Source organism: Streptomyces sp. ME19-01-6 (genome assembly GCF_033793745.1).
GTDB lineage: Bacteria > Actinomycetota > Actinomycetes > Streptomycetales > Streptomycetaceae > Streptomyces.
Window position 1 is genome coordinate 1 of sequence record NZ_JARAXF010000006.1, and the last position, 54,098, is coordinate 54,098.

The 54,098-nt window shown below is 71.7% G+C and carries 56 protein-coding genes and 2 pseudogenes (1 of these 58 running past the window's edge); 27 read left to right on the plus strand and 31 right to left on the minus strand.

Features of this window, described 5'->3' with window-relative positions:
* From PV419_RS15825 to PV419_RS15840, 4 genes are all read right to left on the minus strand, one after another.
* Positions 1 to 1,509 (minus strand): transposase (locus PV419_RS15825; protein WP_319689117.1); only part of this gene is annotated, 1,509 nt, incomplete at its 3' end.
* Positions 1,510 to 1,591: 82 nt separating this feature from the next.
* A complete protein-coding gene (locus PV419_RS15830) occupies positions 1,592 to 2,224 on the minus strand; it encodes an IS607 family transposase (RefSeq protein ID WP_319689119.1) in 633 nt (210 codons plus the stop codon).
* 159 nt (positions 2,225 to 2,383) lie between these two features.
* Complete coding sequence (locus tag PV419_RS15835) at positions 2,384 to 3,037, minus strand: class I SAM-dependent methyltransferase (protein WP_319689121.1); 654 nt, start codon at positions 3,035 to 3,037, stop codon at positions 2,384 to 2,386.
* 74 nt (positions 3,038 to 3,111) lie between these two features.
* The gene (locus tag PV419_RS15840; protein ID WP_319689122.1) at positions 3,112 to 3,924 is read right to left on the minus strand and encodes an IclR family transcriptional regulator; all 813 of its coding nucleotides are present in this window, start codon (positions 3,922 to 3,924) and stop codon (positions 3,112 to 3,114) included.
* Between the two features lie 225 nt (positions 3,925 to 4,149).
* On the opposite strand from PV419_RS15840, the gene PV419_RS15845 reads away from it, so the two are divergent.
* The 5 genes from PV419_RS15845 to PV419_RS15865 all read left to right on the plus strand — a co-directional run bounded on the left by PV419_RS15845 (position 4,150) and on the right by PV419_RS15865 (position 8,279).
* On the plus strand, positions 4,150 to 4,620 hold the full coding sequence (locus tag PV419_RS15845) for a hypothetical protein (RefSeq protein WP_319689124.1): 471 nt from the start codon (positions 4,150 to 4,152) through the stop codon (positions 4,618 to 4,620).
* Between the two features lie 125 nt (positions 4,621 to 4,745).
* The gene (locus PV419_RS15850) at positions 4,746 to 6,191 is read left to right on the plus strand and encodes an amino acid permease (protein ID WP_319689126.1); all 1,446 of its coding nucleotides are present in this window, start codon (positions 4,746 to 4,748) and stop codon (positions 6,189 to 6,191) included.
* A 5-nt stretch (positions 6,192 to 6,196) separates the two neighbouring features.
* Positions 6,197 to 6,874, plus strand: a complete 678-nt coding sequence (locus PV419_RS15855; protein WP_319689127.1) for an HAD hydrolase-like protein — start codon at positions 6,197 to 6,199, stop codon at positions 6,872 to 6,874.
* 30 nt (positions 6,875 to 6,904) lie between these two features.
* Complete coding sequence (locus tag PV419_RS15860; protein ID WP_319689129.1) at positions 6,905 to 7,744, plus strand: cyclase family protein; 840 nt, start codon at positions 6,905 to 6,907, stop codon at positions 7,742 to 7,744.
* 79 nt (positions 7,745 to 7,823) lie between these two features.
* A complete protein-coding gene (locus tag PV419_RS15865; protein WP_319689131.1) occupies positions 7,824 to 8,279 on the plus strand; it encodes an Lrp/AsnC family transcriptional regulator in 456 nt (151 codons plus the stop codon).
* 12 nt (positions 8,280 to 8,291) lie between these two features.
* Here PV419_RS15865 and PV419_RS15870 read toward each other — a convergent pair whose 3' ends face one another.
* Both PV419_RS15870 and PV419_RS15875 read right to left on the minus strand, forming a co-directional pair.
* On the minus strand, positions 8,292 to 9,737 hold the full coding sequence (locus tag PV419_RS15870; RefSeq protein WP_319689133.1) for an aldehyde dehydrogenase family protein: 1,446 nt from the start codon (positions 9,735 to 9,737) through the stop codon (positions 8,292 to 8,294).
* Positions 9,730 to 10,854, minus strand: coding sequence for a homoserine dehydrogenase (locus PV419_RS15875; protein ID WP_319689135.1), 1,125 nt, complete (start codon positions 10,852 to 10,854; stop codon positions 9,730 to 9,732). The genes PV419_RS15870 and PV419_RS15875 overlap by 8 nt, the downstream gene beginning before the upstream one ends.
* Positions 10,855 to 11,007: 153 nt before the next feature.
* On the opposite strand from PV419_RS15875, the gene PV419_RS15880 reads away from it, so the two are divergent.
* The gene (locus PV419_RS15880) at positions 11,008 to 11,787 is read left to right on the plus strand and encodes an IclR family transcriptional regulator (RefSeq protein ID WP_319689136.1); all 780 of its coding nucleotides are present in this window, start codon (positions 11,008 to 11,010) and stop codon (positions 11,785 to 11,787) included.
* A gap of 96 nt (positions 11,788 to 11,883) precedes the next feature.
* Entirely contained in the window at positions 11,884 to 13,044 is a 1,161-nt protein-coding gene (locus tag PV419_RS15885) for a MerR family transcriptional regulator (protein ID WP_319689138.1), read from the plus strand.
* 23 nt (positions 13,045 to 13,067) lie between these two features.
* Here the strand turns inward: PV419_RS15885 and PV419_RS15890 are convergent, their stop codons facing one another.
* Positions 13,068 to 13,667 (minus strand): TetR/AcrR family transcriptional regulator, encoded by a 600-nt coding sequence (locus tag PV419_RS15890; RefSeq protein ID WP_319689139.1) that lies wholly within the window; start codon positions 13,665 to 13,667, stop codon positions 13,068 to 13,070.
* A gap of 134 nt (positions 13,668 to 13,801) precedes the next feature.
* Between PV419_RS15890 and PV419_RS15895 the strand changes: the two genes are divergently transcribed.
* The gene (locus PV419_RS15895; RefSeq protein ID WP_319689141.1) at positions 13,802 to 14,446 is read left to right on the plus strand and encodes a peroxiredoxin-like family protein; all 645 of its coding nucleotides are present in this window, start codon (positions 13,802 to 13,804) and stop codon (positions 14,444 to 14,446) included.
* 19 nt (positions 14,447 to 14,465) lie between these two features.
* Here the strand turns inward: PV419_RS15895 and PV419_RS15900 are convergent, their stop codons facing one another.
* Entirely contained in the window at positions 14,466 to 15,800 is a 1,335-nt protein-coding gene (locus PV419_RS15900; RefSeq protein ID WP_319689143.1) for a threonine synthase, read from the minus strand.
* A 134-nt stretch (positions 15,801 to 15,934) separates the two neighbouring features.
* Positions 15,935 to 16,564, minus strand: a complete 630-nt coding sequence (locus tag PV419_RS15905) for an NAD(P)H-dependent oxidoreductase (RefSeq protein ID WP_319689145.1) — start codon at positions 16,562 to 16,564, stop codon at positions 15,935 to 15,937.
* A gap of 53 nt (positions 16,565 to 16,617) precedes the next feature.
* Here PV419_RS15905 and soxR point away from each other — a divergent pair, with 53 nt between their 5' ends.
* Positions 16,618 to 17,217, plus strand: a complete 600-nt coding sequence (gene soxR, locus PV419_RS15910; RefSeq protein WP_319689147.1) for a redox-sensitive transcriptional activator SoxR — start codon at positions 16,618 to 16,620, stop codon at positions 17,215 to 17,217.
* On the opposite strand, the gene PV419_RS15915 is transcribed toward soxR, so the two are convergent.
* Complete coding sequence (locus tag PV419_RS15915) at positions 17,136 to 18,185, minus strand: zinc-binding dehydrogenase (RefSeq protein WP_319689149.1); 1,050 nt, start codon at positions 18,183 to 18,185, stop codon at positions 17,136 to 17,138. The two genes, soxR and PV419_RS15915, sit on opposite strands and share 82 nt — an antisense overlap.
* 120 nt (positions 18,186 to 18,305) lie before the next feature.
* On the opposite strand from PV419_RS15915, the gene PV419_RS15920 reads away from it, so the two are divergent.
* Both PV419_RS15920 and PV419_RS15925 read left to right on the plus strand, forming a co-directional pair.
* Positions 18,306 to 18,908 (plus strand): helix-turn-helix domain-containing protein, encoded by a 603-nt coding sequence (locus tag PV419_RS15920; protein ID WP_319689151.1) that lies wholly within the window; start codon positions 18,306 to 18,308, stop codon positions 18,906 to 18,908.
* Between the two features lie 30 nt (positions 18,909 to 18,938).
* A pseudogene (locus PV419_RS15925) lies at positions 18,939 to 19,216 on the plus strand (transposase); the annotation flags it as partial.
* 618 nt (positions 19,217 to 19,834) lie between these two features.
* Here the strand turns inward: PV419_RS15925 and PV419_RS15930 are convergent.
* Positions 19,835 to 20,719: a winged helix-turn-helix transcriptional regulator gene (locus PV419_RS15930; RefSeq protein WP_319689153.1), complete on the minus strand. Its 885-nt coding sequence runs from the start codon at positions 20,717 to 20,719 to the stop codon at positions 19,835 to 19,837.
* 130 nt (positions 20,720 to 20,849) lie between these two features.
* Here PV419_RS15930 and PV419_RS15935 point away from each other — a divergent pair, with 130 nt between their 5' ends.
* Entirely contained in the window at positions 20,850 to 22,106 is a 1,257-nt protein-coding gene (locus PV419_RS15935; protein ID WP_319689155.1) for an MFS transporter, read from the plus strand.
* Between the two features lie 716 nt (positions 22,107 to 22,822).
* Here the strand turns inward: PV419_RS15935 and tnpA are convergent.
* From tnpA to PV419_RS15950, 3 genes and pseudogenes are all read right to left on the minus strand, one after another.
* Positions 22,823 to 23,224, minus strand: a pseudogene (gene tnpA / locus PV419_RS15940) (IS200/IS605 family transposase); the annotation flags it as partial.
* A 10-nt stretch (positions 23,225 to 23,234) separates the two neighbouring features.
* On the minus strand, positions 23,235 to 24,482 hold the full coding sequence (locus tag PV419_RS15945; RefSeq protein WP_319689157.1) for a GNAT family N-acetyltransferase: 1,248 nt from the start codon (positions 24,480 to 24,482) through the stop codon (positions 23,235 to 23,237).
* Positions 24,483 to 24,552: 70 nt separating this feature from the next.
* On the minus strand, positions 24,553 to 25,269 hold the full coding sequence (locus PV419_RS15950; RefSeq protein WP_319689159.1) for an ABC transporter substrate-binding protein: 717 nt from the start codon (positions 25,267 to 25,269) through the stop codon (positions 24,553 to 24,555).
* Positions 25,270 to 25,420: 151 nt separating this feature from the next.
* Here PV419_RS15950 and dtd point away from each other — a divergent pair, with 151 nt between their 5' ends.
* Positions 25,421 to 25,846, plus strand: a complete 426-nt coding sequence (dtd, locus tag PV419_RS15955; protein ID WP_319689160.1) for a D-aminoacyl-tRNA deacylase — start codon at positions 25,421 to 25,423, stop codon at positions 25,844 to 25,846.
* A 112-nt stretch (positions 25,847 to 25,958) separates the two neighbouring features.
* Here dtd and PV419_RS15960 read toward each other — a convergent pair whose 3' ends face one another.
* The 3 genes from PV419_RS15960 to PV419_RS15970 all read right to left on the minus strand — a co-directional run bounded on the left by PV419_RS15960 (position 25,959) and on the right by PV419_RS15970 (position 28,082).
* Positions 25,959 to 26,924 carry a glycine cleavage T C-terminal barrel domain-containing protein gene (locus PV419_RS15960; protein WP_319689162.1) on the minus strand — a complete coding sequence of 322 codons (966 nt, stop codon included), beginning with the start codon at positions 26,922 to 26,924 and terminating at the stop codon, positions 25,959 to 25,961.
* Between the two features lie 69 nt (positions 26,925 to 26,993).
* Entirely contained in the window at positions 26,994 to 27,461 is a 468-nt protein-coding gene (locus tag PV419_RS15965; RefSeq protein WP_319689164.1) for a Fur family transcriptional regulator, read from the minus strand.
* A gap of 57 nt (positions 27,462 to 27,518) precedes the next feature.
* Positions 27,519 to 28,082 (minus strand): FABP family protein, encoded by a 564-nt coding sequence (locus PV419_RS15970; RefSeq protein ID WP_319689166.1) that lies wholly within the window; start codon positions 28,080 to 28,082, stop codon positions 27,519 to 27,521.
* A 320-nt stretch (positions 28,083 to 28,402) separates the two neighbouring features.
* Here PV419_RS15970 and PV419_RS15975 point away from each other — a divergent pair, with 320 nt between their 5' ends.
* Positions 28,403 to 28,765, plus strand: coding sequence for a DsrE family protein (locus PV419_RS15975; protein WP_319689167.1), 363 nt, complete (start codon positions 28,403 to 28,405; stop codon positions 28,763 to 28,765).
* A gap of 34 nt (positions 28,766 to 28,799) precedes the next feature.
* Here the strand turns inward: PV419_RS15975 and PV419_RS15980 are convergent, their stop codons facing one another.
* From PV419_RS15980 to PV419_RS16005, 7 genes are all read right to left on the minus strand, one after another.
* Positions 28,800 to 29,057: a DUF3099 domain-containing protein gene (locus PV419_RS15980; RefSeq protein WP_319689168.1), complete on the minus strand. Its 258-nt coding sequence runs from the start codon at positions 29,055 to 29,057 to the stop codon at positions 28,800 to 28,802.
* Positions 29,058 to 29,228: 171 nt separating this feature from the next.
* Positions 29,229 to 29,516 carry a DUF1416 domain-containing protein gene (locus PV419_RS15985; protein ID WP_311724573.1) on the minus strand — a complete coding sequence of 96 codons (288 nt, stop codon included), beginning with the start codon at positions 29,514 to 29,516 and terminating at the stop codon, positions 29,229 to 29,231.
* Positions 29,517 to 29,565: 49 nt separating this feature from the next.
* Entirely contained in the window at positions 29,566 to 30,405 is an 840-nt protein-coding gene (locus PV419_RS15990) for a sulfurtransferase (protein ID WP_319689170.1), read from the minus strand.
* 159 nt (positions 30,406 to 30,564) lie between these two features.
* Entirely contained in the window at positions 30,565 to 30,645 is an 81-nt protein-coding gene (locus PV419_RS53280) for a putative leader peptide (protein ID WP_415925320.1), read from the minus strand.
* Between the two features lie 253 nt (positions 30,646 to 30,898).
* Positions 30,899 to 31,594: a DUF2993 domain-containing protein gene (locus PV419_RS15995; protein WP_319689172.1), complete on the minus strand. Its 696-nt coding sequence runs from the start codon at positions 31,592 to 31,594 to the stop codon at positions 30,899 to 30,901.
* Positions 31,595 to 31,688: 94 nt separating this feature from the next.
* Positions 31,689 to 33,131, minus strand: coding sequence for a hypothetical protein (locus PV419_RS16000; RefSeq protein ID WP_319689174.1), 1,443 nt, complete (start codon positions 33,129 to 33,131; stop codon positions 31,689 to 31,691).
* Between the two features lie 10 nt (positions 33,132 to 33,141).
* Positions 33,142 to 33,426 (minus strand): MoaD/ThiS family protein, encoded by a 285-nt coding sequence (locus PV419_RS16005; protein WP_319689176.1) that lies wholly within the window; start codon positions 33,424 to 33,426, stop codon positions 33,142 to 33,144.
* Positions 33,427 to 33,530: 104 nt separating this feature from the next.
* Here PV419_RS16005 and PV419_RS16010 point away from each other — a divergent pair, with 104 nt between their 5' ends.
* Together PV419_RS16010 and PV419_RS16015 are read left to right on the plus strand one after the other, a co-directional pair.
* On the plus strand, positions 33,531 to 35,264 hold the full coding sequence (locus PV419_RS16010; RefSeq protein WP_319689178.1) for an ABC transporter ATP-binding protein: 1,734 nt from the start codon (positions 33,531 to 33,533) through the stop codon (positions 35,262 to 35,264).
* Positions 35,265 to 35,712: 448 nt separating this feature from the next.
* A complete protein-coding gene (locus tag PV419_RS16015; RefSeq protein WP_319689913.1) occupies positions 35,713 to 37,611 on the plus strand; it encodes an ABC transporter ATP-binding protein in 1,899 nt (632 codons plus the stop codon).
* A gap of 12 nt (positions 37,612 to 37,623) precedes the next feature.
* On the opposite strand, the gene PV419_RS16020 is transcribed toward PV419_RS16015, so the two are convergent.
* Complete coding sequence (locus PV419_RS16020) at positions 37,624 to 38,583, minus strand: alpha/beta hydrolase family protein (RefSeq protein ID WP_415925312.1); 960 nt, start codon at positions 38,581 to 38,583, stop codon at positions 37,624 to 37,626.
* 251 nt (positions 38,584 to 38,834) lie between these two features.
* Here PV419_RS16020 and PV419_RS16025 point away from each other — a divergent pair, with 251 nt between their 5' ends.
* From PV419_RS16025 to PV419_RS16050, 6 genes are all read left to right on the plus strand, one after another.
* Entirely contained in the window at positions 38,835 to 39,638 is an 804-nt protein-coding gene (locus tag PV419_RS16025) for a response regulator transcription factor (RefSeq protein ID WP_319689180.1), read from the plus strand.
* A 24-nt stretch (positions 39,639 to 39,662) separates the two neighbouring features.
* Positions 39,663 to 40,685 carry a LacI family DNA-binding transcriptional regulator gene (locus tag PV419_RS16030; protein WP_319689182.1) on the plus strand — a complete coding sequence of 341 codons (1,023 nt, stop codon included), beginning with the start codon at positions 39,663 to 39,665 and terminating at the stop codon, positions 40,683 to 40,685.
* A 122-nt stretch (positions 40,686 to 40,807) separates the two neighbouring features.
* Positions 40,808 to 41,932 carry a S1C family serine protease gene (locus PV419_RS16035; RefSeq protein ID WP_319689184.1) on the plus strand — a complete coding sequence of 375 codons (1,125 nt, stop codon included), beginning with the start codon at positions 40,808 to 40,810 and terminating at the stop codon, positions 41,930 to 41,932.
* A 172-nt stretch (positions 41,933 to 42,104) separates the two neighbouring features.
* Positions 42,105 to 42,848: a response regulator transcription factor gene (locus tag PV419_RS16040; protein ID WP_319689185.1), complete on the plus strand. Its 744-nt coding sequence runs from the start codon at positions 42,105 to 42,107 to the stop codon at positions 42,846 to 42,848.
* Positions 42,845 to 44,254: a HAMP domain-containing sensor histidine kinase gene (locus PV419_RS16045; protein ID WP_319689186.1), complete on the plus strand. Its 1,410-nt coding sequence runs from the start codon at positions 42,845 to 42,847 to the stop codon at positions 44,252 to 44,254. Before PV419_RS16040 ends, PV419_RS16045 begins: the two co-directional genes overlap by 4 nt.
* Positions 44,255 to 44,354: 100 nt before the next feature.
* Positions 44,355 to 45,146 (plus strand): response regulator transcription factor, encoded by a 792-nt coding sequence (locus tag PV419_RS16050; protein WP_319689187.1) that lies wholly within the window; start codon positions 44,355 to 44,357, stop codon positions 45,144 to 45,146.
* Here PV419_RS16050 and PV419_RS16055 read toward each other — a convergent pair.
* From PV419_RS16055 to PV419_RS16065, 3 genes are all read right to left on the minus strand, one after another.
* The gene (locus tag PV419_RS16055) at positions 45,133 to 47,076 is read right to left on the minus strand and encodes an ABC transporter ATP-binding protein (RefSeq protein WP_319689923.1); all 1,944 of its coding nucleotides are present in this window, start codon (positions 47,074 to 47,076) and stop codon (positions 45,133 to 45,135) included. The two genes, PV419_RS16050 and PV419_RS16055, sit on opposite strands and share 14 nt — an antisense overlap.
* A 211-nt stretch (positions 47,077 to 47,287) precedes the next feature.
* Positions 47,288 to 47,413, minus strand: coding sequence for a hypothetical protein (locus PV419_RS16060; protein ID WP_319689188.1), 126 nt, complete (start codon positions 47,411 to 47,413; stop codon positions 47,288 to 47,290).
* A gap of 386 nt (positions 47,414 to 47,799) precedes the next feature.
* On the minus strand, positions 47,800 to 48,804 hold the full coding sequence (locus PV419_RS16065; protein ID WP_319689189.1) for a DUF2993 domain-containing protein: 1,005 nt from the start codon (positions 48,802 to 48,804) through the stop codon (positions 47,800 to 47,802).
* A 262-nt stretch (positions 48,805 to 49,066) separates the two neighbouring features.
* Here PV419_RS16065 and PV419_RS16070 point away from each other — a divergent pair, with 262 nt between their 5' ends.
* Both PV419_RS16070 and PV419_RS16075 read left to right on the plus strand, forming a co-directional pair.
* Positions 49,067 to 49,459, plus strand: coding sequence for a hypothetical protein (locus PV419_RS16070; RefSeq protein WP_319689190.1), 393 nt, complete (start codon positions 49,067 to 49,069; stop codon positions 49,457 to 49,459).
* A 10-nt stretch (positions 49,460 to 49,469) separates the two neighbouring features.
* Complete coding sequence (locus tag PV419_RS16075) at positions 49,470 to 49,871, plus strand: RidA family protein (RefSeq protein ID WP_319689191.1); 402 nt, start codon at positions 49,470 to 49,472, stop codon at positions 49,869 to 49,871.
* Between the two features lie 17 nt (positions 49,872 to 49,888).
* On the opposite strand, the gene PV419_RS16080 is transcribed toward PV419_RS16075, so the two are convergent.
* Both PV419_RS16080 and PV419_RS16085 read right to left on the minus strand, forming a co-directional pair.
* The gene (locus PV419_RS16080) at positions 49,889 to 50,917 is read right to left on the minus strand and encodes an LLM class flavin-dependent oxidoreductase (RefSeq protein ID WP_319689192.1); all 1,029 of its coding nucleotides are present in this window, start codon (positions 50,915 to 50,917) and stop codon (positions 49,889 to 49,891) included.
* Positions 50,908 to 51,867 carry a helix-turn-helix transcriptional regulator gene (locus PV419_RS16085; RefSeq protein WP_319689193.1) on the minus strand — a complete coding sequence of 320 codons (960 nt, stop codon included), beginning with the start codon at positions 51,865 to 51,867 and terminating at the stop codon, positions 50,908 to 50,910. Before PV419_RS16085 ends, PV419_RS16080 begins: the two co-directional genes overlap by 10 nt.
* Before the next feature lie 155 nt (positions 51,868 to 52,022).
* Here PV419_RS16085 and PV419_RS16090 point away from each other — a divergent pair, with 155 nt between their 5' ends.
* The 3 genes from PV419_RS16090 to PV419_RS16100 all read left to right on the plus strand — a co-directional run bounded on the left by PV419_RS16090 (position 52,023) and on the right by PV419_RS16100 (position 54,057).
* Positions 52,023 to 52,622 carry a short chain dehydrogenase gene (locus tag PV419_RS16090; protein ID WP_319689195.1) on the plus strand — a complete coding sequence of 200 codons (600 nt, stop codon included), beginning with the start codon at positions 52,023 to 52,025 and terminating at the stop codon, positions 52,620 to 52,622.
* A 145-nt stretch (positions 52,623 to 52,767) separates the two neighbouring features.
* Entirely contained in the window at positions 52,768 to 53,580 is an 813-nt protein-coding gene (locus tag PV419_RS16095) for a class I SAM-dependent methyltransferase (protein ID WP_319689196.1), read from the plus strand.
* A gap of 105 nt (positions 53,581 to 53,685) precedes the next feature.
* Entirely contained in the window at positions 53,686 to 54,057 is a 372-nt protein-coding gene (locus PV419_RS16100) for a hypothetical protein (RefSeq protein WP_319689197.1), read from the plus strand.
* A 33-nt stretch (positions 54,058 to 54,090) separates the two neighbouring features.
* On the opposite strand, the gene PV419_RS16105 is transcribed toward PV419_RS16100, so the two are convergent.
* Positions 54,091 to 54,098, minus strand: partial view of a hypothetical protein gene (locus PV419_RS16105; RefSeq protein WP_319689198.1) — the end only. The gene runs 139 nt beyond the window's last position; only the last 8 of its 147 coding nucleotides appear in the window; its start codon lies beyond the right edge, outside the window; the stop codon is at positions 54,091 to 54,093.

Genomic DNA, 54,098 nt, shown 5'->3' on the forward strand with positions numbered 1-54,098 from the left:
CGCCGGGTTCGGGCAGGTGGCCCAGGCCCAGCCCGCCGCGCGCTGGTCGGGGGCTTTGTGGTGGCGGAAGGCGGTCAGGCAGTACGGGCAGTACTTCGACGTGCCGCGGGGAGGCACGATGACCACCGCGATCCCCCGGGCGGCGGCCTGGTGGCGGACGTGGGCGGTGATCGCGCCGCGCACGGTTTGCGACAGACGGGTGTTCAGCGTGCGGCCTTTGCCGCGGGCCTCCATGTCGCGGAGGTCCTCGAGATAGATGACCGTGGCTCCGGCGGCGATCGCGTGATCGACGACGTGGCGGGCTGCGGCGCGGGCGAGCGCGGCGTTGAGCCGGGTGCGCCGCCGGGCCACGCGGTCCCGCTCGGCCTGAAGGACGGCGAGCTTGGCCACCAGATGCGGGTCCGGGCGCATCCCGCGCTCCTGCCGGGAGGCGACCAGGACGCGGAGCTGGTCGATGCGGGCGCTGATGTGCTCGCCCAGGATGCGTAGCCGGTCGGCCTTGGCCAGCACCCCTGCCGCACGGAAGGACACCGGGCGCCCGTCAGCCAGCACCCGCGGCTGCACCTCGCCGGTCAGGCACAGGGTGCCGCCGGTGAGCAGGGTGTTCAGCCCCCAGTCGAAGGCGACCGCGATGCGGTGCCCGGCCCGCTGCGGCTTCGGGGCGGCGAGGGCGTAGGGCACGTCGAGCAGGAGCCGGCCCTGGCGGATGCGCAGGGTGGGCGCGCACAGTACGGCGGTGGCGGGCACATGCGGCGGCAGGCGGAAGCGGATGCGCACCGGATGCCAGTCGGCACGCGAGGCGGGGTCGGGCCGCACGGGCAGGCGCAGGGTCAGCACCGCGTAGCGGAACGGGTCCTGGGGGCAGCGCTCAAGGGCGGAGAGCTGCTTGTCGGCCGCCGCGAGCACCACCTGCCCACCCGCCCTCGGTGCCCGCTCGCACTCCGTCATATCCACCGGCAGGCGCCCGTGGCGGGCCTGGAACGCGGCGATCTGCCGGGTACGGGCCAGCAGCACACCGCCCGCCACCGCCTCCCCCTCGGGCAGCGCGGCGCGCAGCGCCTCCCACTCACCCTCGGTGCGCCGGGTGGGGCCGGCGGGCCAGGTCGCCAGGAGCGCGGCGATGATCTCGGCGCGCCACCAGGCCGAACGCAGTACCCGCCCCGCCTGCTCCTGAGCGATCCGCACCACCCGGTCCGGCACGTACATCCCCCCCGAGGCGGCCACCGCCCAGCCCAGGCGGCGCAGTGCCATCCACGCCTGCGACGGCAGCCGGGCTCCCGACCGGTCGACGCCGGAGGCGAGCCGGACCAGATCGGCGTGGTTCCAGTGCGCTTGAACCACCTCTGAGGCCAGCGACCCGACCAAAGTGGTCAACCAGTCCGCTCGCTCCACCACAGCGGCCTGATCGAGCTGCTGACCGGTCACGGTGTCCACTCCCCGCAGCGCACGGGCACAGGCCGCCGCGACCTGCTGGACCTCGTCCGCAGCCAGTGTGACCTTGCCTCGCATGTGCTTGTTGCCTCCTTCGGCTCTCTCGCAGCGGGGGACGCGCCGGGCCCTGGACGGGTCGGCGCAGGGCCCTCTTGAGGGTTCAGCCGGTAGCGGGCGTGCCGGGCTGCGCTGCGGCCAGCAGGCGCCCTCTGGCCTGGCGGGAGCGGATGCCGTACATCCGGCCGGAGAACGAGGCGATCAAGGACACGAAATCAGCCAGGAGCTCTTCTGCCCCACCCGGTGTCGCCGTCTGGGGGTGCAGGACCTCGACACGTACTCCGTTCTGTTCCAGGAGCGCGATCAGCCAGCGGGTGCCGAACCGGGCCAACCGGTCCTCATGGGTGACCCGGACATGGGTGAACCCTCCTTCGCGTGCTGCGGCCAGCAGGCGCTTCAGCCCGGGACGCTCCTCGCGCAGCCCGGAGGCCCGGTCCCTGAAGACCTTGGTGACCTCGCCGGTCGCGGTGGCCCGCAGCTCCGCTTCCTGCGCGGCCAGCGACGATTCCTGCCCCGTGCTGCCCGACACCCGCACATAAAGGGCTTCACGCCGCTCGCGGCCCCCGACAGGCTTCCCATCGTCATCAACGATGAGGGCGTCCAATGCGGCTGAGGGAAACCGGCGCTCGCGTCCCACCCACACCGCAGGCACCTTCCCTGCCTTCGCCCACAGGCGCAACGTGTCCGGATGAACCCCCACCCGGCGCGCTGCTACCGCCAATCGCAGCAACTCCATAGCCCAGACGGTAGGTCCACACCTCCCACTGAACGCCCCAACTCACATGAATCCAGCCCAATGTGGTGAAGAGAGCAAGAAATGCTGATGAAATATCCTCGATGTGATACCCCGTATCACCCAGGATCCCCAGGCCAATCGATCGGCTGTTAAACACCCTCATCGCGGTTTGCGGGCCAGGATGGTGGCGATCTTCCTCTTCATCCCTTCCTCGGGCTCCTGCACGAGTCGCGTGGTGACGACCAGCCCGGCCTGGTGCAGGAGTTCGGCGATCCTGTCCGCCGGCAGCAGGTAGGACTCGTAGGACACCGGATGGTCGCCGTAGGCCCGCGTCGGACGCACATGCTCATGGTTTCCCACGTAGCCGGCCAGCATCAGATGGCCGCCGGGCGTGAGCGTGCGGTGGAACTCGGAGAAGACGGTCGGCAGCCACTGCGGTGGCGTGTGGTGGGTGGAGTAGTAGGCGAGAATGCCGCCGAGTTCGTCGTTCCCGATCTGCAGCGCGGTCATCGAGCCCACGGTGAACCGCAGGCCGGGGTAGGCGGCTCGGGCGTGCTTGATCATCTCCGGCGAGAGGTCGACGCCGAATGCGGACAACCCCAGTTCGGCCAGGTGTGCCGTCACCCTGCCGGGGCCGCAGCCGAGGTCCGCGACCGGCCCCCGGGCATCGGTCTGAACGAGTTCGGCGAACGCGGCCAGCATCGCGCGTGACAAGGGATCCAACTCGGCGGGCGTCTTGACGCGTGCGATGTAGGCAGCGGCGACGGTGTCATACGACTCGCGGAGGGCGGTGAGATAGGAGGCCTCGGTCACGCCGCGAATCTAACGCCGCGAATCCAACGCCGTGAACCTAACGCCGTGCATCTAACGAAGGGCACCGACAGGAGTCAGGAGCCCGAACGGGAGTTGGTTGAGGGGCACGTGCCCCGCAGGGCGGCTTCGAGGCGGTCGGCCCAGCGGAGCGCGGTGGCCGCCAGCTCTTCGGCTCGAGGGGCGAGGCGGACGCGCGGGCCGACGACCTGGAGCGCGGCCACCACTTCGCCGCGGAAGTCGCGGACCGGGGCGGCGACCGAGTAGAGGCCGGGTTCGGCCTCCTCGTCGACGACCGAGTAGCCCCGCTCGCGGGTGGCGGCGAGTCGGCGGAGGAAGTCGTCGAGCCCGGTGGGCGTGTTCGGGCCGTGGCGTACGAAGTCGGTGCGGGCGAAGACGGCGGCGACTTCGTCGTCGTCGGCGTCGCTGAGCAGCGCTTGCCCGCAGTCGCTGCAGTACGCGGGGTAGGGGCGGCCGATCCAGGAGCCGACCTGCTTGCTGTCCTGCGGGACGCGTTCGGCGATCGTCACGGTCGCGTCGCCGACCAGGACGCCCAGGTAGCAGCTCTCGCCGGTCTCGGCGACCATGCCTTCCAGCGCGGTCTGCCCGTCGGTGCGCAGGCGGTGGGCGGTGAGCTCCTGGGTGTCGGCGTAGAGCCGCCAGTGCAGGGCGAGCGCCCGGGGCGATCCTCCGCCAGCTACCGCTGGGAGGTCCCCCCTGCGCGAGACGAAGTCCTCTTCCCGCATGGCGGCCAGGCCGCGGGACAGCTGGCTGCGATCACGGGACAGGTCGCGGGCCAGGTCGGTGACCGAGGTGCGGCGATGCCCTTCCGCCGTCCTGTGGGCGAGCGCCATCAGCACGTCCAGGCCCTTGCCCACGCTCGATTCCATAACCCCTCAGCCACGTCGCCCCGCCGTGCCGCGCGCCCCGTCCACGCGGCGCGATCGGCTGTCGCGGACACCCTACTGCCGCCCTTTCGCGCTGCCAGTCCTCTCACCCATCGCCCCACCCTCGGCGAACTGTGCGCTATTCACATCTTGCCGTGCAGTACATGCACGCATAGCATCTCGCGCATCGGCTTTCTGCAAGACATGCGAGAAGGGACAGCGATAGCCATGACGGCGACGATGACGCCCGCGGCCCATGAGCGGGGGCCGCGCCGTGCCGAACCGGCGATCCGGCGCCGGTCGGTGCGAGCGATCAAGGTGTACTGGCCCGTCCCGCGTCAGATCCTGGCCACCCTGGCCGCGGGCGACGTCGAGGTGCTGCACCGGGACGAGTCCCTGGCCGAGCTGTTCCGCGCCCTGGAGGCCTCGCCGGAGGTCGGAGACTTCGGCCTCTACACCGACGTCTTCGAGGTGGGCATCGGCGCCGAGGGGTTCACCGCGGTGCCCGGGTCCACCCCCGCCTTCGGTGCGGTCGGCGCCCGCTCGCTGTCCCCCACCCTCACCTTCACCACCTATGTCGACGCCTCCGCCACGGACGACGAGGTGTCCCGTGTCCTGACGCGCATCGTGGCCGCCCACCCCTGGGAGGTCCCGGTCGTCGAGCTCTCCGCACCCCTGGAGCTCGTCTCCCGCGTGTAGGCCCTCCGCGCTCCCCTGCGGATCGCGGCGCGCGAACCCCGTACGCGCCGCGGTCGCCGAAGAGGTGGCACCACCCTCCGCCACGCCGTGCGTCCCCGTCACCGCCACCCTGAGGAAGTCATGTCATGACCACATCACTGCCGACCGAGAGCCCATCGGCCCCGGCAAGAGCGACCGACCACCCACCCCAGGGAACGCTGCGCCGTTCCATGACGAGCCGCCACCTCGTGATGATCGCGATGGGCGGCGTCATCGGCTCCGGGCTGTTCCTCAGCTCCGGCTACACCATCTCCCAGGCCGGTCCGCTCGGCGCCGTGCTCTCCTACCTGATCGGCGCGTTCGTCGTCTATCTCGTCATGACCTGCCTGGGCGAGCTCGCCTGCGCCTACCCCGTCTCGGGCGCCTTCCATATCTACGCCTCGCGCTCGATCAATCCGGCCACCGGCTTCACCACCGCCTGGCTGTACTGGCTGACCTGGGCGGTCGCCCTGGGCTCGGAGTTCACCGCCTGCGGGCTGCTGATGCAGCGCTGGTTCCCCTCGGTCAGCGTCTGGGTGTGGTGCGTGGTCTGCGCCGCCGTGGTGTTCTCCGTCAACGCGATCTCCGCCCGCGTCTTCGGCGAGACCGAGTACTGGTTCTCCCTCATCAAGGTCGCCGCGGTCGTCGCCCTCATCGTCCTCGGCGGCGCGGCCCTCGCCGGCTTCCACCCGCTGGCCGACCGCGGTCAGACGTTCCCGCACCTGTTCGAGAACTTCGACACACCCGGCGGCCTGTTCCCTCACGGGCTGTCCGGTGTCATGGTCACCGTCCTCGCCGCGTTCTACGCCTTCTCCGGTTCCGAGCTGATCGGCGTCGCCGCGGGTGAGACGGACGAACCGGCCAAGGCGGTCCCCAAGGCGCTGCGGGTGACGGTGGTCCGGCTGCTGGTCTTCTTCGCCGGGGCGATCACCGTGATCGCCGCGATGATCCCGTACGACAAGGTCGGCCTGGACGAGAGCCCCTTCGTGACCGTCTTCACGACCATCGGGATCCCCTACGCGGCCGATGTCATGAACTTCGTGATCATCACGGCACTGCTGTCCGCCGGTAACAGCGGCCTCTACTCCTGCGCGCGGATGCTGTTCTCGCTCGCCGAGGAGGGCCAGGCCCCGCAGGCGCTGCGGCGGCTGAACTCCCGCCAGATCCCGATGGCCGCGCTCGTGGTGAGCATGCTGGGCGGTATCGCGTCACTGCTGAGCAGCGTGGCCGCGGCCCAGACCGTCTACCTCGTCCTGGTGTCGATCGCCGGGTTCGCCGCGGTGGCGGTGTGGATGTCGATCGCGGCCTCGCAGTTCTTCCACCGCCGGGCCTTCCTGCGCGACGGCGGGGATGTGAAGACGCTGCCCTACCGCACCCCGCTCTATCCGGCCGTGCCCGTCCTGGCGTTCGTGCTCTGTCTGGCCGCCCTGGTCGGCGTCGCCCTGGACCCCACCCAGGTCGCGGCCCTGTACTTCGGCATCCCCTTCGTCGCCGCCTGCTACCTCTACTACTACCTGCGGTACAGCCGCGGGCGGAGCGGGGCGGCCTCATGACGCCGATGCCGGCACCGCCGCCCACCTGCCTGCTGCTCGACCTGGACGGCACCCTCGTCGACTCCGCCCCTGGGGTCCTCGCGAGCATCCACACCGCGCTGCGCGAGGTCGGCACCCCGGTCCCGGACCCCGACACGCTGCGAACGTTCGTCGGCCCGCCGATGTACGAGTCCTTCCGGCACCGGCTCGGCCTGGACGAGCCCACCGCCCTACGGGCCCTCGCGGCGTACCGGGCGCACTACGCCGCGTACGGCGCCCTCGACAGCGCGCTGTACGACGGGGTCGCGGACGCGCTGAAGACACTGGCCGCCGCGGGTCTGCCGATGGGCGTGGCGACCTCCAAGGTCGAGGACCAGGCGCGGCGGGTCGTCGCCCACTACGGGCTGGACCCGTGGTTCGAGGCGGTGTGCGGCATCGACGACCGGACGGGCCGCACCACCAAGCGACAGGTGATCCGGGAGTGCCTGGCGCGACTGGCCCGGCGCGGCGTCGACGTGTCGGCGCCGCTCATGGTCGGCGACCGGTCCTACGACATCACCAGCGCCGCCGCCGAGGGGATCCCGGCCGTCCATGTGCTGTGGGGATACGGGGACCGGTCGGAGTCGGCGGACGCGGTCGCGTCCGTGGCGGGGCCCGCGGAACTGACGGACCTGCTGGCCGCGGCCTGCGGCCATGGACATTGAACGGCCACTGACATGAAAGGGAATCACCACATGAGCGCCAGCCCCCGCACCAGCCCCAGCCCCCGCACCAGCCCCAGCACCAGCCCCAGCCCCAGCCCCCGCACCGGCACCACCGCCCCCGGCCTGTGGTCGGCCTACCGTGAGCTGGCCGGGAGGGCGACGTACACGGACCTCACCCACGCCTTCCACCCCGGGCAGCCGCACTTCCCGGCGTTCCCGGACGAGCGGCGCGAGATGGTCTTCGACATGGACCGCGGGGACGGCTTCAATGTCCACCGGTACACGCTCGTGGGCCAGTGGGGCACGCACGTCGACCCGCCCGTGCACTTCGTCGCCGGGGCGCGCACGCTGGACCGGATCCCCGTGGAGGAGATGGTCCTGCCGCTGGTGGTGCTCGACATCACCGAGCGGGTGGCGGCCGACCCGGACGCGACCCCGACCCTGGACGACGTGGCGGCCTGGGAGGCGCGCCACGGCGCCGTCCCCGCCGGATCGTTCGTGGCGCTGCGTACGGGCTGGGGCCGGCGCTGGCCGGACCGGGACGCGATGGCCAACAAGGACGCGGCGGGGGTCAGCCACGCCCCCGGCTGGTCCGCCGAGGTCCTGCGCTATCTGTTCGAGGATGCGGGGGTCACCGCGATCGGCCATGAACAGACCGACACCGACCCGGGGGCGGCCACCTCCGCGGGGGACTTCAGCCTGGAACGGTATGTCCTCGCGCGTGACCGGTGGCAGATAGAGCTGATGGCCAACCTCGACCAGGTTCCCGAGGCGGGCGCGCTCGTCGTCGCCACCTGGCCCAAGCCCCAGGGCGGCTCCGGGTTCCCGGCCCGCGTCTTCGCCCTGTGCCCCAACGACATGAATGATTGATTGCTCGAACGACTGGCGCACGGAGCCCCGGCGGACATGTGTCCGCCGGGGTGTCGCCGTGCGAAGAACGGATACCGCGATGGACAGGCCGAGCCTGGACGCGATCGACGAGAAGATCATCGCTGAACTCACCCGCAACGCCCGCCTGTCGCACGCCGAGCTGGGGCAGCGGGTGCTGCTGTCGCGGAACGCCGTACGGCAGCGGATCGACCGGCTGGAGCGGCAGGGGCACATCCGCGGCTACACGCTGGTGCGCGGCGGCCACGAGGACGAGGATCTCGCCTCGGCGCTCGTCCTGGTCTACCGCAAGGACCGGTTGCGCGGCGGTGAGGTGCTGGCGGCGCTCAAGCGCATCCCGGAGGTCGTCATCTGCGATGTGCTCAGCGGGGAGTTCGACCTGATGGTGCGGATCGAGGCCAGGTCCCTGGAACGCGTACAGGGCATCTGGGAGCAGATCGCCCAGATGCCCGGTGTACGCGATACGGTCACGGCGCTGACGCTCTCGCGGGTGGTCAGCCGCCCGCGGCGCGCGTGAGCGCGGCAGCGGTCACGCCGTCATGGCCGCCCGGCCCGCCTGGTTGACGCACACGACCTTCGGCTGGGTCATGTCCTCGTAGGCGAACCGCACGCCCTCGCGGCCCATGCTGCCGTACTTGAACCCGCCGAACGGCATGGCGTCGAACCGGTAGTCGGAGGAGTCGTTGACCATCACCCCGCCGGCCTCCAGCAGCCGGGCGGCCGCCATCGCATGGTCCAGGCTCGCGGTGAAGACGCCCGCGTGGAGGCTGAAGTCGATCTCGTTGGCGCGCGCCACCGCCTCCTGGAAGGAGCCGACCGGCTGCAGCGCGACGAGCGGCGCGAACGCCTCCTGCTGCCACAGGGCGCTGTCGGCCGGGACGTGCTCCAGCACCGTAGGGCTGTAGAGGCTGCCGTCGAGGTCATTGCCGCACAGCAGCACCGCGCCGCGCGCGATGGCCTCATCGGCCTTCGCCTTCGCGGCCCGGGCCGCCATGGGCGTGATCATCGGGCCGACGTCCGTGTCTTCCCCGCGGGGATCGCCGGTGCGCAGTGTCCTCGTCCTGGCGACGAAGGCCGTACGGAACTCCTCGTACACCTCCTGGGCGATCAGGACGCGCTGGGTGCCGATGCAGTTCTGGCCCGCGGCCCAGAACGCGCCGGACACACACCCCTCCACGGCGAGGTCGAGGTCCGCGTCGGCGAGGACGAGGACGGGCGCATTGCCGCCGAGGTCCATGGCGAGCTTCTTCAGCCCGGCCTGGCGGGCGATGGCCTCCCCGGTCGCGAAGCCGCCGGTGAACGAGACCATGCGCACCTCGGGCGCGGCGACGATCGCGGCGCCGAGGTCGGCGCCGCCGTTGACCACGGTGATCACCTCGTCGGGCAGTCCGGCCTCGACGAGGGTGTCGACCAGCCGCAGCGCGGACAGCGGGGTGAGGTCGGAGGGTTTCAGGATGACGGCGTTGCCGCCCGCGACGGCGGGGCCGAGCTTGTGGGCGACAAGGTTGAGCGGGTCGTTGTACGGGGTGATCGCGGCGATGATGCCCAGCGGCTCCCTGGTGAACCAGCCCTGGCGGTCCTCGGACCCCTCGTATGCGTCGAAGGGCACCACCTCGCCCGCGTTGCGGCGGGCCTCCGCGGCCGACAGGGCCAGGGTGTTCACCGCTCGGGCGGCCTCCTTGCGGGCCTGGGTGATGGTCTTGCCCGCCTCGGCCACGATCAACCGGGCGAAGGACTCGGCGCGTTCGGCGACCAGGCGCGCCGCGCGGTCCAGCACCGCGGCGCGGGCGGCCCGCGAGAGGGCCCGGGCGGTGGCGCGCCCGCGGTGGGCGCGGGCCATGACCTCGTCGACCGACTCCGCCGTCGTGGCGCAGACCGAGCCGATGACCTCGTCCGTGTACGGGTTGCGCACGGCGACGAAGCCCTGGCCGTTGTCGCCAGTGCTCGGGAGAGCGGCGAGGGTGGTGTCAGTCACGGAAGGCCTCCTGGAGGACGCGTCCGGCGGCGGCAGTGGGGGCGGCGGGGATGGTGCCGTGCCGCCGGTGGATGGCGATGATGTCCGACAGCAGCGCGTACGCCGTCTCGGTGCGCCCGGCGCCGGGGCCGGAGACGGTGACGGTGCCGAGCAGATCGGTGTGGAAGGCCACGGCGTTCACGGGGCCGCTGACCGAGGCCAGCGGGTGTCCGAGGGGCAGCGCGACCGGCGCCACGCGCGCGTCGACGCTCCCGTCCTCGCGGCGGGCCACCGAGCCGACCAGCTTCCACCGCAGCCCCCGGGCGGCGGCGTCGCGCATGTCCGCCGGGGTGAGCCGCGAGATCCCCTCCCGGGCGACGTCGTCGCAAGACAGCGTGGCGCCCAGGACCTCATGGGCGAGGATCGCGACCTTCAGCTGTACGTCGAAGCCCTCGACGTCCGCCGTCGGGTCGGCCTCGGCGTAGCCCGCGTCCTGGGCTTCCTTGACGGCGTCGGAGAAGTCGACGCCCTCTTCGAGCCGGCCGAGGATGTAGTTCGAGGTGCCGTTCATGATGCCCTCGACGCCGGTGACGCGGGCGCCCGCGAGCAGCCGGTCCGCGGTGCGCAGGACCGGCGTACCGCTGAGTACGGTGCCCTCGAACTCGAAGCTGACGCCGTGCTCGGCCGCGAGCCGCTTGAGCGCGTGGCCGTGCAGGGCGACCGGGCCCTTGTTGGTGGTGCACACGTGCTTGCCCGCCCGCAGCGCCCAGCGCACATGGGACAGCGCGGGCTCGCCGTCGGCCGGATTGGTGAACGTGGCCTCGGCGACGATGTCGGCGGGCACCTCCCGGATCACCCACTCGTTGCGCGGATCGGCGCTGCCGCCCTCCATCCCGGAGAAGTCGAGCTTCCCCGGTGCCGCCGCGAGCAGCGCAGCGAGGTCGATGCCGTCGGCCCGCACCAGCGACCCGGCCCGCAAATCGGTGATCGCGACCACGCGCAGGGCGAAGCCCAACTCGTCGGACAGCTCGTCGCCACGCTCGGCGATCAGTTCGGCGAGCGCCCGGTTGACGCCACCGAAGCCGATCAGGGCGAGGTCGTACCGGGTCATCTGCGTCATCGGCGTCATCTGCGTCATCAGCATCTCCTCTTCGCGTTGTGACCTCGCCCAGCGTCACCTCCGCGGGCGTCACCGCGGCCATGCCGAAGCGACCAGCGGCGATGCCGATGTGCACCGTCCCGCGAGCGGTTGTCCCGCGGCCGCCGTGGATCACGTTGCTAGAGTGAGGGCGTGACAGCGCACCCGCCGAAGGCCCAGGCGGCATCCTCGCTGCGCACCGGCCTCCAGATCATCAACGCGGTCCTGGAGCGGGAGACCTCCGGGCGCACCGGGTTCAATGTCGCCCGGCTCGCGCAGGAGATCGGCATCGACCCCAGCAAAGCCTCCCGGATGACGCAGGAGCTGTGCGACCGGGGCTTTCTGGAGCGCCGTGAGGACTCCACACTCCGCGTCGCCGCCGGGTTCTACGAGCTGGCCCGGGCCCTGAACCACGGCCTGCCGCGCGGGTCCCGGGCGGTCCTTCGCCGACTGGCCATCGCGCACGGAGCCAGTGCCCGCCTCTCGGTGCGCGACGGTGTCCTCGTCCGTCTGCTGCGTTCGGAGGCGGCAGCCGAGCCATGGCCGGCCAGGGTCGGCCTGGTCACCCCCTGCTGGTGCACCGGGGCCGGCCGCGCGCTGCTGCTGGACCACTCCGGCGAGGAGATCGCGGCGCTGCTCGAGGGTTACGAACTGATCGGCGTCGGCGGGCCCAACGCCGCGCACTCCGCCGAGGAGTTGACAGCGGCCAACGACCGCGACCGGCCGGGCGGGATGGTCGCCGCGCACGAGGAGTTCGAGCACGGCATCACGGAGTACGCCGTACCGGTCAGGGATGGCGCGGGCCGGATCTTCGCGGTGCTCGCGGTGCTGGGCAGACAGACGGATCTCAGGCCGCGGGAAGAGGCGATCCGCGCCGACCTGACCGCTTCGGCCGCCTCCCTCGGGCGGATCGTCGACGCGGGCGCGCCATAGCCGACGGGCAGTGGCGGGCGGGCGTTGACCTTGACCTTGGGGGAGGCCGCAGCATCGAGGGACCGGGCGAGATGCCCGGGATGAGGAGGCGCGGGCATGGGGCTGCTGACCATCGGGGCGTTCGCGAAGGCGTCCAGGCTGTCGCCGAAGGCGCTGCGGCTCTACGACGAGCTGGGGCTGCTGACCCCGGCCCGCGTCGACCCGGTGACGGGCTATCGGCTCTACGCGCCGCGGCAGCTCGAACGGGCCCGGCTGGTGGCCTGGCTGCGCCGCCTGGGCATGCCGCTGGCCCGCATCAGCGAAGTCTGTGAGCTCTGGGAGCTGGACGCGGCCGCGGCGGCGCGGGAGGTCCGGGCCTTCTGGGCCCGGGTCGAGGCCGAGACCGCCGCCCGGCGGGACCTGGCCGCCTTCCTCATCGACCATCTGTCATGGAAGGACCCCGCCATGTCCCCGACCGTCGAGCCCCTGAAGATCCGTTACGCCGCGCTGTCCGACACCGGCCTGGTCCGTGAGAGTAACCAGGACACCGCCTACGCCGGGCCCCGCCTGCTCGCCGTCGCCGACGGCTTCGGCGCGGGCGGAGCCCCGGCCGGCGCCGCCGCCGTCCAGGTGCTCAAACGCCTCGACGCCGAGGGCGTTGGTGTGGGCGTCCCGGCGGGCGACCTCCTCAACGTGCTGGAGGACGCCGTCGAGCAGGCGGGCCGGGCCGTGCGCGACATCGCCGGATCCGGCCCCGCGCCGCATGAGGTGGGTACGACGCTCACCGCGATGCTGTGGACCGGATCCCAGCTCGCCCTGGTGCACATCGGTGACTCCCGTGCCTACCTGCTGCGGGAGGGCGGGCTCTTCCAGATCACCCACGACCACACCGTCGTGCAGTCGATGGTCGACGAAGGGCGCCTCAGCCCGGAGGAGGCCGCCTTTCACCCGCAGCGCTCGCTGCTGCTGCGGGCCCTGACGGGAGGAGCCGGGGGCACCGGGGAAGCCGGGGGCGCTGGGGGTGTTGGCGGCGCTGGAGGTGCCGGGGTCACCGCCGACATACGGCTGCGTGACGCCCGGTCGGGAGACCGCTACCTGCTCTGCTCCGACGGGCTGTCCGCCGTGGTGCCCACCGACGCCGTACGCCAGGTCCTCACCTCGGCCGACGACCCCGAGCAGGCGGTACGCGAGCTCATCGCCCTGGCCAACCGCGCGGGCGGCCCCGACAACGTCAGCTGTGTGGTCGCCGACGTCCTGGAGCCCGACCAGGAGAAGTAGCCCGACAGAAGGAGAAGGAGAGTTCAGCCCGCCGCCCGGGCGCCGAGGGCGTCCAGGGCGGTGGCCACCGTGGCGTCCAGGGCCTGGGCGTCGGCTCCGGCGCGGGAGCGCAGGTTCACCCCGTAGGCGAGCAGGGCCAGGACGTCGGCGGCGGCGCCGGGGTCGGTGCCGGGGGCGAGCTGTCCCTGGGCCCCGGCGGTGGTGAGCGCCGTGTGCATGGCGTCCCGGAGCTGCTGGTGGTGGCGGTCCAGGAGGGTGCGGACGTCGGGGTCGGTGTTCTCGGCCCCGGCGTGTGCGTTGGCGACCATGCAACCCCACCGCGCGTACTCTCCCGAACACCGCGCCGCGATCAGCCCGCTGAAGAACTCGGCGATCGCCGGCAGACCGCGCCCGTCCTCGGCGAGACTCCGGAACGCCGGCTGGGACCACTGCTCCACATAGCGGCGCAGCGCGGCCCGGTAGAGCTCCTGCTTGCCGCCGAAGGTGGCGTACAGGCTCGAGCGGTTGAGCCCGGTCGCGGTCACCACATCCTGGATCCCGGTCGAGGCCACACCCTGCCGCCAGAACAGCCGCACCACTCTCGCCAGTGCCGCGTCGGGGTCGAAGTGCTTGATGTCCGGCATGCCCGCCCGTCCTGCCGTCGTGATCCAGTCATCTTGAAATGGCAATTCCAAGATAGCGCGGTCCAGTCATGGACGGGGGCCTGCCCGGCCCGCTATCTTGAAACGACCATTCCAAGATTGGGGAGAAACGCACGATGAGTCTCAACGCCGAACTGCGCGCCTTCTACGAGGCCCGGTACCCGCAGATCCCCGCCGAAGCGCGGGAGGTCATGGAGCGGGCCGGCCGGGAGCTCGCCGACTCCGGGCAGGCCGCCCGCGCCCTGGCCGTGGGGGACCGGGCGCCCCGCTTCGAGCTGCCCTCGGCGACCGGGCGGACGGTGGCCCTGGACACCCTGCTCGCCGACGGCCCGGTGGTCCTCACCTTCTACCGCGGCGCCTGGTGCCCGTACTGCAACATCGCCCTGCGAGCCCTCCAGGGCCACCACGACGAGATCACCGCGCGGGGCGCGCGCCTGGTGGCCGTCTCGCCGCAGGTCCCCGACGAGTCCTTGTCGTTGACCGAGAAGCACGAGCTGGCCTTCGACGTCCTCAGTGACCTCGGCTCCGACACGGCCAAGCAGTACGGGCTCGCCTTCGACCTGCCCGATGACCTCGCCGCCGTCTACGACAGGTTCGGCTTCGACCTGCAGCGCGTCAACGGCGGCCATCCGCGTACCCTGCCGCTGCCCGCCACGTACGTCATCGACCGCGACGGAGTGATCCGGTGGGCCTTCGTCGACACCGACTACACGGCGCGCGCCGAACCGGCCGACATCCTCGCCGCCCTGGCCGCGCTGTAGAGACCATGGTCCGGGCCGGTCAGCCCGACAGGCCGCGCAGCGCGGCGGCGACGGTGTCCCAGTCGGCGGGCATGGGCGGGTAGGTGCGGGTGCCGGTGGCGCTGTCCTTGAAGCCGCTGGAGGTGGCGACGCACACCACGGGGCCCGAGGTGCCGCGCGGGCCGGCGGAGTCTTCCCGGTCTTCCCCGTGGGCGCGCAGGGCGGCCAGCCCCGCGGCGGAGGACAGCTCGACCCACATGCCCTGGGCGGCGAGTTCGGCGCGGGCGGCGGCCATCTGCTCATCGGTGACGGTCAGCGCCGCGCCGCCGCTCTCGCGCACGGCCACCACTCCGCGGTAGCTGCCCACGGGGCAGGAGATCCCGTACGCCTCGGTCGGCCCGACCGGGACCTCGGCGGCGGGGCGGCCGGTGCGGATCGCGGTGGCCAGCGCGCCCGCGGCGGCGGGCTCGCACGCGTACAGCCGAGGGGTGCGGTCGGCCAGGCCGAGCAGGGTCAGCTCGTGGAAGCCCTTCCAGACGCCGAAGAGCAGTTCGCCGTAGCCGGTGGGCACGTACACCGCCTCGGGCACCTCGCCGAGGTCCAGGAAGATCTCGTACGCGATGGTCTTGTAGCCCTCGGGGCCGAAGGGGTGGCCGGTGTGGGCGGTGTCGGTCAGGCTGCTGACCGGCTGGTAGCCGAACTCCTCCACGACGCGCCGCATCAGCGCCCGCACCGACTCGTGGGGGACGGTGAGCACCGCGGCCCCGTAGGCGCGTACGAACGAGGCGACGGCGGGCGGGGCGGAGGGGGAGGCGAACACGGCGCACGGCAGCCCGGCGCGGGCCGCGTAGGCCGCGGCCGCGGCGCCGTGGTTGCCGGACGAGGACACCACGACGCCGCGCGCCCCGCTCGCCTTCGCGGCGCTCACGGCGACGCGGTTGAGCCGGTCCTTGTGGCTCCAGGTGGGGTTGCGCGACTCGTCTTTGACGTAGACCCCGTCGGGCAGTTGGACCAGGGGCGTGTTCCCCTCGCCGAGCCCGGGGGCGGCCAGCGGCGGGAGCAGCGGGGCCCAGCGTTCGAGGCCGTGTGCGGCGGGGCGGCCGAACAGGTCGGCGGGCATCCGGTCGTAGGCGTAGTCGACCTCCAGCGGGTACGCGACGGCGTCGGTGGAGGTGCGCGGGCAGCCGTTGGTGAGCGGCGGCCACAGGGGGTGGCCGACGGTGGGGTCCGCCAGGGACCGCTGCCCGGTCGCGAGCGACCGCGACCGGGCCCGCGACCCCCGCTCGGGCTCGGCGCGTGGGGCGTCGGACTGTGGGGCGTTGGGCTGTGACGGGCGGGATATGGACTGTGCGGGGCGGGAGTTGGGGGGCTGCATGGCCTGGATCATGCCAGGCTGGCTGGTCAGACGCCCGGCGCGGCGTGCCCGGCCCCGATGCGTGCCGGACCCGGCGCGTGCTGGGGCCGGTCCGCGCCGGGGCCGTCGAGCGGCACGGCTGGTCGCGCGGTGAGTCAGCCCTCGTACGGGCGGACGGCGCGGGCCTCGCGCAGCGCGCGTGCCCACCAGGTCAGCTGGTCGAGCAGGGCCGTGGCGGCCGCTTCGGGGCCCTTCGGCTCCTTCAATGTGCCGTCCGCGCCGAAGAGTTCCCCGGCGTTGTGGAAGCTCACCGTGTCGCGGACGGTGACCGCGTGCAGTTCGGCGAAGACCGGCCGCAGATGCTCGACCGCGCGCAGACCGCCGGAGATCCCGCCGTACGAGACGAAGCCGACGGGCTTGGCCTTCCAGGGCGTGTAGTGCCAGTCGATGGCGTTCTTGAGGGAAGCCGGGTAGCTGTGGTTGTACTCGGGAGTGATCACGACGAACGCGTCGGCGGCCTCCAGCCGGGGCGTCACGGCCGCCAGGGCCTTGGCGTCCTCGGGGCCCGGACGGTAGCTGAGGTTCCCGGGCAGAGGGGTGTCGGCCAGGTCGACCACGTCGGTGTGCAGGTCCGCGTGGAGTGCGGTGCGGCTGGTGAACCAGTCGACGACCTTCGGGCCGAAGCGGCCCTCGCGGGTGCTGCCGACGATGACGGCGAGGCGGATGGGGGTGGCGGTGGCAGCGGTGGCGGCAGCGGTGGGGTGGCCGGCTGTGTCGGTAACCATGGGACCAGGCTCTTACTTAAACATTGGTTGAAGTCAAGCTAGTCTCGTTTCTCATGAGCCAGATGTCGTGGAAGACCCATGAACTCACGGTCGGAGACCTGTCCCAGCGCAGCGGTGTCCCCGCCTCCGCGCTGCGCTTCTACGAGCGCGAAGGGCTCATCCACAGCCGCCGCACCACCGGGAACCAGCGCCGCTACACCCGTGACGCGCTGCGCCGGGTCGCCTTCGTGCGCTCCTCGCAGCGCGTCGGCATCCCGCTGGCCAGGATCCGGGAGGTCCTCTCGCGCTTCCCTGAGGACCACGTCCTCACCAAGCAGGACTGGGCCGAGATCTCGGAGTGCTGGCGCGCGGACCTCAGCGAGCGGATCGATCAGCTGCTGAATCTGCGCGACAGCCTCACCGACTGCATCGGCTGCGGCTGTCTGTCGATCGACAGGTGCGCGCTGGCGAACCCGTACGACCGGCTCGGCGAGCAGGGCCCGGGTGCGCGGCGGCTGCTGAAGTCCTGCTCGGATGCGGAGCTGGAGTCCTGCTCCGATGCGGAGGCGCCGGGTGTCTGCGAGCCCTCCGGTCAAGAGGCGGCCGACTCCCGGGACCGCTGCTCGACGGTGCCGGAGGACTCGTCGTCGTCCTGTAGCCCGGCGTGCGGTTGAGCTCCCGTAGCGGGTTTTGTGGCGGGTTCCGTGGCGGGGCCGATGTCGAGTACGGCCTTGCCGGGCACGCGCCGGTCGAGCAGCGCGTCGGCCGCGTCCGTGACCCGGTCCCAGGGGCCGCGCCAGCCGATTTCCGGTGACAGCTCGCCGCGCGCCACGAGGCCGACGAGCGCGGCGAGGTCGGGGCCGGGGTCGGAGGGGTCCGCGAAGGAGTGCAGCGACTTGGCGGGGCCGAGCGAGAAGATGCCGTTCGGCGGGAACACGGCGGGCTGGTCGTGGGCGGCCCAGCCGATGCTCTGCAGATTGCCGCCCGGCTTGAGCAGGTTCCAGGCGGCCACGAGCTGGGGCCCGCCGACGTTCTCCAGGACCACGTCCACGGGCTGCTCGACCGGCTCCAGGCCGACCACGACCTCGTCCGCGCCGAGTTCCTCGAGCCCCTCGCCGCGCGCGGGCGAGCCCACCGAGGCGATGACATGCGCCCCGGCCCGCCGGGCCAGTTGGACAGCCGTCCGCCCGACGCCGCCCGAGGCGCCGGTGATCAGCACCCGCTTGCCCAGGACGCTCCCGGCCGCGCGCAGCGTACGCAGGGCGGTGATGCCGACCAGCGGGAGTGCGGCGGCGTCGGCCAGGTCGACGGAGTCGGGCAGCTCGGCGAGGCTGTCGCTCGCGAAGGTCGCGCGCTCGCTCCACGCGCCCGGGCCGAAGGCGACCACGCGGCTGCCCGCCGCGGGCCCGGAGCCGTCGGCCGCCGCGCGCAGCACCACGCCCGCCGCGTCATAGCCCATGACGGAGCCGGGCGGCTGATGGGCGGCCCACCGCACCTCCCCGTAGTTCATCGACGCGTTCCGCACCTCGATCAGGGCCTCGCCGGGCCCCGGCTCGGGCTCCGGTACGTCCGCGAAGCGCAGGGACCCCGGCGCCTCGGGGTCGACGATCACCGCGCGCAGGGTGGCTGTGCTGCTGCTCATGGCTGCCTCCTCAGGGCAGACGAGTAAACCGGACCGACAGTCCGGTTGATCTGTGGTGGATACTATGGGGACCGCCAGTCCGGTTACAACCGTCGACGGGATCCGAGGAGGCGCGGCGCGGTGAGCGAGGCCACGACAGAGCAGAGCGCCGCGCGACGCGGCGAGCGCGCCGACGCCGCGCGCAATCGGCGCGCGATCCTGCGCGCCACCGAGGAGTTGCTGGCGGAGTGCGGCGCGGAGCATGTGTCGCTGGACCGGGTCGCGGCCGCCGCGGGGGTCGGCAAGGGCACCGTCTTCCGCCGCTTCGGCAGCCGTACGGGCCTGTTCCAGGCGCTGCTGGCCGACCGCGCGGCGCGGCTGCGGGAGGCGATCCACGAGGAAGGGGCGCCGCTGGGCACCGCCGCGGCGCCCGGCGAGCGGCTGCCGGCCTTCCTCGACGCGCTGGCCGACATCGCCGAGCGCCATCTGTCCCTGATCGCCGCGCACGAACGCGCCTGCGGCGACGACAAATTCGACGACCCGACCTACCGGGGGTGGCACGCCCACCTCCGCGCGCTGCTCCAGGAGCTCAGGCCGGGCCTCGACGCCGAGTTCGCGGCCCATATGCTGCTGGCCGCGTTCGACGGGGAGCTGGTGCGGCGGCTGACGGCGGACGGGGACTGGGCGCGGTTCCGTCAGTCGGTCAGGGACCTGGCCGACCTACTGGTCGGCCAAGGGGAGTAGCGGGCGCCGCCCAGAAGATGTCCGGGCACGCCGGTCTGGTTGTGGTCCTCGAAGACCGGCGCCGCCCCGGACGACGTGGACCGTTGCCGGCAGGCGTTTCTCCGCCGCTTCGATCTGGAGCACACCTTCCGTTCCGCGCTCACCTCGCCTGCCCGGCCCGTGTTCCCCAACCCCGAGGCGCCGGCCCCGGACGGCCACCCGGCGCCAAGAACAAACACCGGGCACCCCGCTACGACGTCGGCAAAACCGTCAAACGCCCCGAGACCCTCAAGGCCATCGTGCCGACCTCAAGACCCTCGCCTCGCTGGCCGGGGCCACCCGCACCGGCTTCTACCCCAAGAAGAACCGCGACGGCACCCCCAGGCCCGGCGCCTACCAGTACCTCGCCGAGGAGTTCGAGCGGCGAGTGAAGCAGCTCCAGGACGCCGGAGAGATCGTCGACCCCCGCGTCGCGCAGATCGAACGGCTCAAGACCCACAACGCCGAGTAGAAGGAGCGGCTCACCAAACGTGAAGTGGAGATCGCGGAGCTGACCGAGTTCCGACCCTGGCGATCTCCCGGCTGGCCGCCCAGCACGACGAGATCGAGCGCCTGCGCAAGCAGGTCGCCGCCGGTGGCAACGTCCGCAGCCTCCCCGCCCCCGGCAGCAGCACGGCCCCGTACGGGTCGTGCAGCTGAGGCAATCTGGGCGCGGGTGTCCACGTAGCCGATTGAGGCAAGACGCTCCCAGTGGCATGGCCTGATCAATCATGATCAGGCCATGCCATCCGACTTGGGTGTGGCTCTTTGCAGGGACGGCTGGGATCAAGGTGCACGGCAGGCTCCGTCGGGTACTGAACAACTCCGGGGCGGCTGGCGGGTGGGAGTGGCTGTCGCCGTGGCGGACGCGGCGGGCATACCCAGGGCCGTCGCCGCGCCCGCGCCCTTCAGCTCCCCGCCGCCACCCGCCGTACCACCGCCAGCGCCTCGCGCACTGCCCCTCGGATGTCCGTCACCGGGAAGCGCGCGTGGCGCACCACGCGTTCGCGGTCCACCACCAGCACCGCCCGCTTCAGCCGCAGTGCCTGCCCGGCGCGGAATACTGGTAGCCGCAGAGCGGCGGCGAGGCGCAGGTCGACGTCTGAGAGCAGGGTGAAGGGGATGCCCTCCTCGACCGCGAACACCCGCTGCTCGTCCGGGCGTTGAGTACTCACGCCGCGCACCTCGGCGCCCGCCGCGCGGAAGTCGTCGTACGCGTCCCGGAACAGCCGGTTTTCCAGCGTGCAGCCGATGGCACCCGGGATGTCGGCCCAGCCGTCCGGCAACGGGCCCGGGCGACCGGTCGCCGGGTAGCAGAACAGGACGGTGGCCGCAGCCTCGGCCACCGGGTCCAGTGGCTCACCGTCCCGGTGCTCCGGCAGTTCGAGGCGCGGCAGCCACTCGCCCACCAGGCCCGCCACCCGCAGCGCCTCCGCACTCTCCTCGTCGGCCGTGCCGCTCAGCGAGCCGTCGCCGAGCAGCCAGCGGTCCGCCCAGTCCTGCATCGAGAGCAGCACGGGCAGCAGCCCCCGCCCGCTCTCCGTCAGCCGGTACTCGTACCGCACTGGGCCACTCTGATACGGAACCTTCTCCAAGACCTCCGCCTCCACCAGGTGCGCAAGGCGCTCGGTCAGCACCTTCCGGGAGATCCCCAACTCCTCCTGAAGTGCATCGAACCGGTGGTGCCCGCGTGCGGTCTCCCGAACCAGGAGCAGGCTCCACCAGTCGCCGACCACCGCCGCCGCCTGCGCGATCGCACAGGCGGCGTCCCGCTCGGGCACCGACCTGACCATGGGTCTCCTGTCTTGCGGATACAACGTCCGGCCTTCGAAACCATCTTGCGCCATGTGGTCAGTTCCGGATAGGAACTGAATCGCAACCAAGTAAGTTCCCATAAGAGACTCACTGAAGGGTGGGCGTCGCATGAGCGAGACACCGACGGTCCAGGAGCGCGATCGCCGCAGCACCCACCACGCGACCTCGCCTCCGGCCGTCTTCTGGCGCTACTGGGCCGCTGCCACCGTCAGCAACGCGGGCACCGCCGTCACCGCCCTCGCTCTACCCCTGGTCGCCCTCACAGTCCTCGACGCCACCGCGCTCCAGGCCGCCCTGCTCGCCGCCGCCGGACAGATCTCCTGGCTGCTGCTCAGCCTCCCGGCCGGAGTGATCGCCCAGCGCGTCCCGCTCCGCCGCCTCCAGGTCATCCTCGATCTCGTACGGTTCGCCGCCGTCGGATCCCTCCCGCTCGCCTGGTGGCTTGACCGGCTCACCTACCCGCACCTGTTGCTCGCCGCTCTGGTCACCGGCGCCGCGACCGTCCTCTTCGACATCGGCAACTCGACCTTTCTGCCCGCTATCGTCCCGGACCGGCAGCTCGCCGCCCGCAACAGCCTGATGTCCGGCACGCACGCCGTCACCGAGACCGGAGGGCCCTCCGGGGGCGGCCTCCTCGTGCACGCCGCGGGCCCGGTCGGCGCGCTCCTCGTGGACGCGGCCAGCTACCTGCTCTCAGCCGTGCTGCTGCGTACCCTGCCCGAACGCCGTCCCGCCGCCCGCACCGGCGACGGCGCCCTCCGGCTGATCCGCGAGGGCTGGACGTACGTGGCGCGGCACCCAGTGATGCTGCCCTGCATGCTCTGGGCCACCGCCACCAACTTCGTCTGCGCCGCCCTGGTCGCCCTCACACCCCTCTACCTGGTCCGGGAGGTCGGACTGACGCCCGTACAACTCGGCTTGGTGCTTGCCATGGACGGAATCGGCGCGCTCGCCGGATCCGCCGTGGCGGTCCGACTGACCCGGCGGTTCGGCACCGCCCGGGGGCTCGTCGGGACCGCGCTGGCCGGCGGCGCTGCCGCCCTGCTGGCCCCGCTGACCACGTCCGCAGCCGACGCGTATTGGTTCGCCCTGGGCAACGCCGGCTTCGCCTTCGGCGTCGTCATCGGGTCGATCACCACCCGCACCTACCGCCAGACCGAGTCCCCGCCCGAGCTCCTCTCCCGTGTCATGGCCACCGTCCGCTTCGTCTCCTGGGGCGCCCAGCCGCTCGGCGCCCTCACCGCCGGCCTGCTCGCCACGTACGCGGGGACGCACGCGGCCCTGTGGACGGTGTGCACGGCCGCGCTCCTGCCGCCGCTGTACCTCCTCGCGGTCCCGGTGGGCCGCCGCCGGGACTTCGCCTGACACGGATGCCCAGGCCGGGAGGGAGCCCGTTCCTCCCATCGCCGTCACAGCAACACAACAAAGGGCCACGAACCTCGCCGAGACGAGCCTGGAACCGGACACGGACGCGGACGGCGACGAGGCCGACGGGCAAGATCCGCCAGCAACCGTGCCCCGGCATGACCGACCACCCCAGAACCGTCATCGGAGACAAGGAGTTCAAGGACGAGAACCGATACCCTTCACGCACAAAGTGCCTTCCGCCTGGACCGACAGAACCCCTTGACAAGGTTCATCGTCCCAGCTCAGAAGGCACTTTCGTGATTTCGCCCCGCATCCGGCCTCACCCCCAACCGAAACGGCGAGGCCAGGGTCTGTCTCGCAGGTCAGTGCGGTGGCGAGCGGCCGTCCGCGTGGATGCATCGCAAGGCGGCGGAGGAACGCTCGCCAGGGGATCCTCTGTGCGACGATGCCAGCGCCGCGAGTCCCTCGCAAGCGGGAGGTGCCGCGCGGGGGGCGCGCAGCTCGCGGTGATCTACGAGACAGAGCCTGGGGCGGTCAGGCCCTGATCAGCCGGGCGACCCGCAGCCCGTGCTCGGCGGCCTGCTCGTGCCCTGTTTTCAGCCTGATCTTGCAAGGAACCCCACCCCTTCAGGGGTAGGAGGAATTGCATCCTGAGCCGGGCGGCGCGGAGCGCCGCCGCATCGCTCGGTAAAGCTTCCACGACGGCGCCGCGCTCAGTCCGGCCGCTTCTGGTTCTCGATGTACTCCTTGACCACGGCCAGTGGTGCGCCACCGCAGGAGCCGGCGAAGCAGGACGGGGACCAGAAGTGCTCACCCCACAGGTACTTGTTGATGTGTGCGGGGAAGTCCTGCCGCAGGCGCCGTGCGGAGACGCCTTTGAGGCTGCCGACGAGCCGGGACAGGGCGACGGACGGCGGGTAGTGCACGAGTAGGTGCACGTGATCGGTCTCGCCGTTGAACTCCACGAGTTCCGCGCCGAAGTCCTCGCAGACCTTGCGCATGACCTCTTCGCAGCGGGTGAGGATCTGGCCGGTGAAGACCTTCCGCCGGTATTTCGGCGTGAAGACCAAATGCGCGTGCAGGGTGTAGACGACGCTTCTTCCCCTGAGTACATCGGGGTTTAGCTCAGAAGATGTCCGGGCACCAAGGGCGGCGCGGGGTGCGCAGCAGGAGGTCCGCCAGCGCCGCGGCGCCCTCGCGCTCCTCGGTGACCCGCCCCAGCGCGGCCAGCCGGACCGCGGACTCGTCACCCAGCCACAGCGTCCCCACCTCGCCGATGTCCATGGCCAGGTCGGCGGACCGGGTGGTCGCCGCGCAGGTGGCGCCGTCGGGCCCGGCGTCCAGCAGATAGCGGCCGCCGGCCAGGCCCGCCCGGTCGGACAGCTCCAGGACCAGCGAGCCCGGGACCGGGTACGTACGGGCCTCGAGCAGCCGGGGCACGTCCAGCGGCCGCAGCCACAGGAAGTCGGCGTACGTCGTGACCTCGGCCGCCCGCGGGTCGCCCAGCAGCAGCGGCAGCAGGTCGTCCGGAGGGCGGTGGCCGGTGGCGACCTGGGTGACCCAGTCGATGGAGAACAGGAAGTGCCACAGCGCGCGCTCGGCGGCCGGGCTGACCGCGATCATCCCGAGCACCCTGGCGGTGTCGTGCGGGCGCTTGCCCTCCCACCTGCTGTCGGCGGTGTAGGCGAGCAGACCGTCCACGGAGCCGTCGGGGGAGCGGTACAGGACGTAGAACGGCTCCGTCCACGGGTGGTTGGGGGAGGGCAGCAGACCCGTGTTCGCCTGCCACCACACCTCGCGGCGGTCGATCACGCCGGGCTGCCGGGCGCGCAGCCGCTCGTGCAGCGCCGGGCCCAGCTCCCGTACCTCCGCGCCGTCCGCGAAGTCCACCCGGCCGCCGCACGCGGGCCCGGAGTAGCGCGCGTCGAGCCCGGCGCGCGCGACATCCACCCGCCACTCGGTGATCCAGGTGGCCGGGCCGAACCCGTACCGCCCGTAGATCGGGTACTCGGCGGCGATCAGCGACGCCACCACCTCGCCGCGCTCCTTGGCCGCGCGCAGATCGCGGTCCATCATCCGGCTGAGCAGCCCCTGGCGGCGGTGGGTGGGCGAGACCGAGGCATTGCTGATGGCGTCGGCCGCCACCTCGGCCCCGCCGACCGCCGTCAGCCGCTGCGCGAAGCTGCGGAAGGTGCCCACACAGCGGCCCCGGTCGAAGGCCCCCTGCACCCGGTCCAGTTCCTGACCGATGTGCGCCCGCCGGAAGTCGACCTCTTCCTTGCCCGCCTCCGGAGGCCGCAGGAAGCCGGTGTTGAGCGCGCGGGTCCAGTCGGCGAGGTCGGAGTCGGCGACCGTACGGATCTCTGGGGCCATGGCCCTCACGGTAGGCGGCCGGTGCGGCGGGACGCACCTGGATATCGGCAGGGCGCGGAGGGCCGGACGCTCAGGAGAGCAGGTCGTCCACGTGCGCTTCCCCTTCGCGGTACCTTCGGGTGATTTCCGCACCGCAATCGTCCGCCGTGCGCTGCAGCTCCCGCCGCCGCCGCGAGACCTGCCGCTCACAGCCGACGAGGCGGCCCATCGCGCCGGTCAACTCCTCGTCCGTACGCGCCCCGAGGTCGGACAGGCCGACCTCGGCCAGAGTCTCCTCGGCCAGCCGCCGGGACTCCGCGCCCTGTGGAGTGCCAAGCGTCACGTGCCGGGCGGAGGAGCGGTGCCCCGGCGGGCCGTCGACGAGGATTTCCGGCAGCAGGTCCACCAGCGCGGCCGGGGGGCGGTCCTCCTCCGCCGCCACCGGTGAGCCGGGGGTCGAACGGCGGTTCAGCTCGGCGCGGAGGATGTCGATCCGGCCCTGCAGCAGCCTGCGCACATAGCTCAGATCCGCCTCCTCGCTCTGGGCCGAGCGGCGCAGCGCCCGCAGCTCCGGCAGCCGCAGCCCGGCCAGCGAGTCGGCCTGCCGTCCGCCGCGCTGGCTCGGCGGCCTCGGCGGCTGCATCGCGGGCAGCCCGGGCAGTCCCGGCTGGTGCGGTAGGTCCGCCGGCTGGAATCCCGGCTGCTCCAGGGCCTCGGTGGCTGCCCGGAGCAGGTCGCCGTGCAGGGCGCCGTCTTCCGGGCGCGTCGGTGCGGGCCCGGGCGGCTGCCCGGTGCCGGATGTGATCATGTGGTTCCGTCCCCTCCATGCGGTGCTACGCGAGCTGATCGCGTTGTGCCCATTGCGCACCGCTTGCACGCATCGTGCCACTGTGCGCGGTCCGTCCGCAGCGCGCTTCCACCCGATCGGCCCCGGAAGGAGGCAGGGCATGATGGACCGTATGCGTGCTGTGGTACAGAGGGTGAACGGGGCGAGCGTCGTCGTGGACGGCGAGACAGTAGGGGAGATCGTCGGCCAGGGGCTGTGCGTCCTGGTCGGGGTGACTCACGACGACACCCCGCAGAAGGCGGCGCAGCTGGCCCGCAAGCTGTGGTCCGTACGCATCCTGGAGGGCGAGAAGTCCTGCTCGGACCTGGGCGCCCCGCTGCTGGTCATCAGCCAGTTCACGCTCTATGGCGACGCGCGCAAGGGGCGCCGGCCCACCTGGAACGCGGCCGCGCCGGGCGGGGTCGCCGAGCCGCTGGTGGACGAGGTCGTGACGCGGCTGCGGGAGCTGGGCGCGCAGGTGGAGACGGGCCGGTTCGGGGCGGACATGAAGGTCTCGCTCACGAACGACGGCCCGTTCACGGTGATCGTCGAGGTCTGAGGCCCCGCCCCGGCAGGGGCACGGATCGCCGGGACCGGAGCTGAGGCCGGGACCGGGGCCGGGACCGGGGCGGGGCTGACCGCTGGGGCTACGGCCCCGCCTACGCCTTCCTCTACGGCTCGACGACGACCTCTTGCGCCGCGGCCGTCGTATCCGCGATCAGCGCCGCGTCTACCGGCACGTTCCGCTTCACCAGCGCCAGGGCGATCGGCCCCAGCTCGTGGTGGCGGGCCGATGTCGTCACAAAGCCCAGCGGGCGTCCCTCCGCGCCCTCCGAGGCGAGCCGCACGGGCGCGCCGTGGCCGGGCAGCGTCACCTCGCTGCCGTCCAGGTGGAGGAAGACCAGCCGACGGGGCGGCTTGCCCAGGTTCTCCACCCGGGCGACGGTCTCCTGGCCGCGGTAACAGCCTTTCTGGAGGTGTACGGCGCTGCCGATCAAGCCCAGCTCGTGGGGGATCGTCCGGTGGTCGGTCTCCAGGCCGAGCCGCGGGCGGTGCCCCTCGACGCGCAGCGCCTCGTACGCCAGCACACCGGCCGGCGGGCCGCTCACCGCGGCGAAGGACTCCAGGTCGGCGCGGGGCAGGAACAGGTCCCGGCCGTACGGGGTCTCGCGGACGACGGCGCCCTTGGGGGCCTCGGCGATGCTGCCCGCCGGGAGGTGGACGACCGCGAACTCCTCGGTGCGATCGGCGATCTCCACCCGGTAGAAGAACTTCATGCTCTCCAGGTACGCGAGCAGGTCGCCCTGGGTGCCGGGCTCCACATGGGCCCAGGTGGTCTCGCCGTCGTCGACTATGTAGAGCGCGTGTTCGATGTGGCCGTGCGGGGAGAGGATCAGCGCCTCCGTGGCCTGACCGGCCGGGAGTTCGCTCACGTGCTGGGTGAGTAGCAGGTGCAGCCAACTCAGCCGGTCCGCGCCGCTGACCGTGACCACGCCACGGTGCGAGAGGTCCACGAAACCGGAGCCGTCGGCGAGTGCGCGCTGCTCGCGGAACAGGTCGCCGTAGTGCGCGGCGACGCCTTCGTCGGGGCCCTCGCCGGGGACGGCGCCGGGCAGCGACAGCAAAGGGCTCTTCATGAGCTCAGCCTACGACTCGGCCCGGGTCATGACTCGACCGAGGACTCGATCAAGGACTTAGGGCTCAGCCTAGGACTCGGCCTTGGCCGCGCCGCCCTTGCCGGAGTCGTCGCCCGCCCGATCGGCTGAGCACTTGGCGCAGCGGCCGAAGATCGCGAAGTGCTTCATGTCGGTGTCGAAGCCGAAGCTCGCCCGCAGTTGCCGGGCGAACGGCTCGGCCACCGACAGATCGGCCTCGATCACATCCGTGCAGTCCCGGCAGACCATGTGGATGTGGTGGTGCCGGTCGGCCAGGTGGTACGTGGGGGCGCCGTGCCCGAGGTGGGCATGGCTGACCAGCCCCAGCTCCTCCAGCAGCTCCAGGGTGCGGTAGACCGTGGAGATGTTGACGCCGCTGGCGGTGCGGCGCACCTCGGTGAGGATGTCGTCCGGGGTGGCGTGCTCGAGGTGATCGACGGCCTCGAGCACGAGCTGGCGCTGCGGCGTCAGCCGATAGCCGCGCTCCCGCAGATCTGTCTTCCAGTCGGTGGTCGCCACGGTGCCCAGTGTAGGCGTGGCTCCGGGTGCCCGTGGGCCGGCGGAGGAAGCGGCCGGTCAGCGGAAGAAGGCGATGCCGTCGTCCGGGAGGTCCTTGAGGTCCTTGGCCCATTCGCGCGGGTCCACGACCTTCTTCAGGTGCGCGGACATGTACGGCCGCAGCGGCACCTCCGGGGTGGCCTTCTCGCCGACCCACATCAGATCGCTCTTGACGTAGCCGTAGAGGCGCTTGCCGCCGGAGTACGGGCCGGAGGCGGCGGTGCGGGCCACGGCGTCCGTCACCACGTCGATCTGCGGCTTGCCTTCCGCCAGCTCGCCGTACCAGACCTCGACGACGCCCTGGTCGCGGATCATGACGATCTCGACCTTGCGGTCCTCGCCGATCCGCCAGAAGCCGTATTCGCTCTCCAGCGGGCGGACCTTCTTGCCGTCGCCGTCGAGCGCCCAGGTGTGTGAGATGTACTCCAGGAAGTCGCGTCCGTCGTGGGTGAAGGTCACTTCCTGCCCGAAGTTGCACTTCTCGGTCCCCGGGAAGTCATAGACGCCCGCGCCCTCCCAGTTGCCGAGGAGGAAGGCGAGCGGTACGAGGTCCGGGTGGAGGTCGGACGGGATCTCGATCATGAGTTCAGGCGATCCGTGGGGAGGGGAGTGGATGGGGCGCAGGGGATTCCGGGCGGCAGGGCAGGGGCAGGGTCAGCGCTGGCCCTGGTACAGCTTCTTCCAGGTCAGCGCGGCGAAGCCGAGGGTGGCGACGGCGACCAGGATCATCAGGGTGGTGAAGACTGCCTCAAGCACGAGCGCGCTCCTTGGAGGAGTGGGGCGTTCCGGTGGGACTCGCGGAACGGTCATGGACCGGGGCCGAGTCTAGTCGGCGGCGCGGTGGTCGGCTCTTCGAGGTCTCCCGTGAGGGGGAGGCCTCCCGCCCGGCCTAGGCTGGCCGTATGGCGAAGAAGCTGGTGATCAAGGTGACGGCGGGCGCGGACGCACCCGAGCGGTGCTCCCAGGCGTTCACGGTGGCGGCGGTGGCCGCGGCGAGCGGCGTGGAGGTCTCGCTGTGGCTGACGGGGGAGTCGTCCTGGTTCGCGCTCCCGGGACGCGCGGCGGAGTTCGAGCTGCCGCACGCCGCGCCGCTGCCTGAGCTGATCGACGGCATCCTCGCGGGCGGCACGATCACGGTGTGCTCGCAGTGCGCGGCCCGCCGGGACATCGAGGAGAAGGACCTCATCCAGGGGGCCCGGATCGCGGGGGCTCAGGTGTTCGTCAGCGAGATCATGCCGGACGGCGTACAGGCGCTCGTTTACTGACACCTGGGTCAGCACTGCCGAGGCGAAGATCGCCTCAGCGGCGGTGGTTGTACTCGTCCAGCTCCCGCCACCAGCGGTCGGACTCCGCGTCGCCCGACTCGTCCCACCACCGGTCGTCCGGGCCCCTGCGGTTGGCCACGATGGCGGCGAGCGGCGGGATCACCATGGCGACGACGCACATCACGACGGCGGCCGGGACGGACCACAGGCGCACGAATCCCCATGCCGAGATGAAGAGCGTCAGACACGCGCCCATCAGGATGAAGTATGCGTGGCGGCGTCGCGCGTACATATCCCCAGGATACGTCCGGGGGCGCCGCCCGGACAGACGTGGGACGGCCCTCGGACAAGCCCGGAGGGCCGCACCCCGCCGAGGCGTCCAACCCCGGGGTGCGGCCCTCCTTTTTGTGGCTCGGTTCTCCCCCAGCTACCGCTGGGAGGCGCCCCCGCCGGGGCCGTGGCGTCAGACGGCGATGGCGACCTCCGCCAGGCCACCCTTCTGAGCGACGACGGTGCGGTCCGCGGTCGCGCCCGGGACCAGGGCACGCACGGTCCACGTGCCCTCGGCCGCGTAGAAGCGGAACTGTCCGGTCGCCGAGGTGGGGACCTCGGCGGTGAACTCGCCGGTGCTGTCCAGCAGCCGGACGTAACCGGTGACCGGCTCGCCGTTACGGGTCACGGACCCCTGGATGGTGGTCTCGCCGGGCTTGATGGTCGACGCGTCGGGGCCGCCTGCCGTTGCTCCGCACATGGGTGACTGTCCTTACGTTCGGGGAGGAGGGAGGGGAGGGGGGGGAGGGTCAGCTGTTGGCGCCCAGCTCGATCGGCACGCCGACGAGGGAGCCGTACTCGGTCCAGGAGCCGTCGTAGTTCTTGACGTTGCTCTGGCCGAGCAGCTCGTGCAGGACGAACCAGGTGTGAGCGGAGCGCTCACCGATGCGGCAGTAGGCGATGGTGTCCTTCGCCAGGTCGACGCCCTCGCCCTCGTAGAGCTCCTTGAGCTCGTCGTCGGACTTGAAGGTGCCGTCGTCGTTGGCGGACTTCGACCAGGGGATGTTGCGGGCGCTCGGCACGTGGCCCGGCCGCTGCGACTGCTCCTGCGGGAGGTGCGCCGGGGCGAGCAGCTTGCCGGAGAACTCGTCGGGGGAGCGGACGTCCACCAGGTTCAGCGAGCCGATGGCCGCCACGACGTCGTCGCGGAAGGCGCGGATCGAGGTGTCCTGGGCCTTGGCCTTGTACTCGGTCTGCGGCCGGGACGGGACCTCGGCGACCAGGTCGCGGGAGTCGAGCTCCCACTTCTTGCGGCCGCCGTCGAGGAGCTTGACGTCCTGGTGCCCGTAGAGCTTGAAGTACCAGTAGGCATAGGACGCGAACCAGTTGTTGTTGCCGCCGTAGAGGACGACCGTGTCGTCGTTGGCGATGCCCTTCTCGGAGAGCAGCTTCTCGAAGCCCGCCTGGTCGACGAAGTCGCGGCGCACCGGGTCCTGGAGGTCCTGCTTCCAGTCGATGCGGATGGCGTTCTTGATGTGGTTCTTCTCGTAGGCAGAGGTGTCCTCGTCGACCTCGACGATGACCGTCTTGGGGTCATCGATGCGGGCCTGTACCCAGTCGGCGTCAACCAGGACGTCGCTGCGGCTCATGTTTCTCTCCTCCGGGGCAGTTGCGGCGGTACGGGTACGCGTCGGAATGCGGGCTACGCGAGGTTCGGTAGCGAGCGTACGAACGGAGTGCGGGCGGGCTCGGCTGACGGGCCGATAGGAGCGGGGCCGTGAGGTTAAGGAGCGGGCCGCGCGTCCTCGTCAGGCGCCGCGACAGAGCATGGCGGCCACGCGGCACAGGTCTACTGCCCGCCGCTTCGTGAGATCCGCCTGTCGCTTCATGCGTCCGATCGTAGGGACGGACTGGCGGGCATGTCACCGGTGTGTCGAATGGTGAGACGAGATTGTCCGCAATGTGAAACGAGAGGGGCGCCCGGCGCCCCGCGGAGTGGTCGGCGGGGCATCGGGCGCCCGTGAACGTCTGCCATCGCGGACGAGATCGTCTCAGCCGATGGACATGAGGAATGACGTGGAGGAATGACGCGGAGGAAGGGACGTGGGCGGTGGCCGCAAGGGGAGGGCGGCGCGGCGGAGATCAGCCCGCCAGCTCGACGTTCTTACCCGCGACCGACACGTCTATGCCGTCCTTGTCCGTCTCGACCTTGTCGAGCCGCATGCCCGTCGGCAGGCCGTCGATCTTCCGGTCCATGTCCGTGCGCTCGCGCACCTTCTCCTCCCACCGGGGGACGCTGCTGCCTGGGATGGACTCGGCGTGCAGCCGGATGGTGTCGCCATTGACGATGGTGACCGTGGAGTACGTGCTCATGCTGAAGCCCAGCAGCTGCCCGGTGATCTTGACGCGGCCCTTGCCCGACTCGTCCTTCCCGGCGTAGCCGACCGTGACGCCCTGGCCCGCCGCCGTGGACAGGTCCGCGTAGCTGATGTGCGCGGACCCGGTGGCGCTGTCGGCGGTGGCGGACGAGAAGCTGCTGGATATCCGGACGTTGTGCAGCTCGGCGTTGAGCTTGGTGACGCGCACCGTACGGCCGCCCCCCGCGTCCGTGGTCAGCCCGTCCATGCCGATCTCGACCTCGTCCAGCTCCTTGCCGGCGACCTGGGTCAGGAAGGGGAAGCCCTTGATCGAAACGTCGGGGGTACTTGTCAGCCCCTGACTGCTCTTGATCTTGTCGGCAGCCTCGGACTCCGCCATATACACCGCCAGGCGGTCGGCGGCGACGAACAGAATGCCGAGTACGACGAAGACGATCAGTGTGATTCGCAGTGCGCGCATTGCGTTGGGTCCCCCATGCTCTGGCTCAGGCCCACGCCTGAGGCTGCGAGCCTAACCGCAGTGATGTGGGCGTGGCCGGGCGGCGAGGCCCGGATCACACCAGCGCGCGCCCGATCACATAGACCGCCGGGGCCGCGGCGGCGAGGGGGAGGGCGACGCCCGCGGTCATATGGACGAAGCGGGACGGATAGTCGTAGCTGGCCACGCGCAGTCCGATCAGCGCGCACACCCCCGCCGCCAGGCCCAGCAGCACGGCGCTGGTGGTGCCGGTGTCGGTCATCCGGGTGGCCGCCAGGCCCGCGCCCGCGGACGCCAGCAGCGCCAGGACCGCGGAGACCGCGCCCGGCAGCGGCAGGGCGCGTACGAGCGCCGCCACGGCGACGGCGGCCGCCCCCACCACGACGGCGTCCGAGGACTCGGCGACCGCGGCCAGGTGCCCGGCCGCGATCACCGTGACCGCGGTCGAGGCGACCGTCGCCGTCAGGCCGTACAGGCGCTCGTCGGGCGAGGCGTGGCTGCGCAGCTGGAGGATCAGCACCAGCAGCAGCCAGACGCCGAGCGTGCCCATGATCACCGTCGGGGCGTGTGCGCGCTCGGTGGTCAGCAGGCCGATGTCCGCGGCCAGGCCGCCCGCGAAGGCCAGCGCGATGCCCTGCCGGGCGGGCCACATGCCGTTGAGCCGGAACCAGCCGGCCGCGGTGACCGCCTGCAGCAGCGCCACGACGACGGCGACGGCGGGCCGGGCCAGCGGCGCGGTGGCCGCGAGGAGGGCGGCGAGCACGGCGGTCAGGGCGGCGGGCGTCAGGCCCGGCGCGATGATCGGCGAGCGGCCCTCGGCGCGGGCCCGCTGGGCGGCGGTGAGCGGCTTGGCGGCGGGCTCGGCGGACTCGGTGGACTGGGTGGGGCGCTCGGCGGCGGGCTCGGCCGGAGCCGAGGGCGAGGGCGCGGGCGCGGCATGGGAGGGGGTGCGCGGCGCGTGCGTGGCGGCCGCGAACTGCATGGTGTCCGCCGTCGCGTGGCCGGCCGGGGCGTGCTGCGGCTGACCGTCCCAGGTGGGGGAGTACGGCTCTTGCTGCCCCTGGACTCCCTGCTGACCCTGGTGCGGCTGGCCCTGGTGCGGCTGGCCCTGGTACGTCTGGCCCTGCCCCTGGTAGGCCTGGCCGCCCTGGTGGTACGCCTGCTGTTGCTGTGCGTACGCCTGCTCCGGGTAGCCCTGCTGCGCGTAGCCCTGCTCCGGGTACGCCTGCTGCTGCGGGTGCTGGTACGCCGCCTGCTGCCCGTCGTACCCGGACGGTCCGCCGTACGCGGCTCCGCCGTATGCGGACCCGTCGTGCCCCTGCCAGGCGGCGGGCTGCTGCCCGTGTGGGTCGTACTGCACCTGCGGGTCGTAGGACCCGTACGGGCCCTGCTGCCCCCTGTGCCCCTGTTCCTCGTATCCCTCGTATCCCTCGTAGCCCTGGTGCTGCGGCTCGGCCGACCCGTTCGGCCCATAAGGGTCGTACGGATGATTCCCGGGATGCTGCGGCTGGTTGCTCATGATGTCGGGGTCACCCTCCTGCGAACGGCGGGAGCACCTCGACCGTGCCGCCCTCGGCCAGTTGGACCGTCTTGTGATCACGGGTGCCGACGGGGTCGCCGTCGACCAGGAACGAACAGCGCCCCAGCACCCGCGCGAACTCCGGCCGCGCGGCGTGCCGCTGCCGGGCGGCGTCCAGGGCCTCGGCGAGCGTCGCCGCGGCGTACGGCTCCTCGGCGGTGCCGGCGGCCGCCTTGGCCGCGGCCCAGTACCGCAGGGTGCCGGCCGGCGGTCCCGCCGTGTTCTTCATCGCCATCGCGATCCCTCTCCCGTCATCTGCCGCCCCCCATGATGACGGGGTCCGGCGGCAGACCGGTAAATCCCGAGGCACGCCCCGTGGCTCTCGCTTAGGGTTCCGGTGTGCTGGTCCGACTTATACGGGCGTACCTGAGGCCCTACACCCGATCGATTGCCTTGATCGTCATGCTGCAGCTGGTGCAGACGCTGGCGACGCTCTATTTGCCGACCCTCAACGCCGACATCATCGACGACGGTGTCGTGAAGGGGGACACCGGTTACATCCTGCAGGTCGGCGGCGTGATGATCGCCATCACGCTGGCGCAGATCGTCTGCTCCATCGGCGCCGTCTACTACGGCGCCCAGACGGCGATGGCGCTCGGCCGCGATGTGCGCGCGGCGATCTTCGACCGCGTGCAGTCCTTCTCGGCGCGTGAGGTGGGCCACTTCGGCGCGCCTTCTCTCATCACCCGTACCACCAACGACGTGCAGCAGGTGCAGATGCTGACCCTGATGTCGTTCACGTTGATGGTCTCGGCGCCGATCATGTGTGTGGGCGGCATCGTCATGGCGCTCAACCAGGACGTCCCGCTCTCCGCGCTGCTGCTGCTCATCGTCCCGACCCTGGGGATCATCGTCTCGTTGATCGTCCGGCAGATGCGCCCGCTGTTCCGCGGCGTCCAGGAGCGCATCGACACCGTCAACCGCGTGCTGCGCGAGCAGATCACCGGCATCCGCGTCATCCGGGCCTTCGTCCGCGACGAGCACGAGCGGGAGCGCTTCACCGGGGCCAACACCGAGCTGCTTGATGTGTCGATGCGGGCCGGCCGGCTGATGTCGCTGATGTTCCCGGCCGTGATGATGGTGGTGAACCTCTCCAGCGTCGCGGTCGTCTGGTTCGGCGGGCACCGCATCGACAGCGGGGACATGCAGATCGGGGCGCTGACCGCGTTCCTCAGCTATTTGATGCAGATTCTGATGGCCGTGATGATGGCCACCTTCATGTTCATGATGGTGCCGCGGGCCGAGGTGTGCGCCGAGCGCATCCAGGAGGTGCTGGACACCGAGACCAGCGTCGCGCTGCCCCTGAAGCCCGTACCGCCCCTGGAGCGCCGGGGCCTGCTGGAGCTGCGGGGCGTGGAGTTCCGCTACCCGGGCGCGGAGGAGCCCGTGCTGCGCGATGTCTCCCTGGTCGCCAGGCCCGGTCAGATCACGGCCGTCATCGGCTCCACCGGAAGCGGCAAGTCCACCCTGCTGGGCCTGGTGCCCCGTCTGTTCGACGCGACCGACGGCAGCGTGCACCTCGACGGGGTCGACGTACGCGACATGGACCCGGTCCTGATGGCCGAGGCCATCGGCCTGGTGCCCCAGAAGCCGTACCTCTTCTCCGGCACCGTCGCCTCAAACCTGCGGTACGGAAAGCCGGACGCGACCGACGAGGAGCTGTGGCAGGCCCTGGAGACCGCCCAGGCCCGTGACTTCGTCGAGCGCATGGAAGGCGGGCTCGAGGCCTCCATCGCGCAGGGCGGCGGCAATGTGTCCGGCGGCCAGCGGCAGCGGCTGGCGATCGCCCGCGCGCTGGTCCGCAAGCCGGCCGTCTACCTCTTCGACGACTCCTTCTCGGCCCTCGACTACGCCACGGACGCGCGGCTGCGCGCCGCGCTGGCGGAGGAGACGGAGGACGCGACGGTGGTCATCGTCGCCCAGCGCGTGTCCACCATCCGGGGCGCGGACCGGATCGTGGTCCTCGACGAGGGGCGGGTCGTCGGCGCCGGCACCCACACCGAACTGATGGAGAACAACCAGACCTACCGGGAGATCGTGCTCTCCCAGCTCACCGAGCAGGAGGCGGCATGAGCGTGTCTTGGCGCGCTGCGCGGGCTGGACTGAGGAGCCGCGCAGCGACGGAGGAGCGAGCAGTGACGAGGGAAGCCCGTGCGTTGGAGCGCGCCGGGACTGAGCGGGGGGAGGGGTGCGTGTCTTGGTGCGCTGCGCGGGCTGGACTGAGGAGCCGCGCAGCGACGGAGGAGCGAGCAGTGACGAGGGAAGCCCGTGCGTTGGAGCGCGGCGGGACTGAGCGGGGGGAGGGGTGCGTGTCTTGGTGCGCTGCGGGGGCTGGACTGAGGAGCCGCGCAGCGACGGAGGAGCGAGCAGTGACGAGGGAAGCTCGCGTGTGGGAGCGCGCGGGGACTGAGCGGGAGGGAGGGGCGTGAGCGAGAAGAGCGCCCCGGCATCGAGCGCCCCGGCACCCAGCACCGCTCCACCCCGACGAGGGCCCGCGCCCGCGGCCGGCCCCGCGCGGTTCATGGGCGGCCAGCCGACCGAGCGCAGCATGGACTTCAAGGGCTCCAGCCGCCGGCTGCTGGCGACGCTGCGGCCCGAGCGCGGCCTGGCGCTGGCGGTGCTCGCGCTGTGCGCGGTCAGCGTCGGTCTTTCGGTGCTCGGCCCGAAGATCCTCGGCCACGCCACGGACCTGATCTTCAAGGGCATCATCGGGCGGCGGCTGTCCGCCTATGCGACCAAGGCGGAGGCGGTCGAGGGGCTTCGGCAGCAGGGCCAGGGCACGGTGGCCGACATGGTCGCGTCCATGGACGTGGTCCCCGGTCAGGGCATCGACTTCGGCGCGGTCGGGACCGTGCTGATGTGGGTGACCGTGATCTACGCCTTCTCCTCGCTGCTCAACCTCTTCCAGGCGCGCGTCGCCACGGTCGTGGTGCAGCGCGCGGTCTTCCGGATGCGCGAGGACGTCGAACACAAGCTGGCCCGGCTGCCGCTGTCGTACTTCGACAAGCAGCAGCGCGGCGAGGTGCTGTCGCGGGCCACCAACGACATCGACAACATCCAGCAGACGCTGCAGCAGACCCTCAGCCAGCTCATGGCCTCGCTGCTGACCATCGTGGGCGTGCTGGCCATGATGTTCTGGATCTCGCCGCTGCTGGCGCTGGTCGCGCTGGTGACCGTGCCGGTCTCGGTGGTGGTCGCGACGAAGGTCGGCAAGCGGGCGCAGCCGCAGTTCGTGCAGCAGTGGAAGACCACCGGCAAGCTCAACGCCCACATCGAGGAGATGTACACCGGCCACTCGCTGGTGAAGGTCTTCGGCCGGCAGAAGGAGTCCGCCGAGCTCTTCCAGGTGCAGAACGAGAAGCTGTACGAGGCGGGCTTCCGCGCCCAGTTCATCTCCGGGATCATCCAGCCCGCGATGATGTTCATCGGCAACCTCAACTATGTGCTGGTCGCCGTGGTCGGCGGGCTGCGGGTGGCGAGCGGGGCGCTGTCGATCGGCGACGTCCAGGCCTTCGTGCAGTACTCGCGCCAGTTCAGCCAGCCGCTCACCCAGGTCGCCTCGATGGCCAACCTGGTGCAGTCGGGCATCGCCTCCGCCGAGCGGGTCTTCGAACTGCTGGACGCCCGGGAGCAGGAGCCGGACGCGGATCGGCCGGCGCGGCCGGAGCGGGTGCGCGGCCGGGTCGAGTTCGAGGACGTCGCCTTCCGCTACGACCCGGACAAGCCGCTGATCGAGGACCTGTCGCTGGCGGTGCGGCCGGGCCAGACGGTGGCCATCGTCGGCCCGACCGGCGCGGGCAAGACCACCCTGGTCAATCTGCTGATGCGGTTCTACGAGGTCAGCGGCGGGCGGATCACGCTGGACGGGGTGGACATCGCCGCCATGTCCCGGGAGGAGCTGCGCTCCAACATCGGCATGGTGCTCCAGGACACCTGGCTCTTCGGCGGGACGATCGCGGACAACATCGCGTACGGGGCGGAGGGCGCGTCCTTCGACAAGATCGTGGAGGCGGCCAGGGCCACGCATGTCGACCGCTTCGTACGGACCCTGCCGGACGGCTACGACACGGTGATCGACGACGAGGGCTCGAACATCAGCGTCGGCGAGAAGCAGCTGATCACGATCGCCCGGGCGTTCCTGGCGGAACCGGCGATCCTGGTCCTGGACGAGGCGACGAGCTCGGTCGACACCCGCACCGAGGTGCTGATCCAGCATGCGATGGCCTCCTTGCGGACCGGCCGCACCAGCTTTGTGATCGCCCACCGCCTGTCGACGATCCGCGACGCGGACGTGATCCTCGTGATGGAGGCGGGGCGGATCGTGGAGCAGGGCACGCATGAGGCGCTGCGGGCGGCGGGCGGCGCCTATGCGCGGCTGTACGAGGCGCAGTTCGCGGAGCCGGTGGCCGAGACGGAGTGAGCCGTCCCGGTCTCAGACGTGGGTCGTCGCCCAGGCGGCGATCCGGCCCAGCAGGGCGGCGCCGGCCGCGTTCTCCGCGTGGCCGAAGCCCGGCTCGATCCACAGCTCTGTGGACGACGGGTCCGCCGCGTCCGCGAGGGTCCGCGGGTGGTCCAGCGGGAAGTAGGGGTCCCGGTCGCCGTGGACGATCAGCAGGGGCGTGGGGGCGATCAGCGGCGCGGCGGCGACCGGTGAGAGCGGTTCGGGGTCCCAGCCGCGGGAGTCGATGCGGGTGCGCAGCCCGTAGCGGGAGACCAGGCGCCCGGCCGGCCGGGTGATCGCCCAGTGCACGCGGCGCATCGGGGCGGTTCCCCGGTAGTACCAGCGGGCCGCCGCGCTCACCGCCACGGCGGCGTCGGTGTGCGCCGCTTCGCGCGCCCCCGCGCCGGCTCTCGCCTCAAGAGCCCCCGTACCTGTTTTGCCCGTGCCTGTTCTGCCCGTGCCCGTTTTTCCCTTCGGGGCCCCCATGCCCGTATCCCCCTCCAGGATCCCCGCCCCGTACAGGGCCGCGTGCCGCAGCACTACCGAGCCGCCCATCGAGAACCCGACCGTGGCGACCCGCCGGTGCCCGAGCCGGCGTGCCCACCGCACCGCGGCGGCCAGGTCCAGGACCTCGCGGTCGCCGACCGTGGAGCGCCCGCCGGAGCGTCCGTGCCCCCGGAAGGAGAAGGTGACCACGGCCGCGTGGCGGCTCAGCGCCGCCGCGGCGCGCCGTAGCGCGGGGCGCTCCAGCGCGCCCGTGAAGCCGTGCGCCACCACGATCGCCGGACCGGGGTCCGGCCCCGCGACCGGCCCCGGTTCGTACGGCCGGAACGGTTCGTACGCGGCCTCGATCGCCACCCCGTCGTCCGCCCACAGCCTGGTCCGCCGCCCGCGCTCCGTGATCAAGGAAACAGAGGTCGGCGCGGACGCATCCTTAATCCCACGTGTCATGTGGGTTATTCTTCTGGGAAGAGGATCCGGGCAAAGCAGCCCCCGGGTCCTTTTGTGCTTTCAGGCGCGTTCCGCGCGTTTGAGCGCACATGCGCTCCAAGGGCGCAAGCTAGGTACGAAGCAGTAGCCGCATACTCCCCCAGGCCGGGCCTGGGAGGTGCCCCCTCTCGCAGGGACCGAGGAGGAACCGACGTAATGGGCGAGCGAAGCGTGCACGATCATAGGACCACGGCCGGAGCGGGTGATCACCGATGAGCTCCCTCCTCCTGCTGACCAACGCGCTGCAGCCTTCGACGGAGGTGCTCCCCGCACTCGGACTGCTGCTGCACAACGTGCGGGTGGCCCCGGCCGAGGGGCCGGCCCTGGTCGACACCCCCGGCGCCGATGTGATTCTCATCGACGGCCGCCGCGATCTGCCCCAGGTGCGCAGCCTGTGCCAGCTGCTGCGCTCCACCGGTCCGGGCTGTCCGCTGGTCCTCGTGGTGACGGAGGGCGGCCTCGCCGCGGTCACCGCGGACTGGGGCATCGACGACGTCCTGCTCGACACCGCGGGCCCGGCCGAGGTCGAGGCCCGGCTGCGGCTGGCGATGGGCCGCCAGCAGATCACGACCGACGACAGCCCGATGGAGATCCGCAACGGCGACCTGTCGGTCGACGAGGCCACATACAGCGCGAAGCTCAAGGGCCGTGTGCTGGATCTCACATTCAAGGAGTTCGAGCTTCTCAAGTACCTGGCGCAGCACCCCGGCCGGGTGTTCACCCGGGCGCAGCTGCTGCAGGAGGTCTGGGGCTACGACTACTTCGGCGGCACCCGCACGGTCGATGTGCACGTGCGGCGGCTGCGGGCCAAACTCGGCCCGGAACACGAGTCCTTGATCGGCACCGTGCGGAATGTGGGCTACCGTTTCGTCTCCCCCGAGAAGGGCGATCGCGGCACCGAAGACGCCAAGCTCAGGTCGGGCGGCGCGAGGGCGGGGCGCGACGAGGCTCCGGCCGACGGGGCGTCGCGCGCGGAGAACGTGAAAGCCGGGGCCGCACGCCCGGCCAACACTTAGCTGGACCCGCGTAGACTTCCGCGCGTGGCCAAGGTGACGCGGGATGATGTGGCAAGGCTGGCGGGAACTTCCACGGCGGTTGTCAGCTACGTCATCAATAACGGACCAAGGCCGGTCGCCCCGGCCACGCGCGAGCGGGTACTCGCCGCGATCAAGGAGCTCGGCTACCGGCCGGACCGGGTCGCGCAGGCGATGGCCAGCCGGCGTACCGACCTCATAGGGCTGATCGTGCCGGACGCGCGCCAGCCGTTCTTCGGCGAGATGGCGCACGCCGTCGAGCAGGCCGCCTCCGAGCGCGGAAAGATGGTGCTGGTCGGCAACTCCGACTACCTCGATGAGCGCGAGGTGCACTATCTGCGCGCCTTCCTGGGCATGCGGGTGTCCGGGCTGATCCTCATCAGCCAGGGTCTGAGCGAGAACGCCGCCGCCGAGATCGAGGCCTGGGACGCCCGCGTCGTGCTGCTGCACGAGCGCCCCGAGGCGATCGACGACGTGGCGGTGGTCCTGGACGACGTCGGCGGCGCGCAGCTGGCCGTGCGGCACCTGCTGGAGCACGGGTACGCGTACGTGGCGTGCATCGGCGGCATGGAGATCACCCCGACCGTCGGCGACCCGGTCACCGACCACGTCGAGGGCTGGCGCCGGGCGATGACGGAAGCCGGGAGGTCCACGGAGGGGCGGCTCTTCCAGGCCCCGTACAACCGGTACGACGCCTACAAGGTCGCCCTGGGGCTGCTGGCCGGCCCCGACCGGCCGCCGGCCATCTTCTGTGCGACGGACGACCAGGCCATCGGCGTGCTGCGGGCGGCGCGCGAGCTGCGCATCGATGTGCCCGGGGAGCTGGCGGTCGCCGGCTTCGACGACGTGAAGGAGGCGGCGCTCACCGACCCGCCGCTGACGACGGTCGCCTCCGACCGGCCCGCGATGGCGCGCGCGGCGGTCGACCTGGTGCTGGACGACGCGGTGCGGCCCGCGTCGTCGCGGCGGGAGCGGGTGCGGCAGTTCCCGTCGGCGCTGGTGGTGCGGCGGTCCTGCGGCTGCGTGTGAGGCGCGGCTGAGGTGCGGCGCCGTCCCTCGCCCTGCGCCCTTATCTCGGGCATACCGACTTCTGTCGGGCTTCTCAGCGAGCACTCAGAAAGTTCTCATACTCGCTGAGCACAGTCGTAGACATGACGGAGAACACGCCCCGCAGCGGCGATCATGAGCCCCAGCAGCACCCGTACGGCGCCTGGTCCGCCTATCCCGCGCCCTATCCGGCGCCGCCCGCGCACGCGCCCCAGGAACCCGTCACCACCCCCTCGGGGGTCACCGTGTGGCCCGGGAGCGGCGGCGCGGACGGGGGCGCGGGTGATCCCGCGGGCGACCCGGCGGCCGTTCCGCAGCCCGGCGGCGGTCGCCGCAAGCGGCGTGTTCCCAGGTCCTCCCTGCTGATCGCGGCGGTGGCGGCGGTCTCGGCGCTCGTGGGCGGCGGGGCGGCGGCGCTGGTCACGAACGCGGCACAGAAGTCGGACAGCTCCACCACGACCACCGTCGTCAACGCCACCTCCAGCAAGGTCGGCGGGGTCAGCGCCGTCGCGACGGCGGTCAGCCCGAGCATCGTGGAGATCAGCGCCACCTCCGGCAGCGGCCAGTCCACCGGCTCCGGCGTGATTATCACCAGCGGCGGCGAGATCATCACCAACAACCACGTCATCTCCGGCGCCGACACCATCAAGGTCACCTTCAGCGACGGCAGCAAGAAGAGCGCGACCGTGGTCGGCACGGACAAGAACAAGGACCTCGCCCTGATCAAGGTCTCGGACGCGAGCGGGCTCAAGGCCGCCACGCTCGGCGACTCCAGCGGGGTCCAGGTCGGCGACCAGGTCGTGGCCATCGGCTCGCCCGAAGGGCTGACCGGCACCGTCACCAGCGGCATCGTCTCCGCGCTCGACCGCGATGTGACCGTCTCGACGGACGAGAGCCAGGGGCAGCAGGGGCCGGGCGGCGGCGAGCAGTGGCCGTTCGAGTTCGGCGGCGGCCGGTACAACGGCGACGTCGGCTCCTCGAGCACCACCTACAAGGCCATCCAGACCGACGCCTCGCTCAACCCCGGCAACTCCGGCGGCGCGCTCATCAACATGAAGGGCCAGATCATCGGGATCAACTCCGCGATGTACTCGTCCGCCTCGGACCAGGGCTCCAGCAGCGCGGGCAGCATCGGCCTGGGCTTCTCCATCCCCATCAACACCGTCAAGGCCGACCTCGACAACTTGCGCAACGGCGGCAGCGACAGCAGCGGCACCAGCAACAGCTGACTGGTGACAGCTGACCGGCCCGCACCAGGAACAGCTGACCGTTGCCCGCCGTCTGGGATCATCAGGCCCGTGCCGGTTTGCCCGTGCGAGGCTGCAGGAAGCGGATCCACCGCCTTGCCGTTGCCGCCTTCCGTCGGCGCGTTTCGTCGACTTTGAGTGAGGAACCCGATCCATGAGCCCCGCCGAGCACGGCGACCAGCCCGCCCGCATCCTGATCGTCGACGACGAGCCGGCCGTCCGCGAGGCGCTGCAGCGCAGCCTCGCCTTTGAGGGCTATGCGACCGAGATGGCCCTGGACGGGCTCGACGCGCTGGAGAAGGTCGGGGCGTACGACCCTGAGCTGATCGTGCTCGATGTGCTGATGCCCCGCATGGACGGGCTGACCGCCGCCCGGCGGCTGCGCGCCACCGGCGTGACCGTGCCCATCCTGATGCTCACCGCGCGCGACACGGTCGGCGACCGGGTCACCGGGCTCGACGCGGGCGCCGACGACTACCTCGTCAAGCCGTTCGAGCTGGACGAGCTGCTGGCCCGGATCCGCGCCCTGCTGCGCCGCAGCTCGTACGCGGCCACCGCGGGCGCCGTCCCGGACGCCGGCGGCGACGAGCTGACCTTCGGCGATCTGCGCATGAACCTGGCCACGCGCGAGGTGACGCGGGGCGGGCGCCGGGTCGAGCTGACCCGCACCGAGTTCACGCTGCTGGAGATGTTCCTCGCCCACCCGCGCCAGGTCCTCACCCGCGAACAGATACTCAAGGCCGTCTGGGGCTTCGACTTCGAGCCGTCGTCCAACTCGCTGGACGTGTACGTGATGTACCTGCGCCGCAAGACCGAGGCCGGCGGTGAGCCGCGGCTGGTGCACACCGTGCGCGGCGTCGGCTACGTGCTGCGCACGGCCGAGGGCGGCACGCCGTGACGAACCGCTTCCGCAGGCTGCCGCTCCGCTCCCGGCTGGCGCTGCTGACCGCGGTGGCGGTGGCGGTCGCGGTCGCGGCGGCGGCCTTCGCATGCTGGTTCCTCACCCGTCAGGAGCTGACCAGCGCGCTGGACCAGAAGCTGCGCGACAGCGCGTCCCCGGACCGCATCCAGCGCCTGGTCGGCCTGCCCTGTTCGACCAAGCCGCAGACCGACGACCACATGGGGCCCGGCGCGGCCTGGGTGCAGTTCGTCAGCCAGGACGGTCAGCGGTGCGTCATCGGCTCGAAGGCGGTGAAGGTGACGGACCAGGACATCGCCGTCGCGGGCGGCCGGCTGCGGGAGGTCACGCACGACGGCACGACCACGACCGGCGAGGCCGTCCGTGTCTACACCCAGCAGATGCCGGTCCGGGTGGACAACGGCCCCGGCCTGCTGACCGTGTCCGTCTCCCGCCCCCTCGACGAGGTGACCGGTCCCCTCAACACCCTGGCGCTGGTCATGCTCCTCGTCGCGGGCTGCGGCGTCGTCGGCGCCGGGGCCGCCGGCCTGTGGATCGCCAGGACCGGGCTCAAGCCCGTGGACCGGCTGACCGAGGCGGTCGAGCACGTGGCCCGCACGGAGGACCTGGCCGTACGCATCCCCGCCGAGGGCGACGACGAGATCGCCCGGCTGTCCCGCTCCTTCAACTCCATGACGGCCGCCCTCGCCTCCTCCCGCGAACGGCAGCAGCAGCTGATCGCCGACGCCGGCCATGAGCTGCGTACGCCGCTCACCTCGCTGCGCACCAACATCGAGCTGCTCGCACGCAGCGAGGACACCGGCCGGCCGCTGCCGCCCGCCGACCGCAAGGCGCTGATGGCCAGCGTCAAGGCGCAGATGACCGAGCTGGCGGCGCTCATCGGCGACCTCCAGGAGCTGTCCCGGCCGGACGCGCTGCCCGGCACCGGGCCGCTGCAGGTGGTCGCGCTGCACGAGGTGGCGGCGGCCGCGCTGCAACGGGCGCGGCTGCGCGGCGCCGACCTCGCCATCGACGCCTCGTTGGGGCCCTGGTACGTACGGGGGGAGGCGGCTGCGCTGGAGCGGACGCTGGTCAATCTGCTCGACAACGCCGTGAAGTTCAGTCCTTCGGGTGGTGTGGTCGAGGTCGTGCTCAAAGACGGCCAATTCACGGTGCGCGACCATGGCCCCGGCATCCCTGACGACGAACTGCCGCATGTCTTCGAACGGTTCTGGCGCTCGCCGTCCGCCCGCGCCCTGCCCGGCTCCGGCCTCGGCCTGTCCATCGTGGCCCGCACGGTCCAGCAGTCCGGCGGCCAGGTGGGGCTTGAGCCCGCGCCGCACGGCGGGACGCTGGCCTGGATCCGGCTCCCGGGCGCGCCCACGCCGCCGCCGGAGCTCGACTGAGCTCGACTGACCTCCGGCAGCGTGTACTGCGGCTGACCTCTCAGCCGCAGTACACGTCTGACTCAGCGTGCGCACAGGCTCGGGCGCTTGGCTGGAGCCCATGCATGAGACAGCCCGGACTGCCCGGATTCTGGTCGTGGACGACGATCCCGCGGTGCGCGACGCACTCAGCAGAACCCTGAGGTTCGAGGGGTACGAGGTCGACACGGCCCAGGACGGCCTGGAGGCGCTGGCCCGTCTCGAACACCCGGCCCGTCTCGAACAGGGGCCGGTCGACCTGGTGCTGCTCGATGTGATGATGCCCGGCCTGGACGGGCTGGCGGTCGCCCGCCGCATCAGGGCCGGCGGCGACACCGTACCGATCATGATGATCACCGCGCGGGACTCGGTCGGCGACCGGATCGTCGGCCTCGACAACGGCGCCGACGACTATCTGACGAAACCCTTCGCGGGCGAGGAACTCCTGGCCCGGGTACGCGCCCTGGTGCGCCGGACCGCCCCTTTGCAGCCCGCCCCCCGGCAGCCCGCCCCCCGGCCGACTCCCACTCGGCCGGAGCCGGCCGCCCGGCTGTCCTTCGAGGACGTGACGCTGGACCCGCGCACCCGCCAGGTCACCCGCGCCGGACGGCGGCTGGACCTCACCAAGACCGAGTACGCGCTGCTGAAGCTGTTTCTCTCCCGCCCCCGTCAGGTGCTCACCCGGGCGGCGATCCTGCGCGATGTGTGGGGATTCGCCTTCGAGCCCACGTCCAACACGCTGGACGTCTACGTGATGTATCTGCGGCGGAAGACGGAGGCGCGCGGTGAGCCACGGCTGCTGCACACGGTGCGCGGAGTGGGCTATGTCCTGCGCGCCCTGGCGGGCGACTGGACCCGGCTCAACTCCCCGTGAGTTCCGTCTCGTTCTGCGAGCCGTGCAGCCGCGCGTACGCGCCGCCCAGGGCGAGCAGTTCCCGGTGCGTGCCGGTCTCCACCACCCGCCCGTGGTCGAGGACGAGGATCCGGTCGGCGTCCGGCGCCAGGTTCAGATCGTGCGTGATCATGAGCGTCGTACGGCCGGACATCAGCCGCCTCAGCGGCCTGACCACCCGTCGCGCCGAGAGCGCGTCAAGCCCGGTGGTGGGCTCGTCCAGGACCAGGACGGGCGCGTTCCGCAGCATCGCGCGGGCGATCGCCACGCGCTGCAGCTGCCCGCCGGACAGCTGCGCGGTGCGCGGGTCGATCGGGGTGTCGTAGCCCTCGGGAAGGGCGGTGATGAAGTCGTGGGCCGCCGCGTCCCGGGCCGCCTGGACGATCTCGTGGTCCGTGGCCCCCGGTCGGCCGCAGGCGATGTTCTCGCGGATGGTGTCGTGCAGGATGAGCGTCTCCTGCGGCAGGAGCGTGACGTTCTCGCGCAGGAAGGACAGCGGCATGGCGTGCAGCGGCACCCCGTCCAGCCGTACGGAGCCCTCGGCGGGGTCGTAGAAGCGCAGCAGCAGCTTCGAGACGGTCGACTTGCCCGCCCCGCTCGCGCCGGTGATCAGCACGAACTCCCCGGGCTCGGCCGTGAGCGCGACCTGGGCCAGGGTGCGCTTGTGGGCGCCCGGGTAGCGGAAGCCCACCCGGTCGAACTCCACCGTGCCGTGCACCCGCCAGGGCGCGACGGCCGCTCCCGGCGGCGGGTCGGCCACGGCGGGCTCGGCGTCGAGGATGTCCAGCAGGCGCTCGGCGCCCGCGGTCGCGGCGGTGAGGGTGAGGCCGAGCTGCCCGAGGTTGCGGATCGGCGGGTAGAGGTAGCCGAGGAAGGCGGCGAAGGCCAGGAGCTGGCCGATGGTCATCCGGTCCTGGGAGATCTCCCAGGCGCCGAGCCCGATGACGGCGAGGACGCACAGCGTCTCGATGACCTCGACCAGCTGCTCGTACAGCTCACTCATCCGCGCCCCGGCCACCGACGCGCGCATCCAGGCGTGCGCCTCCCGGCGCAGCCGCTTCTCCTCGGCGGCCTTCCGGTTGTAGGCCTGGGTGAGCACGATGTTGCCCAGCGACTCCTCGACCACCGAGGTGATCGCGCCGTCGGCGACGCGCTCCTCCCGCGCGACGGTCTTGATCCGGCCGGAGAAGCGCCGGGCGGCCAGCCAGAACAGCGGCGCCAGCACGAAGGTGGCCAGCGCCAGGTCCCAGCGCAGCCAGAAGGCGGCGGTGGCGAAGAAGACCGTGCTGAACAGCGCGGACACGGTGCCCACGACCCCGGAGACCACCATCTGCTCGATGGCCTCGACATCCCCGGTGAGGCGCTCGACCAGGTCGCCCTGGCGGTGGCGCTGGAAGAAGTGCGGCGGCAGGTCCTGGACATGGCCGAAGACGCGGGCGCGCAGGCGCAGTACGAAGCGTTCGGCGGTCCACACCGCGAGCGAGTTGCCGGTGTACCCGACGGCCGCGCCGAGGACCGCGACGGCGAACCACTGCCCGGCGGGGGACCAGAACGCGCTGAGCGAGCCCTGCTGCAGGGCGTGGTCCGTCAGGTTGGAGAACAGCAGGATCGCGGCCGTCTCGGCGAGCGCGGCGGCGACCACACAGACGCAGATCAGCACCAGCCGGCGGCGGTCGCCCCGGGTCAGCGGCCAGAAGCGGCGGAAGGCCGCGCGCGCGGGCAGCTGCGGGGCGGTCGGCTCGGCCTCGTTCTCGTCGCCCTCGTACGGGTCCGGGCGCGGGGCCTCGTAGCCGGCGCAGTCGTCGGGCTGTCGCTGGGTGCTCGGGGGCTGGTGGCGGCCGTACGGGCGGGGCCGCCCGGGGCGCCGGTGGCGCCCGCGGCCGGGCTCGGCTCCGATCACCCGCAGCCGCATCGTCGGCGGGTCGCCGTGGCTGAGCGCCGTGGGCGCAGTGCGTGCTGTGGGCGCGGGGGGCGTCGGGGGGACTGGGGGCACTGTCGAGGTCACGGTTCCTGTCTCTCCCGCTCCTGGCGTCGGCGGCCGGCTGCTGGGGCCGTGCCCGGGCCCGGACATGGCCGAGGCGGGCCCGTGGCACAGTGCCGCGGGCCCGCCTCCGGTATGTGGGTCAGCCACCGATGGGGCGACGGCGCTGGTGCTTCTTGCACTTCTTGTGCGCCGGCTTCGGGTGCTGGTTCTTCTTCTCCTCGGGCTTGCGGGCGGGCTTGACCGGAACGACCTTGCGGATGCTCATTGGGATTTCCTTTCGGTTTTTCTTTTCCGTTGTCTCGCCGTTCGGCTTCGACACGGAAAACATTAGGAGGGGTTTCCGTGAGTGAGGTCAGAGGAGCCTGTGTGTTTGCCCAGACCCGTTCAAAGGCATTGCGGGCATGCCGAAGGGGGCCGGTGGCGTGTGCCACCGGCCCCCTTCCGTGACCTGTCTCAGGTCGGCCCAGTCTGCGCTCAGTGCTCGATCGGACGGCGCGGGGGCTTCTTCGGACCCTTCTTTCGTCTGCTTTCGATGCGCCTGTCCGGTGCAGCAAGAAAGACACTACCGAGGAATTCGGCGACGGAAAGCCGAATTCGGTGAGGCCTGGTTAAGGAAACAATGAGGTTCCCTCATGCGCTGTTTGAGAATCCTCATCGAGCTGTCTTGCGGGCGTCGCCCACGGCAAGCCCGGAGCCCGTGAGGTCGGCCCGGATGCCCTCGCGCTCGACGGTGACGTTCCGCAGCCGCAGGCCCTTGGCCTGCTTCGGTAGCTGGAAGGAGAACGCGACCCGCTCCGACAGATCCTGGGCCCGCAGCCTCACCAGGGCCCGGGCCAGCACCGGGTCGACGCCGACCGCCTCCAGCGTCTCGGGGCGGTCGGCGACCAGGTCCACGAGGTTGGCCCGCTTCAGCCGGTCCGTGAAGCCCGGCCGCCCGGTGATCCGGCTCAGCCGCTCGTCGTCCCGCAGCGCCTGTTCCGCGGCCCCGGGCGTGACGCCGAGCTGCCGCGCCACTGATGGCACCGCGAGCAGCGCCCGCGTCTTCTTCTTGTCGCGGCTGATCCGTTCCGCGGCCTCCGGGTGCAGCCTCAGCCGGGCGGGCCGCCCGGGCCGGTAGGTGGCGATACCGGGGACGTCGAGCCGCATGTCGCTGACGCTGGTGGCGACCCCGCGGTCGCCGTCCCGCCGGATGCGCGCCAGGGCGTGGATGTGCACCTGCCGCCCGGCCACCGGCAACTCGCCCTCCGCCCGCACCGACTGGTGGTCGAGCACCCGGAACTTCACCTGCGAGCCGCCGCCCAGTTCGCGGTTCAGGTCGTCGAAGGCCAGCAGTACGTCCCCGTCCACCTGGGCCGCCCTGGCCCCGTCGACGGGCAGCGGCAGGTCCCCGACCAGGCGGATGTCCGTGGCCTCGGCCCGTACCTCGGCGAGCGTCACCCGGCCGGCCGCCACGTCGGGGATGGTGACGTCCACCCCGTCCAGGTGCTTGCCCAGCAGCTGGGTGAGGAACGGAAACCCGTGGATGTCCACCTCGGGCGCCGCCGCAAGGCCGAGCTTGTGCTGCAGCGTCTGCTCCGCCCGCTTCTCGGCGTACAGCACGGCGCAGCGGTCCACGAGCACCAGCAGCGAGGCGCCCAGCAGAAGCCCGATGACCACCTTGGTGGTGCGCGGTACGCGGGCGGGCCCCCGGCGAACCTCTTGCTCCGGCTCCGGGTGCTCCGGATCGGGGTCGACGCTTTGGGGGGATGGGGATGGGGATCGGGATTGGGACTGGGATTGTGATGGGGATTGGCGGGGCAGCGGTGAAAACATGCGTGCGGGGGATCGCATCACTCCATCCCAACACGCCCGCCCGGCCCGGACGCAAGTCCTGACGGAGGTTCGTGGCGAACAGCACGGAGCGCGTACGGTGACCCGCATGGCCCGTTCCCGCAGCACCCGGCGGCTCGTCGTCGGCGACGACACCTACCTGTGGTCGGTGGGCCACCTCCACGAGGGCGGCAAGCAGCCGGACTACTCGACCTGCCGGGAGACCCTGTCGCTCCGCCGGGAAGGCAGCCGCGGCCGCCTGCTGCTCGCCTTCCTCCAGCCCCCGGCCATCGGCCCCATGAGCACGGTCGGCGCCCCCGACCGCGGCTGGCTGAACCTCCACGAGCCGGGCGTGGTCCGCGCCTTCCTCGACGCGGCCCTCGCCCAGGGCTGGGACCCCGGCGCGGTCAAGGGACAGGAGATCGACGGCTGGACCCTCTTCCCCGAGGCGCTGCACGCCCGCCGCGCGAAAAGCGATAGTGGGACGGGCACCCAGGGGTGAGGATGCCGCTATGAACAAGAAGCGGCTCACGCACATACCGGCTCCGGAGGGCGTCGCCCCAGGGAACGGCTACACCAACGTCGTCATGGGTTCCGGCCGTATGGTCGCGGTGTCCGGGCAGATCGCGCTCGACGCCCGGGGCGAGCTCGTCGGCGTGGGCGATCCCGCCGCACAGGCCCGGCAGGTCTTCGAGAACCTGCGCCGCTGTCTGGCGGCCGCGGGCGCGACCTTCGACGATGTCATCAAGCTCACGTACTACGTCACCGACGTGGCCCACCTGCCCGCGGTCCGGTCCGTACGCGACGAGTACGTGGACATGACGCGCCCGCCCGCCAGCACGGCCGTCCAGGTCGCGGCGCTGTTCCGCCCCGAGCTGGTCCTGGAGGTCGAAGCCTTCGCGCTCATCGAGTAGCCGTCGGCGGCGAGTGGCTAGGCGGCCGGTCGCCAGCCCAGCGCCGGGCCCAGTTCGGTGGCGATGTCGGTGAGGATCTGGACGTAGTCCTCGTGCTCGAAGGTGAACGGCAGCGCGAACGCCACCTCGTCGATCTCCCGGAAAGCGGCGTGGGCGTGGAGCCGTTCGGCGATCTCCCCCGAGGTTCCGACCAGGTCCGGCGCGAACATCAGGCGGGCCGGGCCCTGCGGCGTGGCCGTACGAGGCGTCCGCTTGCGGGCGTACGCCTCGTACTTCGCCCGCTGCTCGGGCGTGGCGGAGTCGGTGGGGATGACGACCAGCCCCTGGGAGACGCGGGCGCGGTCGCCGTCGGGGTGGTGGGCGCGGAAGGTCCGGACATGCGAGAGCTGGATCTCGGCGAAATCCTCCGACTCCTGCGCCTCCTCCGCCTTGACGACGCTGCTGGTCAGGAAGTTCATCCCGTGCTCACCGGCCCACTGAGCCGACCGCAGGCTGCCGCCGCCGTACCACAAGCGGCGGCCCAGGCCCAGGGAGTGGGGCTGGACGCGGTCGGCGAAGGTCTCGAACCCCTCCGTGCCGCTGAAGTCGGTGGCCGGTTCGCCGCGCACGAAGTCCAGCAGCCGGCGTACGCGCTCGAAGCTGAAGTCCTCGGCGTCGGCGGTGTCGGGGTAGAGCGCGTCTTTGACCTGGTCGTAGTGCATCGGCGGGCCGACGCTGATCCCCGGGTTGAGGCGGCCCCCGGACAGGATGTCGACCGTCGCCAGGTCCTCGGCGAGCCGTAGCGGATTCTCCCAGCCCAGGGGGATGACCGCCGTGCCCAGCTCGATGCGGCTGGTGCGCTGCGAGGCCGCGGCCAGGACGGCGACGGGGGAGGAGATGCCGTACTGGAGATGGCGGTGGCGCACCCAGGCGCTGTCGAAGCCCAGTCGCTCGCCGAGTTCGATGATCTCGAGGGTCGACTCGTGGCCCCGGCGGGGGTCGGCCCCGTCGAACAGGCCGATGGTCAGGAAGCCCAGCTTGCGCAGTGGTTCCGAGGTCAGCGGCACGGTCGCTCCTCCGTCGTCCGCGGTGTGCTCTGCCGTACACCGACGCCGCCCGATTCTGGCAGGCGGTTGTTGCGGGGGCCTGTCGAGAACGTGTCCGGGGACACGGCGGTCAGGTCGGCGAGGAGCCGTAGGGCCTCCGCGGACGGTGAGCCCGGCTCGGCGTTCATCACGGCCACCCGCTGCCCCTCGTCCTCCGGGAGCGCCAGCAACTCGCACATGAGCGTCATCGTGCCCACCACGGGGTGGCGGTAGGTGCGGGTGGCGATGCCGCAGTCGCCCACCGTATGCGCGGCCCACAGCGTGGCGAACTCCGCGCTGCCCACGGTAAGTTCCCCGATCAGGCCGGTCAGTGCGGGGTCGCCCGGGTACCGACCGGCGATCACCCGCAGGTCGGCGACGGTGGACCGGGCCTTGCGGATCCAGTCGGCGTACAGCTCGCGCGTGTGGGGGTCGAGGAAGAGCAGGCGGGCGATGTTGGGGCGCTCGGCCGGGCGGTCCGGCGAATCGAAGTCGAGGTGTCCGGCCATCAGGGCGTGGGCCATCCGGTTCCACGCGAGGACATCGCAGAAGCGCCCCATGACCAGCGCGGGCACCTCCCCGAACGACTCGATCATGACCCGCACCCCCGGCCGCACCTGCTCCGGCCTGGCCGCCCGGCGGCGGACCCCCCGCTTCGGCCGGGCCAGCGAGTACAGGTGGGCCCGCTCGGCCTCGTCCAGCCGCAGCACACGGGCGACGGCGTCCAGCACGGCGTCCGAGGCGTTGGGGCTCTGCCCCTGTTCGAGCCGGGTGTAGTAGCCGGCGCTCACCCCGGCGAGCTGCGCCAGCTCCTCCCGCCGCAGCCCGGGCACCCGGCGGCGCCCCCCGTACGAAGCAAGCCCCGCGTCCTCGGGCCGCAGCCGCGCCCGCCGCGACCGCAGGAACTCTCCCAGCTCCTCACGCGTGTCCATGCGCCCCAGTCTCGCGGAGGCGCGCCCGCGCTGCCTGCACCTGCCAGGTGTAGTCACCGCGGGTGTATCTCCGGCAGAGGGCTGGGTACGGCTCGCCGCCCGTCGCAGCCTGGCTCCGGGAGAAGCAAGCCCGAGCGGAACGGACAGGACAGCCAGTGAAGATTCTTGTGGTCGGCGCGACGGGCACCATCGGCGGCGCGGTCGCCGACACGTTGGCCGAGCGCCACGAGGTGGTACGTGCGTCACGCCGTGGCCCGGTACGGGTGGATGTGGCGGACCCCGCGTCGCTCGACGCCCTGTTCGCGGGCGTCGGGGACGGTGACCTGGACGCGGTGGTGTGCTGCGCCGCGAGCGGGGGCCTCACCCCGCTGGACACCCCGTCGGACGAGCGGTTCTGGAGCGGGCTCGACGGAAAGCTGATCGGGCAGGTGAACCTCGTACGGCGGGCGCTCACCCGCCTACGGGACGGCGGCTCCGTCACCCTCACCAGCGGACGCTTCACCGAGCCCATCCCCGGCAGCTCGCTCGGCTACCTGGTCAACGCGGGTCTGGAGGCGTTCGTGTGCGCCGCCGCCACGGAGCTGCCACGCGGCATCCGCCTCAACGCGGTCAGCCCCGGCTGGGTCCGCGAAACCCTCGTCACCCTGGGCATGGACCCGTCCCTCGGCACCCCGGCGGCGGATGTCGCCCGCGCCTACGCGGACGCGGTGGAGGGCGACGCCCACGGACGGACGCTGACGGTGGGCGCGGTCTGAGTCACCTGCCCGAGCCAGTAGGTGACGCTGCCGGGGATCTTGGATGGGGTGTTATTGACCTTCTGGCCCCGTTGATCGGGTTTGCGTTAGTGTCGGGGCCTGCTACGGCATTGACGCAATGGTGGTTCTCCCCGGGAGGGAACGGATGGCGCAGACGGCGTTTGATGAGTCCGAGCGGCGGGCGTGGGCAGGACAGGCTGATGCCTATGCCGCGGGTTTCGCCAAACTCTGCGCGTATCCAGTACCCGACCTCCTCCGTGCCGCCGAGGTTCGAGAGGGAGCGCGAGTCCTCGATGTGGGGACGGGCACCGGCACTGCCGCCGCAGCTGCTTGCGAGCGGGGAGCGAAGGTCACGGCGGTGGACGCTGAGCCGGGCATGGTTGCCCGAGCCGCGCAGGCGGTCCCGGAAGCCGATGTGCGACTTGCCTCTTTGCCCCGTCTTCCGTTCGCCGACGACGAGTTTGACGCCGTGATCGGCAACTTCGTTCTCAACCATGTCGGACAACCTCGTGAAGCTCTGAAGGAGCTCCGCCGGGTGACGCGTCCTGGTGGTCGCATAGCGGTCACCATCTGGGCAGTCCCCCCGGCCCCCGGGCAAGCGCTGCTCGGCAGGGCTGTCCAGGCAGCGGGTGTCGCCCGTCCCGCTCACTTGCCGACCCTTGCCAACGAAGATGACTTCCCGCGCACTGAGCAGGGCTTTGCCGCATTGCTGGGCGAGGCCGGACTACTCAATGGTGTCTGCGACACCCTGGTCTGGGACCATCGGACGACTCGCGAAGAGTGGTGGAGCGGACCGGCCGCCGGAGTGGCGACGGTCGGGCAGATTGTGACGAGCCAGGCTCCGGCGGTTATCGCGGAGATCAAAGAGCACTTCGATCTGCTGTGCGCGGAGTTCGCCGGTCCCGATGGCGTGCTGGTGTTGCCTCACACGGCCCTGATCGCGCATGGCCAGGCATGATGTTGCCCTGATTCAAATCCTCGACAGCGTCACTCCCTCACCGGGACCGGTCCCCCACCGCACCGACTAGCCTGCGGCGCCATCGGTTCTGCGGAAGGAGACGGTATGGAGCCGGCGGCACTGATCGGTGGGGTTGTTGCTCTCCTGGTGCTGGGAGGGCTCCTCAATGCCCTGCGCGGTCGCCGACCGTGGTCCGAGCCCACGTACGTGCCCCTGTGCTCCGTCGCTCCCACGGTCGAGGAGGACACCCGCACCGATGAACTCCTGGACGAGCTGGCTGCGATCGCCAGGAGCCGGGGCTTCCTGAGGCAAGGGAGGGAGGACCCGCGGACCCGGGAGATCGGTGCCGAGCTGGACCGGATGAACGGCATGCAGAAGATGCGCGATGTACACAGGGTGGTGGCCGCCGAGCTCGGTGGGGTGCACGCACGCGAGCTGGAAGTCGCGTGGGACGGCATCGGTGGCTGGCAGGGGTAGACGGAACCTCAGTCCAGCGTCTTGACCAGGTCGTCAATCAC

Excerpts from the sequence above, each read along its gene's own strand:
- PV419_RS16055 (WP_319689923.1), bottom strand. The coding sequence starts at position 47,076 with ATGCGGCTGCGGGTGATCGGAGCCGAGCCCGGCCGCGGGCGCCACCGG.
- PV419_RS15930 (WP_319689153.1), bottom strand. The coding sequence starts at position 20,719 with ATGGTCAGGTCGGTGCCCGAGCGGGACGCCGCCTGTGCGATCGCGCAG.
- PV419_RS15980 (WP_319689168.1), bottom strand. The coding sequence starts at position 29,057 with ATGTACGCGCGACGCCGCCACGCATACTTCATCCTGATGGGCGCGTGT.
- PV419_RS53280 (WP_415925320.1), bottom strand. The coding sequence starts at position 30,645 with ATGAAGCGACAGGCGGATCTCACGAAGCGGCGGGCAGTAGACCTGTGC.
- PV419_RS16060 (WP_319689188.1), bottom strand. The coding sequence starts at position 47,413 with ATGAGCATCCGCAAGGTCGTTCCGGTCAAGCCCGCCCGCAAGCCCGAG.
- PV419_RS15840 (WP_319689122.1), bottom strand. The coding sequence starts at position 3,924 with ATGGAATCGAGCGTGGGCAAGGGCCTGGACGTGCTGATGGCGCTCGCC.
- PV419_RS15875 (WP_319689135.1), bottom strand. The coding sequence starts at position 10,854 with ATGACGCAGATGACGCCGATGACGCAGATGACCCGGTACGACCTCGCC.
- PV419_RS15905 (WP_319689145.1), bottom strand. The coding sequence starts at position 16,564 with ATGGTTACCGACACAGCCGGCCACCCCACCGCTGCCGCCACCGCTGCC.
- PV419_RS16015 (WP_319689913.1), top strand. The coding sequence starts at position 35,713 with ATGGGCGGCCAGCCGACCGAGCGCAGCATGGACTTCAAGGGCTCCAGC.
- PV419_RS15845 (WP_319689124.1), top strand. The coding sequence starts at position 4,150 with ATGACGGCGACGATGACGCCCGCGGCCCATGAGCGGGGGCCGCGCCGT.
- PV419_RS15850 (WP_319689126.1), top strand. The coding sequence starts at position 4,746 with ATGACCACATCACTGCCGACCGAGAGCCCATCGGCCCCGGCAAGAGCG.
- dtd (WP_319689160.1), top strand. The coding sequence starts at position 25,421 with ATGCGTGCTGTGGTACAGAGGGTGAACGGGGCGAGCGTCGTCGTGGAC.
- PV419_RS16095 (WP_319689196.1), top strand. The coding sequence starts at position 52,768 with ATGGCGCAGACGGCGTTTGATGAGTCCGAGCGGCGGGCGTGGGCAGGA.
- PV419_RS15890 (WP_319689139.1), bottom strand. The coding sequence starts at position 13,667 with ATGCCGGACATCAAGCACTTCGACCCCGACGCGGCACTGGCGAGAGTG.
- PV419_RS15830 (WP_319689119.1), bottom strand. The coding sequence starts at position 2,224 with ATGGAGTTGCTGCGATTGGCGGTAGCAGCGCGCCGGGTGGGGGTTCAT.
- PV419_RS16035 (WP_319689184.1), top strand. The coding sequence starts at position 40,808 with ATGACGGAGAACACGCCCCGCAGCGGCGATCATGAGCCCCAGCAGCAC.
- PV419_RS16020 (WP_415925312.1), bottom strand. The coding sequence starts at position 38,583 with ATGACACGTGGGATTAAGGATGCGTCCGCGCCGACCTCTGTTTCCTTG.
- PV419_RS15865 (WP_319689131.1), top strand. The coding sequence starts at position 7,824 with ATGGACAGGCCGAGCCTGGACGCGATCGACGAGAAGATCATCGCTGAA.
- PV419_RS15935 (WP_319689155.1), top strand. The coding sequence starts at position 20,850 with ATGAGCGAGACACCGACGGTCCAGGAGCGCGATCGCCGCAGCACCCAC.
- PV419_RS16100 (WP_319689197.1), top strand. The coding sequence starts at position 53,686 with ATGGAGCCGGCGGCACTGATCGGTGGGGTTGTTGCTCTCCTGGTGCTG.
- PV419_RS16040 (WP_319689185.1), top strand. The coding sequence starts at position 42,105 with ATGAGCCCCGCCGAGCACGGCGACCAGCCCGCCCGCATCCTGATCGTC.
- soxR (WP_319689147.1), top strand. The coding sequence starts at position 16,618 with ATGAGCCAGATGTCGTGGAAGACCCATGAACTCACGGTCGGAGACCTG.
- PV419_RS15885 (WP_319689138.1), top strand. The coding sequence starts at position 11,884 with ATGGGGCTGCTGACCATCGGGGCGTTCGCGAAGGCGTCCAGGCTGTCG.
- PV419_RS15990 (WP_319689170.1), bottom strand. The coding sequence starts at position 30,405 with ATGAGCCGCAGCGACGTCCTGGTTGACGCCGACTGGGTACAGGCCCGC.
- PV419_RS16050 (WP_319689187.1), top strand. The coding sequence starts at position 44,355 with ATGCATGAGACAGCCCGGACTGCCCGGATTCTGGTCGTGGACGACGAT.
- PV419_RS16075 (WP_319689191.1), top strand. The coding sequence starts at position 49,470 with ATGAACAAGAAGCGGCTCACGCACATACCGGCTCCGGAGGGCGTCGCC.
- PV419_RS15995 (WP_319689172.1), bottom strand. The coding sequence starts at position 31,594 with ATGCGCGCACTGCGAATCACACTGATCGTCTTCGTCGTACTCGGCATT.
- PV419_RS16005 (WP_319689176.1), bottom strand. The coding sequence starts at position 33,426 with ATGGCGATGAAGAACACGGCGGGACCGCCGGCCGGCACCCTGCGGTAC.
- PV419_RS15855 (WP_319689127.1), top strand. The coding sequence starts at position 6,197 with ATGCCGGCACCGCCGCCCACCTGCCTGCTGCTCGACCTGGACGGCACC.
- PV419_RS16070 (WP_319689190.1), top strand. The coding sequence starts at position 49,067 with ATGGCCCGTTCCCGCAGCACCCGGCGGCTCGTCGTCGGCGACGACACC.
- PV419_RS15900 (WP_319689143.1), bottom strand. The coding sequence starts at position 15,800 with ATGCAGCCCCCCAACTCCCGCCCCGCACAGTCCATATCCCGCCCGTCA.
- PV419_RS15950 (WP_319689159.1), bottom strand. The coding sequence starts at position 25,269 with ATGATCACATCCGGCACCGGGCAGCCGCCCGGGCCCGCACCGACGCGC.
- PV419_RS16085 (WP_319689193.1), bottom strand. The coding sequence starts at position 51,867 with ATGGACACGCGTGAGGAGCTGGGAGAGTTCCTGCGGTCGCGGCGGGCG.
- PV419_RS15860 (WP_319689129.1), top strand. The coding sequence starts at position 6,905 with ATGAGCGCCAGCCCCCGCACCAGCCCCAGCCCCCGCACCAGCCCCAGC.
- PV419_RS15975 (WP_319689167.1), top strand. The coding sequence starts at position 28,403 with ATGGCGAAGAAGCTGGTGATCAAGGTGACGGCGGGCGCGGACGCACCC.
- PV419_RS15915 (WP_319689149.1), bottom strand. The coding sequence starts at position 18,185 with ATGAGCAGCAGCACAGCCACCCTGCGCGCGGTGATCGTCGACCCCGAG.
- PV419_RS15970 (WP_319689166.1), bottom strand. The coding sequence starts at position 28,082 with ATGATCGAGATCCCGTCCGACCTCCACCCGGACCTCGTACCGCTCGCC.
- PV419_RS15960 (WP_319689162.1), bottom strand. The coding sequence starts at position 26,924 with ATGAAGAGCCCTTTGCTGTCGCTGCCCGGCGCCGTCCCCGGCGAGGGC.
- PV419_RS15945 (WP_319689157.1), bottom strand. The coding sequence starts at position 24,482 with ATGGCCCCAGAGATCCGTACGGTCGCCGACTCCGACCTCGCCGACTGG.
- PV419_RS15895 (WP_319689141.1), top strand. The coding sequence starts at position 13,802 with ATGAGTCTCAACGCCGAACTGCGCGCCTTCTACGAGGCCCGGTACCCG.
- PV419_RS16000 (WP_319689174.1), bottom strand. The coding sequence starts at position 33,131 with ATGAGCAACCAGCCGCAGCATCCCGGGAATCATCCGTACGACCCTTAT.
- PV419_RS16025 (WP_319689180.1), top strand. The coding sequence starts at position 38,835 with ATGAGCTCCCTCCTCCTGCTGACCAACGCGCTGCAGCCTTCGACGGAG.
- PV419_RS15985 (WP_311724573.1), bottom strand. The coding sequence starts at position 29,516 with ATGTGCGGAGCAACGGCAGGCGGCCCCGACGCGTCGACCATCAAGCCC.